Here is a 57,671-nt window from a genome sequence, read left to right on the forward strand (position 1 = left end):
GAGTAGGTCAGCAGTTTTGATAGAAATCCTGGCAGCACGGTGGGCTTTCGACCCAATGCTTTCAAAGTTCCTTGAGCCACTTCTCCTGCGCTCAAGACCTTGCCCATCTTCATGCCCGCGCGATCGCCGAAACCACTGTTAGTGGGACCTGGTGCAGAGGCAATCACATCAACACCCTTGGGTGCAAGTTCTACATACAGGGCTTCCGCTAAGGTCTGCACATACGCTTTGGTCGCTGCATAGTTGGCAGCAAATGGCATCCCTTGAAACCCCACGAGCGAACTCATCAACACGATGCCGCCCCTCTGCTGCTGGGCGAATCGCTGCGAGAAGTGCCAAGTTAGCCCCAAGAGCGCTCGACAATTAACATTCAGCATCTCCACCTCTTGTTCCAATCGGGAATTGAGAAACGCTCCTGATGTCCCAAACCCTGCCGCCGCCACCAGTAACCCCACATCCAAATCGTCGGTCTGCGCCACAAGGGTGCCCACGTTCATCTCCACGGCCAAATCCCTGACTACCAAGCGCACCTCAGTCCCATAGCGATTGCGTAGATCCTTCGCCATCTGCTCTAGAACGGCTTGGCTCCGCGCCACCAAGACGAGATTTAACCCTGCCTCAGCCAACCTCACAGCCATCTCACGCCCGATGCCAGATGATGCACCTGTGACGACAGCCCAAGACCCATATCGGGTTTTCAACCGATTTTGCAAACTTTCCATATATATACTCTGGTCATTTTATTCAAAAAATTGAATACAACGACCAAGGTACACTTAGATCATGAACCCGTCAAGAATTATTCAGTCCTGAATCGCTGAACCCCTACTGTTATGGCTCTCAAGCACACAATCCTGGCTTTTTTATCGCGTCAACCTCTGAGTGGCTATGAAGTAGCCAAAGAATTTACCGAAGGATTTGGAGGTTGTTTTTGGAAAGCGAGCCAACAGCAGGTGTACGCTGAACTTGCAAAGCTAGAGCAACAAGGTTGCGTCACCTACGAGGCAATTCCCCAAGCTGGACGTTTGGATAAGAAAATCTATTCCATCACTCCCGAAGGACACCAATTACTGATCGACTGGTTAACCCAACCGACAGAACCCACTGTCATCCGTGAGGATTTAGGTGTGATGGGATTAGCAGGACATCTCGTTCCAAATCAGGTGGTTTATCACGAAATCAAGCGCCGTCAAAAACTCCACAGGGAAATGGCACAACACCTAAAAAAAATGGATGAACATTTTGCCAAACATCTAGATTCGCTCGAACTCAAAGATCTCTATATGCACTTGATCATGCGTCGGGCGATTCGCTATCAAGAAGACTGGGTGGCATGGTGTGATGAATCACTTGCGGCAATCGATCGGATCGTAAATCGTTAGAGGCTTAGAAAGCAAAACAAAAGGGCGATCGCTTCATTGGAGATCTCGAAAGGCGTTCCTAAAAAAGACTCTCAGGGAATCTGGCTCTGAGGACTGACAGATAAGCTCTCAGCTACCGTCTCCGATCCAAATATGAGGTAGCCTAACGACCAAGCTCACCGGGCGCAGATAACCTTTTCAACTCAACCGACTAACTTGTGACGTTCCGGTGCAGCGACTTGTTAGGTTACACTTCTACTCGATAGATTATTTAAGATTCTGCTCATTGCATCGTTGATGATGTCGAAATTATCGTCTCTTAGCAACATTTCCTCTGGCTTCTGAGTATGTTTGCCTTCTACTAACTCATCCGCACAGTTTTTAATGATTTGCCGTACGCTGTTCTTATTTAATTCAAGGTGAAACTGCAAACCTAATATCTTCTCGTTGTAGACAAACGCCTGGTTCTGGTAACCCTCACTGTAGGCTAGACGAGTTGCGCCTTCTGGGAGGTCAAACGTATCGCCATGCTAATGAAAAACTGTAAGCTTTTGCGGTAGCGAGTCAAAGACAACAAAATTCTCAGCTTCATCAGTCATCTCGATGGGAAACCAACCAATCTCTTTGTGCTGTCCTTGATAAACTTTCGCACCTAAAACATTGGCGATTAACTGCGACCCAAGATAAATGCCAACGACTGTTTTATCTTGCTTAATTGCCTGTTCAATAAACCGTTTCTCCTCGGCCAGCCAAGGGTATTTGTCATCCTCATAAACGTTCATCGGTCCACCCATCACAATTAGCCAATCAATATCCTTGGCTGAAGGCAAAGACTCGTTGCTATAAAATCTAGTGGCTGACAACGAGTGATTTTGATTGCCCACGATTCGATGCTGGCAAGTCCTTCAAAAGAAACGTGCTGTAAATAATGAATCTTCACCGTATCACTCCTTCGCAAATTTTTATCTTAGCGCTCCCCTAACGCCCGCACCAACTTAATCTTGAACCCTTACAAGTAGCCTCAAACTACTGCCCTCATCAGCTACTCAAGCAGCCTAACGCTCCGTTGAGCGGCTGCCAGTAATGCCTGTATCTACACAAAGCCTTGCATCAATCCGCTCTGACCAGATTGTTATGCCGCACAACATACTTCTTTTCAGGCTTATTCAATGCTGTCAACATCTTGGAACATCCTTACTTTGTCGGCGAGCAATGTTTTTTTTAAAACACTTCCATAGAAAGAGTGGAAAGTTTCTGGTCTAACTAGGAAGAGGATTTCATCGTATGAACTTAACTTGTCATTGAAATCCTGAATGACCATCTTTTCTTCTTGCGATGTAACCGTATCAGGATGTTTTTCGTACCAGACATGATGCTCGTCTGCTAAGTAGACTCCGTAGAGATCTGACAGAATACCCCAATTCACGCCCTTTTCTTTGCATCTCTCCATAAATTGCTGAATGCCAGGATTTGTGTACAACTTATCCGGTGTAACTGCAATGTCAGTTCCTTTAAGATTAGGTTCCTTTTCTTTTGAGCAGTGGGTTAGGTAAACGCGCATAGCTTTAATCATCCTCAAAGACTAAGTGACTTTGAATTCAACAAACTGCCTGCCAAACTGTCGCTTTCATGATCTACCTCAAAATCCTCACCTTGAATCTGTACAGCCAAATCTTAACACTGCCCCCTTAACCGATCGCGGCATAACGGCGAAGGTCAGGCGGCAGATCACCTCTGCATCACCACCGGCCAATTGTAGACCGTCCGCTGCACCGCGTTGTTATACAGCGTTTGATTGTACGATCCCTTCAACGCGAAATACAGACGGCGGCATCGGGAAGCAGATTGTATCTCGATTCCTTAACGAACTTTCTAGCAATTCGTCTGCTACGACACTACGCGCTTCAACCGGTAAAGAAATCAAAGCCTGAGCTAGGGCTAGGTGAGTTGAAGTTAAATCAAGTAATAGACTATATCAACGCACATCTTGAACAAGAGATTCAGTTAGCTGATTTGGCTCAAGTAACAGATTTCAACCCACGCTACTTTGCAAGTCTCTTCAAGCGATCGATGAGAATTTCTCCCTGGTAGTAATCATGCAGCAACGAGTTGAACGATCCAAGAAGCTGTTAGAACAGCACGATCATTCAATCTTAGAGGTTGCTCTTCAGTGTGGTTTCAACAGCCAAAGTCACTTCTCCTATCAGTTTCACAGACTGACAGGGGTGCAGCCCAACGCGTATCGAAATCGTTGATTTGGAGCGATCGCTCTACTACCAAATATAAAACATCGCTAATACTGGCACTACCTTAGCCCTGAATACTGGCAGATGGGCTCTCGACTGCGCCTCTACCAAGGACTTAGGTGACATAACGTTCTCGGTCAGTGGTTGCCATAGAACTTAAACTCAGCACTAGCGGTGTTCTTCAGTCCACTGCACTTGGTTGGTTATGCGACTAGCAACAATGACACATTAGGAATAGAAAGCAATGCAAACTATAATGTAACCTTCAGTTTTAACAAAGATTGCTGTGTTACTTGCTCACCATTCGACAGTATTGCTGATCAACCGGGCAACGATCGCTTGGGCACACTTCCTCTTCACACAAGCGACAAATTGCAAATGCCCGCAACTCACTTGTTGTCATTGCAGTCAGCATTTTCTCCAAAAGGTGAGTTAATTGCTCACACTCATCAGGTGTTAGAGAGTTCACTGCAAACTTCAGTTGCTGTCGCCGCTCGGTTAGAGTTGCCTGTCGGCGCTCGTAACCCAGATCAGTTAGAAACAACGCCAGCGTTCTCCCATCTGAACCGGATCTGCGCTCAACCAAACCTTGTGCCTCTAAGCGATCAATCAGACGAACCGTTCCAGGATGAGAAAGATTCAAAATTTGACGCAGTGTATTGATAGAAAGCCCAGGTTCCGCGCCCAGTGTGACAAGAGCCGCAGGAGTTTCACCGCCATGTCCCATACTCGCCTCAACAACAGCCTCTAACCCATCGACCACACTTAAAGCCAGTGCACCTAGGAGATTCAGAGTTCGTTCTTCAGTCATAACAATAAAATCACTCAGCCTTGCTTAGGTTGATTACCGTTGACGGATGTTCATGGACGATGAGCCATTGATTGTTTCGCTTCTCCCAGACATCCGTATGTCTAGCATTCACCTCAAATTCACTGCCATCCTCGAAGGCGTATGCCATCCGGGATGTGAAGACAGTGACAGCAACTTGACCTTCCGCCAAGAACTTAACCTGCAAGTCCTGATTTGGAGACACGCTCAGTCGTGACAGTCCTGGGTAAATGGATCGCATTTCTGCAAACCCAGCAAAGCCCTCAAGTGGGGGCAGAGAATCGTAAATCACAACGTCTGAGTCCATTGCATAGAACATTGCAAGACGATCAAAGTCAGGATGACCACTATCAGTCGTCCACGCCTTGCAATACTCGTGAATCCGGTTTTGCCACTCGCTACTCATACGTCCTCCTTAAAGGTCGTTGAAGATTACTCAGCGACGGAAATATATATGCATCATACATATTTAATGGGTAAATGCAAAGAGCAAATTTTGAGCAAGCCCTAGCTCAGCTCACCCAAGCACGATTTTGCCTTTGCTAGTAGGCTACAACCCATGCTTTTATCGCCCAGAACAAAGCTGCATAACAACTTATTCTACAGAGTCTAACTGTAGATTTCCGGGGTTCAGCCCTCTATTATTTATCTGTAGATTTGTAGACCTGAAAGACGTTTTGACTATGGATCATCCCGACCATCATCCAGCACAAGGTTTGCAAGTGGCGGACATCTTGCCAGGACATTTTGGATTGACTCACAAATTGATGCAGCGCATCATAAAGACGGGAAGTGGTTGGCATTGTTCGGCTCTTGTGTGGTTACTTGTTAGCCTAAACCAGCCTCCGCTTCCCACCCTGCTTTCGGTTCAGCCTTTATTACTTTTGTCAGTCAAGCAGGTCTGGAACCTCATCGAAATTTATGTCGTCTCTAACCTTGAGTCACTTGATTAAACGGTAGCAGGAGCGCTAATCAATGGAATCAGCAATGACATCAAGAGCGCGTATTCGGTTCTTGATTGCGGTTGGGGTCAGCATTTCGAGTATTGCAGGTGTCGGAGCAGTTGCAGCTTTTGCGAGTGCTGGTTCGCATGTTGTTCGAGGAAATCTGACAGCGGCCACAGCAGAAGCGCGATCGATCGCCTGTAACCAAATCGACGTGAAATCGGAATTACGACTCGCTTCTTTCACGCTGAAAACTTTAGGTTCAACAACCGCCGAAGGTCAAACGCTGGGTGAAGGCTGCTCCTACACGCTCACGTTCGACGATTTACTTTTGTTCTCAGTGCCCCAATCCAGGCAATTGTTCGATAATCGCCTTTTAATCAAAGCGCCCCTAGTTGAAGGAACTTTTGCCTCGCTCTACAGCCCATATACAGCACCGATCGACCTGGAGTTGCCAGGGAGCCTTAGTGGAGTAGAGCCAAAGTCGAACTGAATGAATCAAATAAGGTTAGCAACGATCGCCAGCCTCAGATCATTCGTTTTCGGGCCGATGACATTCAGGCGATTGAGCAGCACGAGCAGGAGCAGTGGCGATCAATCTGACTGCGCCATCTTCAGCCACAACCCAGCCTTGCGCTTCCATGATCGGCGCGGCTTCTGCCACAGCAGCTTGATTGGACGGATCGATCGCAACTGTTGTTTGCTCATTTAAGGTGAACCAATCAGGGCAACGCCTTTAAGTAAGCATAGCTAACGCTGAAGGATTAAAGTTTACAGCTTTCTACCGAAGTGCGACCTCGCCGCCGTTCGCTTGAATTGCAGCGAGAAGCGCGGGTCTTCCAGCGCCCGCAAGCCACTCGTCCATTGTGAGCAGTTCAGGGAAGTCTGCTCGAAGCGAAGCGATGTCTGCATTGCCCGCTAGCCGCCCTTGATCGACCAGCTTAGCGAGTCCACCGAGGAACGCATTCTGCTCAAGCAGGCTGTCTGAAAAGCGGTGTCCCCTGAAAGCCAAAAGAACCAACCATTGTTTCTGACCAAGAACGCGCTTCTAACTCTATCCCTCTTCTGTCACTCTCCGAAAACATTTGCCATTTCTGAACTCCAGAGCCTTTGTATATGAAGCGATTGCCTACGGCACCAGCAAAGCTGATCGCCTGATTTTTTCTAACAACAAATACAGCCACCAAGTTTTTCTAATAGGATAGCTTGTATTGATTGACTGATAAGGCTTTTGGAGATTGCCTTCCCGGAGAGTGACAGAAGAGGGATAAAGCTCCACTCTATTTCAAAGGTCTATGCTGGGAGAAACTACCAGCCACTTCGACTAACCAATCTAAAAACTTTAGAATTAGTTTTTCTTTAGGGTGATTCTCTAAATACACGACCGAATAGCTAAAACCGTCTAGCGACACATCAAGGGGTTGCACTAAAAACCCCAATGCAACATCATCAGCAACATGAATGTTGCTGCATAGAGCGATACCTTGACCGGCGATCGCGGCTTGAATGGTTAAACTTTCTTCGTCGAATTTAATCCCATCATTTGGGTCAGTCGTGTTTAGCCCTGCAAGTCTAAACCAGTTTTTCCAGTCAGGGGCTTCTGTTCCAAAATGAATCCATTCAAAATGCAGCAGAGGATGATGCAATAGATCACTTGGCTCTTTAATCGGATGCTTTTCATTCAATAAATGTGGACTACAGACGGGCATAAATACATCTGACATCAGCTTCCGAACGGTCAGTCCCGGATAGTTGCCTTTGCCATAGCGAATCGCCACATCAACCGTTTGCCTATGTAAATCGACGACATCATTTGAAGTTTGTAGCCGAAGATCAATTTTGGAATGTGTTCGTTGAAAATCAGCTAAACGAGGCACCAACCACTTGGCTGCAAAGACCGTCGTCACGCTCACAGTTAATGTAGTAGATTCTGAAACTTCCGTTGATTGAGCGATCGCTGCTGCAATCGCGTCCAGGCTTTTGCTCACTGCCGGATACAAGAGTTGTCCTACTTCTGTTAGCGCCAGAGGTCGGGGGCGGCGGCGAAACAAGGACACCCCTAAGTGATCCTCCAGCACTTTGATTTGATGGCTGACTGCGGTTGGCGTGATAGCCAGTTCTTCAGCCGCTTGCTGAAAACTCAGATGTCGAGCCGCAACCTCAAAAGTATGCAAAGCGTTGAGGGGTGGCAGCGATCGCATAAAATTCTTGATGAGTTTTTTTCATCCTAAGCGTGAGTAGATTGAATTTGCAATCCCCTACTGTCCCTTGCTAGTGTCTAAATTAAGGAAACGAAAGAGTTTTCTGATCACTCATCAGCTTACTTAAAACCCTTAGACGTTTCTAAAGATGGTACTGGACTTAAACTCAATCCACGTGCTCACCGCCTCCCAACTCTCGAATCATTTTCTAGGGGATGCAATTGAGATCTGCATTGTCACTCGCAATTATCAGCAAACTATGACGGGTCTCGTCCAATTGGGCATTGGACCCTGGCGAGTTTATACCTTTAACGCTGAAACCGTTACGGAACAGACTTACAAAGGGCAGCCAACTGAGTACTCGATTAAAGTCTGTTTTGCTCAAGCTAAGAACGTCATCTGGGAGATTATGCAGCCGCTCTCTGGTCCCACTATCTTTCAAGAATTCCTCGATCGCCACAACGAAGGGATTCACCACATTGCATTTAATTGTGGCGATCACCCCTGGGAAGAACGTATCCAAGAGTTTGAGTCTAGAGGGTTCCGCTTGATTCAGTCGGGCAAGTGGATGGGGCAAAATGCCTTTGCCTTTTTTGATACTGAGGATGCCACTACCACTATTTTTGAAACGTATTTCTTTCCACCTGGTTTTGAGTATCCAGAACCTGAAGCCTGGTTCCCTGCACCCCCTCCCTAGGAGATCGCAAAAATGGCTACAGTATTGAAAATTGACGCTAGTGCGCGCGTGACCCGTTCTCTCAGTCGAGATCTAACGACTGCATTCACTGAACAATGGTTGAAGTCCAGACCCAACGACACCCTCATTACACAGGATGTAGGAATAAATCCACCTCCAGCCATTAGTGAGGCTTGGATTGCCGCCGCTTTCACGGCACCGGAGCAGCGGACTCCCCATCAACAGGAAGTACTCAAGATTTCCGACCAACTGCTCGAAGAGCTAGAGCCTGCTAGCCTCATCGTGATTGGTACGCCCATGTACAACTACGGCATGCCAGCAGCACTAAAAGCTTGGATCGATCAGGTGATTCGCATTGGACGCACCTTTTCATTTGATCTGGCGCGTGGTGAACAACCGATCGAGCCGATTGGGACCGGAAAAACTCTAGTCATTTTGTCGTCATCGGGGGAAGGCGGATTTGAACTTGGTAGTGTTCAGGCCACTATGAACCATCTTGATCCCCACATCGTGACAGCTTCAAGACTATTGGGAGTCAGTGAACACCATGTCATTCGCATTGAGTACCAGGAATTTGGGGACGAGCGACATCAAAAATCTATTCAGTCTGCTCATGCCGCGCTTGCTGGTTTAGTGCAACAACTAACTCAGAACATGGGGGGACTTGACTAGGCTGATAGCAGCAAATCAAGCGAATGAGACTGCAATTCAGGGGTTGATTAACTCGCAGCTTAAATGATTACTTAACCCATCTCTATACTTCTCAAAATTGATTCTGTATTAGGTCTCAAACGAGGTCACTTATGTCTATTGCGACCATTGCTCCTTTTGATGCCCCAAACCGCAAAACGATTGCCCAAGGTCATCCAACTGATTGTCAGTCTCCTCACCCGAAAGACGTATACGCTTTGACGGTCCTCGGCGGCGGGCTGGACGACCGCCTCGTTTGGTGCCACCGCCGCACTGGCTCAGGCAGAGGGTGCCACCGTCACGATTACCGGGCGTGACCGGGACAAGCTCGCGCACGCAGCCTAAACGCTCGGCGCTGTCAAAACAGCGAGCAAGGACGCGCCCGGCGAAATCTCGCGCCTCATTTCCGACTTCATCACTTAACCAGGAGAACAAACATGCACGTTTTAACCGTTTTCGACCATCCGCAACGTAAGAACTTCCCCGGAGCGGTGCTCGACGCTTTCGTCGAAGGCGTCGTCCAGGCCGGTCACACGGCGGAGGTCGCCGACCTGCACGCCGAGGGCTTCGACCCGCGCTTCACCGTCGAGGACCACGCGCACTTCTGGGGCGGACCGCGGCCCGCCGAAATCGCTCGGGAACAGGCGCGCGTCGACGCCGCGGACGCGATCGTGCTCGTCTTTCCGGTCTACTGGTGGTCGTTCCCCGCCCTGCTCAAGGGTTGGATCGACCGCGTGTTCACAACCGGTTGGGCCTATTCGCTCGACGCGAAATCCAACAGCCGGGGGCACCTGAGCGGCAAGCCGGTCATGCTGATCGGCACCGGTGGAACACGCCAAGCCACCTACGACAAGTACGGCTACGGCGACGCGCTGCGCACGCAAATCGAAGTCGGCATTTTCAACTTTTGCGGCATGACTGACGTCGAGACGCACCTGCTGCTCGACGTCGACGGTGAGGCCAACGCGGAGCGTCGGGCAGGGTATTTGGTCGACGCCCGCGCGCTCGGGGCCGGGCTGGTCGCGCCCGACCGCGTTCCTACGGGCGTGCAACACGGTCCTAAGCGCGTGCAACACGATGCCGGGCATTCGAGCACCTAATGAGCGTTCGACGCCCAGACTTGGCTTATGAGCCCACTACGATTGGAGCCGACTTAACGGACGCTCGCAATTTTCACGACCACTAGAGCCTTAAAGGAGATAAAGCTATGGCTAATGAGACACTGCAGACACCAGCGCAAGGTCAGATTTGCCGCTCGATGGCCGGCCTCGGCAACTACAACTACGCCGCCGATGGACGGAGCGGCGTCGCTGCCCTCGCCGGCAACCTCCGTGGAGGGGTCCACTTCCGCCAGATCGGAGAGTTCCGCGACTTGGGAGACGGTCGCTTGGAGGGGGAGTTCGAACACATGTTCGTCACTGAAGATGGGTCGACGCTGCGGACACGCGACAAGAGCTGGGGCGTAGCCGTTCCGGGTACCGATTATATCGTCGGCGGTGCCGCCTACACTGTGGTCGAAGGAACCGGCGAGTTCCAAGATTTCAAAGGCACATTCCGCTCCTGGGGCACATTCGCTCCGAAGGAAGGCAAAGCGATCTTGCGCTACGAAGGGCAGATCTGCCGACCGGACTAGTCTCACTGCGCTTCTTCAGCTTCGCCTCCGTGAAATTCACTGACCCGAGTACTCACGGCCTTGAACTTGCTCCTGTCCACTGCCGCGAGCCCCCCGAGAAAACAGGCCGATCTCCTGACGGAGCACGACCTTCGCCCCGGGCGCTTGGACAGCATCTCGCGGATGGTGGCTGCGAGGTAACAGTCGTGAACGGTTTGAGGACAAGTCCTATCCCGGGCTTAGCTGAGGCCCGGCTGAGGCGAAGCAGCAGCGGGCGGCATGAGCGGGGCGGCGGCTTGACCAAGTCGGAGGACTTGATACTGCTATGCCGCCGCCGCAGTTGGAGGGAGACATCAGCGCATTGGATTGAAGCACCTATATGGAGGAGCGAGATGGAAGAGCGAGTGGCTGACCTCAGGGCGATCAGGGACCTCATTGAACGCCAGTTCTCGAGCATGAGCTGGTCGGTGGGAGGAGGACCTGACACGGCTATGTTCAAAAGTGCCTTCCTCCCGGGCGCGCCGCTTTATCCGTCCGCCCGTCCCGTTTCGGTGAAGTCGCTCGAGGAGTTCACAGAGCGCATGGGCGAACTCGCTCGAACGACGCTGACGTCCCTCCATGAGCGGGTGATCGGAACGCAGATATTGGTCTTCGGCAATGTCGCGGTGGCCGTAGCAGCCTGTGAGAACACGGAAAACCAAGGCGAGGTCAACCGCAATGTGGAGATGTTGCTGCTCGTCAAAAGCGAGGGGCATTGGAAGATAGCGGCGCAGGCTTGGGACAAGGAAACGAACAGCGTGCCGATACCAGCCGAACTACTGGTGGACTTCTGACCCGGTGCTCAGAAGCGCGGCAGCCAAAAGAGTGACCCTACCCCAATAAATAGTACCGATGGATTCAACCGGTCGATGCAACACGTTCCGTTCAATCAATTTGAAGAGGGCGATGAATTCTGTTTGCCAGCTCGGGCGGTGTAAAGACCTCATCGCTGGACAAGTTGGCGATGCATGTCAATACATCCCGGTTACGTCCGCGCAGCGTAAAACTGGCTTGAATAGTCATGAGAGGGGGGTGCAGCTGCACCTGGGAGTGAAACCGATCAAGGTGGACGGCGGACAAAAGCGACTGACTCTGAGCGACGGGGCGGAACTGGCGTATGATGCGCTTCTGATCGCGACTGGACGTAAGGTGCATGTGGACGGGATGGGGCTAGAGGCCGCCGGGGTGAAGTTCAGTGCCGCTGCGGTCGAAGCTGACGACCATCTCCGGACGGCGAACCACGCAGTGTACGCCGCTGGGGACGTAGCACGACTGGAGAAGTACACCCATGCGGCGCACACGACGGGCGAACTGGCGGTGGCAAACGCGCTGGACGGAGCCGGAAAGCGCGTTGCGGATCTGGTCATTCCCCGCTGTACCTACACTGACCCGGAAGTGGCTCAAGTTGGGATTACTCCGCAGGAAGCGGCAAAACAGGGGATCGCCATCAACACCCATCGCCTGGAGTTAGCAAAAGTTGAGCGGGCAGTAATTGATGGGGAGACAGACGGATTTGCCGCTTTGCACACCCACAACGGGATCACCGTGGGGGCAACTTTTGTGGCTGCTCATGCAGGCAGTCCGTGCCGCTGCTAACCCTGGCAGGGATGCAGAAGATGTCACCATCCGAGTTGGCAGCAGTAATCTACTGCTTCCCCACTCAGATCGAGGCAATTCAGCAGGTTGCCGCTCAAGCCAGCTGATAGCCGAAACAGCCGGGTTCCAGCATTTTCTACCACCAGGTCACAAGGATTCTGTGCTGAAAACATCAACACCTGAAACAGCCATTGGAGCTTCTCAACGCAGGTTAGGGCTAGCGGCGGTACTTTTCGCAGTCGTGCTCTGGGCAGTCGCTGCCAACATGATCAGTAGCTTGCTTGTCGCAGGCGTGAATCCTTTTGAACTGGCAGTATCGAGTGTGGTGATCGCCACCTTTGGTCTTGCTGTTGTGAATAGCTTCAGGATGAAACCAGAAGCGAAAGCAATGAATTGGCAGCAGTTTATTCTGGGCTTGTTGTTTGCTGGCTTAATAGGAGCAAATTACCTGGCGATCGCCCATCTTCCAGTTGCTGTTGCGATTTTACTGCTGTTTACATCGCCTCTGATGGTCGTGATATGGACAGCCTTGACAACGCGGCGGATGCCCAGGGGATCGGTACTTGCAGCAATGCTTTTATTGATTGTCGGCGTTGTGCTGGTGTCGAAGGTAGTGGAGAGTAACCTCAGTGAATTTAATGGGTTTGGCATTGTCATCGGTCTATCAAGCGCTGTGTTCTTCACCGCTTATAACCTGCAAGGTGAGCGAGTTGGACATTCAGATGAAACCCTTGGAGTGATGCTGAAAACGTTTGCAGTTGCCAGCGTCTTCTGGCTTGCCTATCAGGTAACGCAAGGAGTCCCTGAGACGTTGCTTGAGCCGGAAAACATGTGGAAAATCCTTTATGTCGGCATTGCTGGAACCACCCTTCCTTATTCCCTCTTCTTCTGGGGTATCCAACGCGTTCAGACTGAACGAGCTGTGGTGATTGCAACGCTTGAACCCGTGATTGCTTTTGCGCTGGCATGGCTGTGGTTTGGTCAGACGCTAACGCTTCTGCAACTCGTCGGCGGTAGCCTGATTATCCTTGCGGTCACGGCATTGCAACTCATCAAGCCATCGTCACAAGTCACTGCAAAAACCGAGCGACAGGGTTTCTGAAGGAGTAACGCTCAAGACCTTGCACAGTGAATTCGACTTTTTGCTGCAATGATTCAGCGTCGAGTCACAAAGAAGCCTTCCTATCAACATTATGGAAAACACCATGAAGATATCTGACATGACGCTTGAGCAGATTAAGACTGACCCTGACCCTTATCAACCTTTTCTTCTATCTCAAGGCATTCAGGTTGGGAACCTCCTGTTTATATCAGGACAAGCGGGTTATGCGGACGACGGAAAAATTGTTACGGGTAGCTTCCGCGCTCAAGGCGAGCAGGCTTTTTCAAACCTCGATCGCGCCCTCGTCGCTGGCGGTTCTAATCTCAGCCATGTCGCTAAAGTAACCATCTTCCTGACAGATATGAGTAACTTTGGTGCGATCGTCGAACTCCGCCGCCAGTATTTCAGCCCTCCCTATCCCGCCGATAGCATTGTCGAAGTGTCCAGCCTCTCCACGCCCGAAGCGATGATTGAAATTGAAGCGATCGCGGTAGTAATTGAGAGTACGTCATGACGCTGGTTCAACCATTACAGCGCTTTTCAGATTAGTAAGCCACAGGAAGACATTAAGCAGTAGCTCGTTGAACTGCTAGTTCGTGTGGCTTATTCAAGGGTATCCAACGCGTTCAGACTGAACGGCCTGTGGTGATTGAACGCTCGAACCCGTGATTGCTTTTGCGCTGGCATGGCTGTGGTTTGGTCAGACGCTAACGTTTTTGCAACTCATCGGCGGCATCCTGATTATTCTTGCTGTTACTGTGCTGCAACTGATGTGAGCGAGCAAAAGATCTGGCGCAATTTGCAAATGAGTGGCGTAATCTTGCAAGGCTAGCACCTGTCAGCATTCTAGGCTTTTGGCCTACTTCTAAGCTGTGCTGTTTAACCACAGGTTATCCCAGGTCATCACAAGCCAGAACGTTGGGCTGAAAGGATATTGACCCATTGCGTCACTCATTTGCAAATTGCGCCAGATCTTTTGCTCGCTCACATCTGTAGGACGCAACATTAAATTGCTTTTATGGCAAACAACGCAGCACAAATTTCGGTTCATGCATGGAAAGCGGATGGTATCTTACTAGAGCGATATGCTTACACATCAGGTTCCGTAGAACCGCTTCCCAGACATTCCCACGAAGAGTATCAGTTTGGTTTGAGTTTAACTATCAAGGTGAGTATCACTATCACGGCGCGTACTATGCCATCCCTAGTGGAAGTTTGAGCGCGATCCGTTCGGGCGAGGTATATGCGCCAAGCGATCGCACCGATCTGCCAGCACCTGCCCATTTTGCGATGCTACACATCAGACCAACGTGGTTACACACGATTGCGGCTGAAATGGCCGAAAAGTTTGTCAGTCTTCCCTTCTTCTCAACAGCATTTCTTACCGATGCGAAATTGAATCGTTTGTTCTTAGCGTTGCAAGTAGCAGTGGATCAGAAAAATTCTAACTTGGAGCACGATGAAGCACTGTGGGACTTTCTCTCCTATCCAATCAGGCGCTACGCCTCAAATAGCCCTTCTGTTCGTTTTTTGAAGTCAAGCTATGCGGCTGTAAGGCTTGCTTGTGACTATCTTCATGCTTACTACGGCAGTGATATTTCTTGAAACACATTGGCAGCGATCGCTGGCTTAAGTCACTTTCATTTTTGCCGTGTCTTTCGCAAAGCTGATGTCCGAAGTGAGGAAGATGTAAAAGCGTTTGTGAATGGTTGCGTTAAGCAGTATGGGCGCATCGACATTGCTTTCAACAACGCATTCAATATTGTGGCGTTTATCACAGCGATTTCACCATAGTAGATAACGACTGAGGCATAAGTACCTATCCACTTGAAACGATGTTTATAAATTGCACACGTTATGCCGAGTACTGCGTCTGTTCTTTGGTGCTTCTTACTTGGCTTGCATAACGGCCTGGTGACTCGCCAAAGAGTCGACGATACTCGCGATTAAATTGCGACGGGCTGGAATAGCCCACGGCATATCCAGTGCCAGCAACATCTGTGACTTGGCTCGCAAGCAGACGCCTTGCCTCCTGAAGACGAATACACTTCTGGTATTCGAGCGGACTCATAGCAGTGATTTCACGAAAATGGCGATTCAGGGTTGAAACACTCATCCCTGCAACTTTGGCTAATGCCTCTGCCGTATAGTCAGTCGAGTAGTGTTCGTGCAACCACGCAATCGCCCTACCAACCTGTGACAGTCGGCTGCTTGCTTGACTTGCCGCATGCAATGACCGACCCCACGGGCCAACGTAGAGTCGATAGAGCAGTTCCTGCTCGTATAACGGTGCCAGGACGTCGATATGCTGACTATTGTCGAGTAATTGCGCCAGCCTGAAGGCTGCATCAACAACTTCAGGCGTGGCGGTTCCTACCTGAAGTCCCCGATCGCTCCCTTGCGTGACATTGGGCATCACCGTTGCTCGGATAGCGATTTCGGCAAGCGTTGGGTGGTGTAGATCAAGACATAGTGCAAGATACGGACTCTCAGGAAGCGCCTCCAAAACGGTGCCAACAACAGGCAGATCGACGGTAACAAGGAAGCAATCGCCTGGTTCGTACTCAGAAGTCTTCTCACCGAAGAACACCTGCTTTCGACCTGAGACAACCAAGCAGAATATAGGGTGATAGATTGCAGGCGTCCGAGTTGTGGAATGGTCGGCACGAAAAATAGAAAGCCGAGGCACGACGGTAGGCTCCATTTGTTCCGACGCGAAGCTGTGGCGCGAAAGAATCTGAGCAAGTTCATGCAGTGTATTCATGATGATCCACCACTATTGAAGCCAGAGAACTGCTTAATTTTATCAGGCTTGAGCGAATTGAGCAGTATTTTGAGCGAATCGTTGATTGTCTTATAGCCTGAAAATGCCACAATTGCAGGTAATGAAGTGAAGCTTCTAGCAAATTGCATCTGCGTTCTTAGTCAAGATGGAGCGAAATATGCAATTTAAAGAAAACATAATTTTGGAAGGAGTCATAGCATGACTAAAATCACCCTGATCACCGGTGCTAGTCGTGGGCTGGGCCGAAACACTGCTCTGAGTATTGCCCGCCACGGCGGTGACGTTATCATCACGTACAGAAACAGTGCCGAAGAAGCTCAGGCTGTTATCGACGAAATTAACGGAATGGGTCGCAAGGCGATCGCCTTCCAACTCGACAGCGGCAACATCACTGAATTCGCACCGTTCGTCGAGCGCCTGCGGACAGCGTTGCGCAAAACCTGGCAGCGCGAAACCTTCGACCACCTCGTGAACAATGCCGGTCACGGCGAGTACGCCCTGATCGAGCAGACGACCGAGGCGCAGTTTGACGGGTTGGTCAACGTCCATTTCAAGGGTGTGTTCTTCCTCACCCAGGCGCTTTTGCCACTCTTGGCGGACGGTGGCCGCATCGTGAACTTAGGCACCGGACTGACCCGGGTATCCTACCCCGGCTTTTCCGCTTACGCGGCAGCAAAGGCCGCAGCCGATATGCTCACTGTCTATATGGCCAAAGAGCTAGGCGGTCGTGGGATTGCGGTTAACACAGTAGCGCCGGGCGCGATCGAGACCGATTTTGGCGGCGGTGCCGTCCGCGACAACGCGGATGTCAACAAGCAATTCGCAGACATGACCGCCCTCGGCCGCGTCGGCGTGCCAGACGACATCGGGCCGATGATTGCGAGCCTGCTGTCCGAGGAGAATCGCTGGGTCACTGCGCAGCGGATCGAGGTCTCCGGCGGTCAAGTCATCTGATCAGTCAGTCACCAATGGTGAGGCGAAGGCGTCGAGCGTTGCCTCGCCATTGGTGAGCATGGTCACTCTCTCAGAAAAGAGCTCACAATGCGCGTGTTCGGCTATGCCATGCAGCACAAGGGCAGCTCAATGGAGCCAGTGCAGTTCGATCGGGAGTTCTTCGGCATAGGCATCGTCGAGATGATGTCAGGGAAATTAGCCATCTAGGCTATCAGGAGGAAACGACGAGATGCAAGATTTCAATGAAAAAGTGATCGTTATAACCGGGGGTGCTACCGGCATTGGATTTGCGCTTGCTAAGCAGTTTGCAGAGCGAGGCGCGCGGATCGTCATTGCGGCGCGGCGGCGCGAGCGTCTGGATGAGGCAGCAGCGATTTTGGCCGCAAGCAGTACTGAAGTCCGGGTGTTTGAGTGTGACGTCACCCAGCGTGACCAGGTCGAAGCCCTAGCTGACTTTGCTTGGGAGCAGTTTGGACGGGTAGATGTGATTGTCAATAATGCTGGGGTCCTCCCTACCTTGGCGACTGTGATCGAAACGAAGCAAGAGGACGTGCAGCGCGTGTTCGACGTCGATTTCTTCGGTGTCTGGAATGGCGTCTCAGTATTTGGGCAGCGGTTCATCGCGCAGGGAACGCCAGCTGCGATCTACAACGTCGGCTCGGAGAATTGCTTCTTCAGTGCCGTTCCGCAGGGGGGCGGATACGTGGCCGCCAAACATGCCGTTCTGGCAATGACCGAAGCACTGCGGGAGGAACTGCCTGATCACATCGAGGTCAGCCTGATTTGCCCAGGGTTGGTGAAATCCGAACTCGGCGAGGTCACCAATCATGGCATGGACACAGATAAATTTGCAGTCTTGGCGATGACGCAAATCCTGGCAGGGGAATTTTTGATCGTCTCTCATGCGTATAACATGGTGCGAATTCAAGCGCGCTATGAGGAAATCAAGACCGCTTACACAAAGTATGCACCCCGCTATCAGGGCGACAACGAATTCGATGTCAGAACCTTGAGTGCCGAATCCAACTAGGACTAGGACGCGCATGTCGCCCCGCGACGCAGACTGTTCCCTCGTCAGCACACCTTTCAACAAGCACTGGAGCCATCTCTGTGCCGCTGGCATACTGTCGCCCGCAGCCCGCGACGCTCTAGCTGAAGAACTCACAGATGTAGCTCTCGAGTGCGAGAAGCTGCCGACTACACCATTCGTGAAGAGCACCATTTAGGTGTATTTCAACGAACTACCGTCCGACCGTATCTACCATGGTGGAAAACCTGGCGGGACGAAGGTCATCTCCCTCGAGGTCAATCCGTTCAAAGGGGGTTATGACGAAACCTCGAAGCAATTGCTCTTCGAGCGGTTCACTCAAGCAATTTGTAAGTACGCCGAAATTCGGTAGTGCTAAAGATGTAAGGATGCATTGTAGTGGTGAACAAAGTACCAAATTGCGCCAATATGGTTCTCCAACTTCTTGGAAAACGACAACGTCTTCCTCACAAGGCGCGATGCTCGCTGGCCTAAGGTGCAGTTAAATCGCTCAATATAACTGGTTTTGCCACTCTCCTTGCCAACCCTTTGATGTCGCTTGCTGGGGAAGACCTCGTCGTAAGGTGACCAGAAATCGGTCTAAGTAAGGGCACACTGACGATACACCCCTGGCAAAGCATCTCATCATCCTTGGGCGCCATCTCGGCTCCGGTCTCCAACATGTACCCCCACAATTTCTCGTGTTTCGACATCCAGCGGCAACCCAATCCACTGCTTGTTGCCTTTGTTGCCGATAAACGACCACAGCTCATCACACTGGATAGTTAAGCGTCCCTTTTTTTAGCCCGTACGTTGGTCTGACACGGCACAGTTTGATATTTTTCATTGACATAGCTTTGCCGCCAAGGTTCTGAAACACCTGCGACTCTGGCAATTCCAGCTAGCGTAATCTTCTCCAGTAGTAGTTTATCAATTAGGGTTTTGGTTGCCTAATCAATGATTTTGTTTTGGGGGTCTTGCACAAATTGCCTGCCACAATCCCGGCACTTAAAGTTCTGTTTCCCGTTGTGGATTTTGCCATTTTTGACGACATGAGTTGAGTGACAGGCAGGGCAGGTGGGTTGGAAATCAGACATGGAGCATCTGAGGTAGCTTTATTCCTCTATCCTTACATCTTTAGGGCTACCCTTTTAGGAATGCCGATATGGGTGGTGTTTTATATAGCCAAGCAGCGAGTTGAGTAGAAAATAGAAACGCTATTGACAGAATAACGACTATTGCAAGCCAAATTCTCCATTCCTCTCGTAAGGTTTCTAGGGTCAATGACCAAAAGGTTTTTTGTTTTTTTGCCTATTGACTTGCTCATGAAGGATTGCCTTGCAAAAGCTTGCCACAAAACCTAGCAAATACCCATCACGGGCTGTTTCAACTGGGAGCTTGCGGTCCAACGACTCGCATCACCGGTCAGCAGTACCTTAAACTGGGCACAAGGATGGCACGTTGAGCTGGTGCATGCGGTTGTTATGCAGGGACTATGCAAACACAGGTGTTGTATCCGTATAGAATCGCACTGATTTTACCAAGCCATCTTCATTAAGGTCTGTGAAAGCTACGGCCGGAATAGAAACTTTCTTCCCATCCAAGAGAGTGTAATGATTGACAGCTTCTAAAACGTAGTTTTGGTCAGTTCCGTAGATATTGAGGAGGTCATGCTCTAACTTCTTAAAGCTTTGCCAATAAGCCCCAAGCTCTTGCATAATAGCTTCCTTGCCCTGCATAGGAAAATTATTGTTGGACCGAACTTCGCAATCATCTGCTAAAAATTTAGTGTAGGCTTCTATATCTAAGCTGTCGAGTGCCTGCAAATACCGGAGATAACGCTCGTAGGCTGGCTTAGAGAGTTGGTTGATTCTCAATGAATCGGTTTTCATGCTGTTTCCTCCTTTAGTCTTAACTCTATATGAGGCATGGAATGATTGCAATCTAAAACCAACTCAACAGCATCACATGAAATCGCACCCCACTACAAACTTCAAATCACAACTGGGCTCGATTGTTAGACCCGTCGTTATCTTTAGCATACTCGTTCAATGTGTCAATCCTAGCTTGACCAGCCGTGAGCTGATAGCACCTCGATTGCGCTTCAGAATCTCGAATATTTCTTTCACCATTCTACCTTCTGAATAAAGCCTTGTAACTTTCAAGCTTATTGTCTTCTTCTTTGGTTAACTTTGCGTATGCTTTTGCGTATTCCTTCCGCTTCTTTTTAGCTGTATATGCTTTACGACTTGTCACAGCATCATTCCCGGAGTTCTTGGTAAATACGGACGATTCTCTTTTGACTCTGCTAGGAATCTAGCTGCGGCGTGCACCATCTCAGCGAATGCTGGTAGGTACTCGTCAGTTATAGTTAGAGTAGCCTCAACTTTTTCGCTTTGAGTCGACTTACTTCTTTCGGTTATTTTCAAGTGCTTAACTTGAGTTGAAGAAGATTGAACTTCGAAGGTATATACGCGCGCTCCAGTATACATATTTGTGAGATACATGGATTCTGTCTCCTCCTATAGTTCATACTCCAAACAACATCAATCCACTCCTGCAAGGGCCTAGCGTTATTGATTAGCGACTATCGACTTTTTTGCGGCCCCCTCAAGTGGCTGTGGCTAGTTTGCTGTACTAGGTTGTTAGCCCTCTTTGCTACAGCCCGTTCACTGCCCAACTAAGCGATCGAGTTTGGTGGACTTGGTGGGCTCGCTGCTGACTGTCCAGGTCTGAGGTGCGTTATCAGGCTGCGTATCTCGTGGGCGCACCAGTTTTTACACCCTGTTTTTACACCCTTTAACTCTCAGCATCATTTCACAGCTGCCCGGATCTGGTCACGGAACCACACATGCCCAGAATCACCACCGAGCCGAGGATGCCAAATCATTGTGTAGGGGAAGTCAGCAATCTCTTGAGGTGGTAATATCTGCCGAAAGTTCGCCAACTTCGAGAGTGCGAGCGCTACACGCATTGGGACGGTGAATATCAGGTCGGTACCCACAATATTTAGCGCAGTTGCCATGAAGTAGGGTGACTGGAGTGCGACATTTCTCGCCTGCCCAAGATCAGCAAGCGGACGATCGATCATTGTTTGCCGCCCTTCTGCTGTTGCAACTACCGCATGCGAGCGGCACAGGTATTCGTCCAAAGAAAACCGCTTACCCTTGAATTTACAGTCCGCACTCATGAGGCACACGAAGTGCTCCTGGTACAGCACTTCCACCTTCAATCCCTTGGGCGGAGTTGGTACACTGCCAACTCCAAGCGCGACGTCGCAGCGACCCATCTCCACATAATGGTAACTGTCTTCTGTCCAGCCAATAACCTCAACGCGGACGCCCGGAGCGAGTTTGCGACAGAGCCGCACGGTGCCGCTGACGATAACGCCAGCGGCGTAATCAGTGCCTGTGACCCGGAACCGTTGTTGTGAGGTGGAAGGATCAAAGTCATTGCCCCCAATCACTGTGTTTAAGCGAGGCAGGAGGATTTCCAACTCTTGCAGTAAGCGATCGCCGCGCGGTGTCCGCTCGTACCCCACACCGCTACGGACGAGCAGTTCATCACCGAGTGCTGCCCGCAGCCGACTCAGCACTCGGCTCATTGCTGGCTGACTGAGCGAGGCTCGAGCGGCCGCTCGAGTGATATGCCGCTCCTCCAGAATGGCTTGTAAAGCCAGAAGCTGATTAAGGTCGATGCGCGAGAGATTGGGGAACTGTTGAGCCATAGTTTCATGGTATATCACCGTTGATATAGTAGCTATCCCAGATATGCATTGGACACATTATGCACTGCGTGTAATGATCGTCATAGTTTCATTCGTGTTTGTTATTAACCGAGGATTCTATGCATTCATTGGCGACGATTCAAACTTCAGCATTGACAGTGGCGCAAAAACAATCACTCGAAACGTTTTACCGGGCATTCAGCGATAAAAACCCCAATCTTCTTGACGAAGCCGTGACCCCAGATTGGCAAGATATTCCTCTTGCACCCGGTCAAGCTCCTGGTCCTGAGGGTATGAAGCCGCTGATGCCGATGTTTTTTACTGCGTTCCCCGACTTGCAGATCATCATTGACCAGGTGATTGCACAACCCGATCATGCTGGTGTGCGGGCGCGGATGGTTGCGACTCATCAAGGGGAAATCTTTGGCTTGCAGCCGACGGGAAAGCCGGTCTCGATCGCGTTGCATGAGTTTCATCACTTCGATCGCGATCGCATTACGCACACCTGGCACTTGGAAGATTGGTTTGGAATGCTCAATCAGATTGGTGCATGGCCGTTGGCTTCAATTCCCAGTTAGAACCTGACTGACTTTTGCCGCCAGCAGGCAGATATCGGAATCGGGAAAAGAATCATGCAAATTCAACCCAACTCTCTGGGACTCACTCTGCTACTGGGTACACTCGCTGCGTTACCGCCTTTAGCAATTGATGTGGGATTGCCCGCCCTCGCTGTACTTGGCACATCCTTAAATGCACCACCTGCTGCAACAGGTTTGACCCTCACTTTATTCATGGCTGGCTTTGCCATCGCCTAACTTGTCTTTGGACCATTTTCCGAGCGATACGGACGACGCCCAATTCTATTAATGGGTTGTGGGATCTTCGCACTCGCTAACATGTCGCGACAGAACTCTTTCTCCAGGGCAAGACTCAAGAACAAATTGAGCATCTCAGCAAGCTTGCTCCAATGGAGCGGCTAGGAGAACCCATTGACATTGCGCGTGTCGTTTCATTCCTGGCAGGAGCGAACTGGGGCTGGGTTAATGCTCAAGTTCTTCGCGCTAACGGCGGTTACGCTTAATTCAAATTGAGCATATTTCATCTTCAACGCATCACAAAGGAAACGCACAATGAAGGCAGTCCATCCATCAATTAGGCGAAATGTTTCCCGTCGGTCGGTACTTGGATTGTTAGGATTTGGTGCCGCTGCCGCTGCCTTAACACCCACTTTTTTTAAGACGGCACAGGCACAGAATCAAACCCAAATTCAAACTCGACCGTCTCAAACTGCTCCAAATCAACCATCGCAGATCATCACGAAGGAAATCCCGCGCACACAGGAGAAACTGCCTGCAATCGGTCTGGGAACGTTTATGACCTTTGATGCTTTATCTGGTCAGCCCCGCGATCATCTTCAGCAAGTAATGCGCCGCTTTTGGGATGCAGGCGGGCGAGTGGTCGATACCTCACTGCTCTACGGGATGTCGGAAGTAAACGTGGGCGAATTTGCCAGAACACTCGGATTGACCAATGATTTGTTTATTACTAACAAAACCTGGGCAACTGGTGAGTATCTGGGCGATCCCAACCAGGCGCAGCGTCAGTTAGAACAATCAATGACACGATTGTCACGCGATCGCATTGATGTAATGCAGGTTCATAGCTTGGTGAATGTAGATGCGATTTTGCCCTTGTTAAAGGCATGGAAAGCAGAAGGTAAAATTCGCTACGTGGGTGTTACCCACCACGATCCGTTATATTTTGCTGCGCTTGAGAGGTGGATCGAGAACGGCGATCTGGACTTTGTTCAACTTCGCTACTCGATTCGTCAGCGTGGAGTTGAAGACAGAATTCTTCCTGCGGCGGCGGCGCGAGGAACAGCCGTCTTAGCCAATATGCCCTTTGAGAAAGCCCGCCTTTTTGAATTGGTAAAGGGGCAATCACTACCCGATTTTGCCAGCGAAATTGGCTGCGAAAACTGGGCACAGTTTTTTCTCAAGTATGTGATTTCTCACCCGGCTCTAACCTGCGCGATTCCCGCGACCACAAACCCCGATCACGTTGCTGAGAATATGGGGGCACTAAGAGGATCGCTACCCGATAATTCAATGCGTACCCGGATGGTGGAACACATGGAAAGCCTTCCCGGTTTTGACAACCTTCTCCAAACGCCCTGGTATCCTGGCAAGAATTTTAGCGGGTTGGTTCGCCTGCCAAATCCACGTCCGCTCGGTTGAGATGGAATATGTATTATGTTGCGTAGATTTAGATATTTGATTTTCCTATCGCTGTTGGTCTTTTCGCTCATAGCGTTAGGTTCGCCCGCGCTCAGTCAAGCACAAAGCCAGTTGCCCTATTGGACTGAAGCTGCACCGCCAACGATCGCTCGACAAGAGCTTTATCCAGAAGTTTTGGACGGAAAAATTTACGTGGCTGGCGGTTTCCTCAGCCAAAACCCTGGGTTCACAGATCATTTCGAGTCTTATGATCCGGTCAATAATGCCTGGGCACAATTGAGGTCGCTCCCTGAAGCACGTCATCACATCACGCTGTCGGCAGTAAGGGGTTTGCTCTACGGTGTTGGCGGTTTCACAGGCGGGTTCCCAGACTGGCGCGCGCAGCCAACAATGTTCATCTACGATCCCGCCTCTAATACTTGGACTGGAGGCATTGACCTGCCAGCGGCTCGCGCAGAGGCCATATCCGCAGTGGTTAATGACAAGATATACCTGATTGGTGGGCGCGTTCGAGCCACTGACGACGCTCGGCTGTTCAATGACCACATTGACAGCGTGCGAAATGAAGTCTTTGATCCGACAATCGATCGCTGGGCAACTCTGGCCGATGCACCGACAGCGCGCAACAGTGCAGCGTCGGCTGTGATTGCTGGCAAGATCTATGTGGTGGGCGGTCGCAATTTTGTCAGGAATGCTGATGGCACGACGCAGCAAGTGAATGTGCCAAATCTTGAGGTCTACGATCCACAGCTTGATCGCTGGGAGACGCGATCGCCGATGCCTCAAGCCCAAGGGGGTCTGGCTGCAACCGCACTCAACGGCAAGCTTTACGTTTTTGGTGGCGAACAGTGGGTTCCAGAGCAAAAAGTCTTCGCTGAGAGTTGGGTATACGATCCGGAGACTGACGCTTGGAAAGCATTGCCTCCCTTGCCAACCCCACGACATGGATTGGGAGCATCAACAATCGGCAACCGAATCTTTGTGTTTGGTGGCGGAACGAAAACAGGCGGAGATGCAGCTACAACAATTCACGAAGTGCTGATATTACCCACCTAGAGTAGTGCTATGCACGAAGAATTTGATAGATGAAATTTTTGGAGTGGGTGCCTAATCAACTCCTTTTTTAAGGAGTCTTCTGTTCTCAACAAGCTTTTGCAACACAACCGTTAAAGCTAACTCTAGGAGGTGATTATGAACATGAATCGTCGTAAATTCTTGGGCATCATGGCAGGCACTAGCGTCGTCCTCAGTCTTGCTAGTGTCTTGACCCAGGATGTCAAATCGCATGCACAGCAGTTATCAGGTGCTCTCGCTGAGCGCTTCCGGCGCATGTCGCAAGAAGCCGAAGCCCGTGGTTTAGCCGAGCCGTTTAAGGGTATCACCACAAACGGCGACGTTGTCCCAGGTCTCTTCCCCATCCGCTCGACCGGAGTCTCCACTGCGCCTGTGCGCAGGTCTGCTGATGCTTTTCTCGCCACCTTGACCCCGGAGCAGCGCAGTAAGACGATGTTTTCGGTTGACGACCCGGAATGGCGTAAGTGGATGAACCAGCACTTTTACATCCGTCAGGGCACGGCTTTCTATGAGATGACTGAGACCCAGCGTGAGGTGGCCTTCGACCTGTTGCGAGCCTCGCTCAGCGCTAAGGGATTGAAGCAGTCGCGAGACATCATGCGGCTCAACCACACGCTGGGCGAGCTGAATAACAATAACTTCGACGAATACGGCGAGGGGCGCTACTGGATTACGGTGATGGGCACGCCTTCAAACACGGAGCCGTGGGGCTGGCAGCTCGACGGGCACCATCTGACCGTCAACTACTTCGTGCTGGGCGATCAAGTGGTGATGACACCCACTTTCATGGGTTCCGAGCCAGTGACGGCTAACTCCGGCAGGCACAAAGGCACGACCGTGCTGCAAAACGAACAGAACAAGGGACTGGCGCTGATCAACGCGCTTAATGACGCGCAGCGTGAGAAGGCCATCATCGAGGTCTCCAAAACCCGCAACAATAACGTGGGCGAAGCGTTCCAGGATAATGTCGTTCTTGACTACGCAGGCATCCGCGCCGCAGAGTTCACAGCCGAACAGAAGGAGCAATTGCTTGATTTGATTGGCGAGTATGTGAGGAACATGCGCGACGGGCACGCGACGGTTAAGATGGACGAGGTGCGGCAACATCTGGATGAGACCCGGTTCGCTTGGATCGGCGGGACGGAACCAAACAGCGTCTTTTATTACCGCATCCACAGCCCGGTGACTTTGATCGAGTTCGATCATCAGACGCCGATCGCTCTGCGGTATTTGGAACGGGGTCAGCCTACACGCGAGCATATCCACAGCGTAGTACGAACGCCGAATGGCAACGACTACGGTAAAGATCTACTCCGGCAGCACTACCAACAGCACTCACACCCGCACAGGCACTGAAAGAAATCAAGGTAGCCATAAATAATTTGTTTTTGCTCTCAGGGGTGAGCAGATAAAGCGATGAGCTTATTTAAGGAATTCCCTAGCAGAAACAAATTAGCTCTTTCCATAGCATATCTTCATGCCGGAATTATCTATTTCTCTAGAGAGGAAACAGCAGGGCAACTCATCAGGGTTTTCGCTTAGGCCCCATCCTCTACTTCTGGCAGTAGATAGGGTACCTTACCTACTAGGGCACAAAAGCCCAACTTGTATTGCAGTTTCAATCAACTCAAGACCGTATGACCTTGCCTAATCTTTGCGCTGAAGTAATTCCTGCTTATGGTTCAATCAATCAAAAATTGCTGGACTAGGGTAACCATTACCTCTTCAATTGGCCTGCTTTTCTGTTGAGGCCGACGACGATCATAAATCTTAAGTAGCATCTTTTCACTATGGGCCATCGCGTAAGCAAGCGATCTAATTCTGTCCTCTGAATAGCCCTGATCAAGAAACCAAGTGGCGAAAATATCACGTAGTAGGTGGGGCGTCACTAGTTGCCCTGTGAGCCTATGAACGCTGCCTCTGACCAGCCTCATAAAGGTCGATACATCAAAGGGTTTGCCTGAACGAGGCGCAGAGAAGACATGATTATGATCGGTGTTAAACGTCATTCGCAGGCTATGCCAGCTTCCCTGTCTCTTTGGGGTTTCAGCAAGTTCAGCCCCGCTAATGCAGTCACCGGCCTTATCTCGGTAATAGCCATACAGAAACGCTTCTAGATACTCATAGAAGCGTTTTCCATCAGAAAAGGCAAGATTGGAGATACGAAGCGATTGATGGCCATAGGTCTTGCCAGTCTTGTAGGATTGCGGCAGCATATCCATGTACCCTCCAGGTTTCCCCTCGGGCTGGGCTTTTCCAACAAGAAAGCCCCTACCATGAGGCGGGGGCTTAGATGTCTGAGGAAATCGTCAAAGTCGTGGCACAGCGCGGCGCTGGCGATTACCTGTTGAGGCTTACGCGGTCAGCATGTGGGTTTCTACTTGGGTCGGAATTGCAGCAGTCTCAAACCGCTCACGGATTTTGTCGGGAATTGCGGCTTGAAGGTTGCGCACGTCGTACTGAGCGTCAGAGGGGCCAATCACACCAGCCGAGGCGGTCAGCAGACGGTCCCGCAGTTGTTGGGGAATCTCAGCCGTCAGCATGTGGTCGCGCACTTGGGTTGGGATGGCAGCAGTTTCAAAGCGCTCCCGAATCTTTTCGGGGATGGCCGCTTGAGCGGCAGAAGCGAGACCGAGGGTGAAGAGGGTGGCTAGAGCAGCGTTGCGAAGTGTGGTTTTCATTTCCTTTACCTCAGACTGTTTGGGCTCGAACTCTCTATGTCCTTAATGTAGACCCTTATTGTTCGAGTGTCAACAGTCTGAATAGGAGAATCTTCGGCAAACTTTAACCAGGTCCCACCAAGCAAGACCCCAAGGGGATTGATTCGCTGCTGGTTTTGCACCAGCTCCTGCTCAGCCGTGCTTAATCGGTAAGCGAGCTGTAGGGCAACTGTACGTTGGGAAGGGTCGGTCGGACCCCAACACTTCCCAAATGCCCTCCCAAGCTGCAGGCGCACAGTTCTTGGCTCCCCCCTGTAGCTCTCATCTATTAATTGCTTATGGCTCTGACGCAGTTACTCACTGTCAAAGCCATAGACAGCAGCACTACCTAGCTTTTTATAAGAGCTGACTCAGGAGCTGAGCCAGTTGATCGCACATCACCTGCAGCTTCGAGGCTTGATGACCCCGCTCAATCTCAGCCTCGGCCTTCAGCTTTTGCTTCAGGGGTAGATAAACGCGTTTGACTTTGCCCTGCTCACAGGTGACATGGTTGTAGTAGGTTCGGCCATTGGGTTTAGGGTAAGCGGCGATTGAACCCTCCCGAGTTCCCTGAGCCACCAACTCATTCACTGCCTGCTGCAGCTCCGCTATTGCTGCAGTGAGGTGAGTGGCAACTTGCCCAACTGGAGCTTTGCTTTCATGCCAAACCTGAGGGCTTTGGCATGAAAGCAGAGCGGTTGCTTGAGGCGGCCGCAGCGGTTCTGCGTCACCGAGTGATTCATGCAGAAGTTCTGTGTTTTGGCATGAATCGCTTATCAGGGGTTTAGGCTCTGGCCCAACGACTCCCATTCCCGTCTGTTCATGCAAAATGCTGTCGCTTTGACATGAATGCTCAACCGATTGGGGCTCAGCCCCTTCAAGCTGGCCCGGAATTTCTGTAGCACCAGGGGTTAGGACACGGCGCCTCCGACGTTTGCTCATCTTCTGCTCCTACCTCCAGGTAGACACGCCTAGTCCAGCTTCGGCTGGCTTATTCCGGACACCCAAAGCCAGCAACTCCCCCAACCGCTCCTGACGCTCAGGACTCAACTGCTGTATGGCTTGCTCCAAGCTCTCGCTGCTGTAGCTTGAGACCAGCTCCTGAAGTTGGCCAGGGGTTTCACACTGCTGTAAGGCAGCACATAGGGCAGCCAGGGCAGGATTGCCTCGTTCAGGCAGCAATGGTGCAGTAGCTAAGGCGGGTGTCTGGACAACAGCGCCAGGGAGCACTTTCAGCAAGTCCCAGGCTCGCAACACTTCCTGGCTGCAACCCACCTGAACTTGATAACTGGCCGTCTGTGGGTAGAAGCGGAGCACCTTACCCCGCTCTCCCGGTCGCTGGCGCAACCCCACCACTTCTTGTAGATCAAAGGCGGTTGCTGAAGGCGGCTCAGAGCCTTTTTCACTTACCTGCTGCACCCAGGTCTGCTGCTCTGGCGTCAGTAGCTCGAAAACCTGTTTCAGGTGGGGTGTAGGAGTCTTCTGTTGCAGCAGCTCTTGTTCCTGACGAGTGCGACACTGCAGCAGGCGTTGAGCGAGGTGCAGCCGTAGTTGGGGCGAAAGGGGCTCAACTGCTTGAGCAGCAATGGTTTGACTGGGTGGTTCTGACTTATTCCTAGTGTCACTACTAAGATCTAAAGCGCTAGGAATAGTGTCTGACCACTGCTCCAACCTCTGTAGGTTCAGGCTTCTCAGAATCTTGCTCACTGCTCCTTGCGTCAGGCCAACCAGCTGGGCAATCACTTGCTGCGTTAGCTTCTCGCCGCGCTCCTTGAGCTGGGCAATCGCCTGCACCACTCGCTCTCGGCTCAGCTCGGGCTTGGACTTAGCCTCTGGGCTCAGGTCCCCCGCCCTCAGCAGCTCTACTGGCTGGTTGAGGGGGTAGTCGCTCAACCAGTAGACCGTGAGCCGCTCTCCTGGCCTGCAGTTGGCCCGTAGTCGTCCTATCGCCTGCTCGATTTCCGCTAGGGTGCGCTGCCGGATGAACTGGGCGAGTCCTGGGTCAGCACTCTCCATCAGGTCAGCGACCCACCAGGGACCGCCAGGGTCGAGGTTAGTAGCAGTCATGGGATAGGTGCGCAGGCTGCTGCCACTGGCTGGGTGCCGCCCCTGCATCAGGGCATACTCGTCGCTCAGGGCACTGACATTGGCAATGGGAGCTCCGACTAGAACCAGGACGTTGCAGTGTTGGTGGGCATTGCTGCCGCGGCTGTCGCGGTGCCACAGCCCATCCCCAGCTCGGCTGAAGTTCTTGCCGTCGATGACCCCCACTCGTGCATGTGGGTGTCTAGCTCGAATGGCGTCAAGCACAGCCTCAGTGCGGCGTTGCTGCTCGTTGCCCCGACGTGAGCCCAGGAGGCCCAGACCCGTGACGTGCTGGATGGAAACCTGGGCGATCTGGGTGGGCAGAGCTTGTTGGAGGTGAGCCACGGGTGCCCCCAGCCAGGCCTCAAACTCTGCTGCTGGAGCGGTGGCATCAAGGAAAATGCAGGTGACGTCTGGGTGCTGCAACAGGTTGAGGAAGCGCTGGTTGCGGGCGGTGATTTGCAGGCCATTGGTGTTGAGCTGGAGCCGTCCGTTCCCCTGCACCGCCTGCCAGAACTCGGGCAGCCAGCGCAGGGCGATTTGCTCCTCGGCCTGGGTGCTCAACTGCTGAGCACTGGGACGGAACAGCTGCTGCAGGCGACCTGGCAGGTCCGAGAGCTCAGTCTCGCCATCCGGGGCCAGGTTCAAGAACTCCAGGCCCTGATGGGATAGCTCCTCAATCTGCTCCAGCGAGAGCTCAGGGAGGGGCGGTAGGTGGGCGAGAACCTGGTCGTGGGCCAGACCATGTAGGGGCAGCTCTAGCTGCAGGGCAGCACGCAGGGCAGCAAACAGGGGAGCTAGCAGCGCCGCCTGCTGGGGATGGGTCTGCAGCAGGTCAGCGGCGGTGCGCTCGAGGTCGGGCAGCTTGACCAGGAAGCTGCGCAGCCAGGGATGCCTGCTCGCCTCGTCAAGAATCAGTAGGGTTTTGCCCAGGAAGTCATCGGGGCTGAGGCTTTCGGGATGGGCAATGTAGCGAGGCTCGACGGTCACCTGGCGCCGCTGCTGCAGATAGTTAATAGGGCCACTGCCCGTGCGGCAGCTCTTCTGAAACGAGCAGCTCTTGCAAATCTCATCGCCGGTGGCCGGTCGGTTACGAGCGGGGAGCAGTTCGGCCAGCTGCCAGCGGTCGCAGTTGGGTGGCACCACCAAGTCCTCGTCTCCCGCCTGAGCCCGACGCAGCTGCAGCGTTCCCTCCACGGGCACGCTCATTAAGCCTCCATGACGTCCCTGCAGTACTGGCCACTCTCGTAGGGTAGGAGTGCTGACGTTGCGCGGGTCGAGGGTGACATAGATGGCCTGCTCACAGCCGAACAGGGCTGGGTCGAGTAAGCCAGCCTCGTAGGACTTGCCCAGGCCCACCCCTGAGGTGTCAAGCACCAAGCGATGGCTGCGGCTGACAGCGCGCCAGGCTGCCAAGCGTTGGCCCCGCTGGTACTCCAGAGGCGGACGAGCAGCTGCGGCAGGATAAGGCAATGGCACCGGGAACTCTACCTGCCGCAAGCCGGTGCGATGAGGTCGAAAGGGCTCTAGCCTCTGCCGGGTAGCCAGCGGGTGCAGCTCGAAGAACGCTTGGGGGCTGATCTCCTCAATCTCCTCGCCTCTGCCTGCAACCAGCAGCTCGTCGATATCCAGGTGGGCTTCTTTGCGCTCCTGCCCCCACCAGGCAACACTGACCTCATAGCCCCAAGCCTGCAGATACCGAAACAGCTTGTAGGTGTTGCCCGGAATGCTGCCAGTGTTATTCACCGCCCCAGCATCGGGGTAGAAGACAAGGCGTAACTGCTCAAAGCCCGGGCGTTCCTGCAGTTGCTCCAGATAGCTTCTGAGAGTCTCAAAGCCAAAGTGCCCTCCCGAGGCACCGATGAAGATCTGGCCTGAGAGCTCAGCTGCAATCGCACTCTTGAGCATGCCCTCACACAGCCCAACAATGCCTAGCACTGGCTGATTTGGAATTTGACAGGCTAGGGGTAGCTCGCCATTAGGCAGCTGAGGACCATTGCCACCCCCTTTCTCGCTGCTCCACCAGAGGTACTTGGGGGAGCCCGAGTCTGTCTTGATTTGGCCTCCCAGAATGCGACCGGTCGGGTCATAGCACCACAAGAGGATGCCCCGGCTGCCGACCAGTCGTTCGCCCCGTTGGTCAATACCGGCTAGAGCAGCACTCACACCTGCAACCTTGCGTCCAGGCATCAGGCTGCGGTAGCCCAAGCGCTCGATGACCTCCAGGTTCAAACCCCGCCGCAACAACTCCTGTCGGTGAGGTGTGCTGAGCCCTAACTGAGACTGGAGAGCTTGATATTGCCCATGCCGCTCATTCTCATGCAGCAGTTTGCTACGAGCTTCAGCAGCCTGTTGCTCTCGGTCTCGGCGTTGGCGTTCGCGGTCGAGTCGGTCCTGCCAGGACAGCTCCCCTTGCCGAGGCGCAATACGTTCCCGGATATCCCGGCTTGTGCAACCGCCACTCCAGCACTTGTACTTGCCGCTGGTAGTAGCGCCTTTAAGGGAGTTGCCGCCACAGACGGGACAGGTGGCTTCCCAGGAGCGCCCTCGTACCTTGAGGTTCTCTAGAGCTTCTAGATGGTCACGAATATCGAAAGCTTGGTGAGGCTTCCCTTGCTCGATAGGAAGGTTCATTAGCTCTACACTCCCTCCTTCCAAAGGAGGTGAGCCAATTGCTTGTTTAGAAATGCTTTAGACGATAGAGGTGGTTTTCTCTTGAGATTGGCAACTATAGACATGTAAGGTTTGCACACCCTGGCAATGGCTCAGCACTCGAAATTGCTGGTTGGATTTTGCCAGAGTCGCTGCAACTGGTTTTGACACTTCCTCAGACTTATCAGTCTGATCAGAAGCGTAATAAAAGCTGAAACCTAAGCGGGATAAGGGTTTCAAAATTGGGATGTCACTCGATCCTAGAGGTTTTGTCACTCGATCCTAGAGGTTTTGTCACTCGATCCTAGAGACACCGTAATAATCTTGTAAGCTTTATGTGGTAAGGGTTTAGCTAGATTTTTTAAGTAATTTCGGGCTATTACACGAGACACATAGCTCCGTTTGCAAATTGAGGTATGCACGCCTAGGGTGCGTTCCTGAAGCTCGAACCAGTGAGCCACTTCAGCTTTGGTCTACCTAACCCTAGCTGTCACCCGATCCTAGAAGCTGCGTAATAATGTTCTATCCCAGAGATGCCAAGGGCTGAGCAGGCTTTCGGAAGGTAATTCTAAGTATTACACCAGAGCCTAAGTCTTAATTGCAGGCTGCTCCTGGGCTTGACCTTCCTAGGAGTTCTAGGATCAAGTGACAACCATTGGATTGAATTTGAGGTGTCACTCGATCCTAGAAAATTCGTAATAGTGCTGTAACCAAGGCACAGCAAGGGTTTGATAGGAATTCCTAGACCAATCTTAGGCTATTACGTTTGAGCCCTGGCCTCCATCTTGCTGCAGCTAGACCGGAGCAGACAGCATTCCCAAACTAGGTGGTGAACTAGCTAAGTGCGAGCTGTCACCAGATCCTAGAGGCTGCGTAATAATCTTGTAAACCAGCAACTGCAAGGGTTTGTTAAGTTTACCCAGGGTAGTTCAAGGCTATTACGCTGGTAACCCATTCTGCGCTGAATGCTAATTTGAGCCTATCAAGGTCATTGGGGCAGCTTTCCCCTCAACCCTACAGCAACTCCAAACTCGTCAAGTTGCAGTTGGGGTACTGAATCTGACCTGTCACTGGATTCTAGAGGCTGTGTAATAACCTTAAAAACTGGAAGTAGCAGAGGTTCAACAGAATTTTTTGAGGGAAATTTAAACTATTACGTTGGAATTCAGGTCTGGAGACAGTGTTGATGCAAGCTACTTCTTCAAGTTTGATAATTCTGGAAGAAATTCCAGCAAGACCTGCTCCGTCAAGACCTGTGGCAACACTTTCTTAAGTTTAGTAGCTGTTTGAGGGCTGATACGTTTCCCCCCTTGGAGTTGAGAGACTAGGGGTTGAGATACACCCAGCTTAGTAGCGATTAGGCTTTGTTTGTCCCAATTCATAGCCTTACAAGCTTTCAGGACGTTTTCCCACTCTAAATTTGGTGGAGCCTCTTTGCGTTTCCATGTCTTGGTCTTGGTTTTGGTTTCTGTCTTAGCCGCAATCAAGGCGGGAATTCTACCTGGTGGTTTGATGGTGACTTTAGCCCCTAGCAACAGGTTGATGGTTTTATGCTCACAGTCTTTGGGCTTTACACTCTCGCTATTGGGCCTCAGCCACTCGGGATAGGTTTCAATGTTGTATTCAACGGTCCACTCTAGGTTCTTCAGCTGGCCTAGAGCTCTGTCCCAACGTTGTTTCAATTTATGAGCCAAGCGATGATCTCTACAGGCTGATTCAATCTCAGTTGGAGCCAAGCACATTGCCAAAAGAGTCCTTACTTCGTACTCTCCATTCAGTCTAATGGCACTATCTGCGGTTAAATTGACTGCGATTAGAAAAGCTAGTTCTTGGTGGTAGGGGTCAATCTTTAACGTAGATTTGGCAAGCCAACCAAATTCATATAATGCTGTCTTAGCCTTTTGGCCATGTTTATTAAAGAAAAACTCGGCCCATTTTCCGACTTGGACATTAACTTCTAGCTCAGAAGGGTTGTCAACATTACCAGTGACAAAATTTCTTTGCCCATATCGTTTGATATCAATGTGCCAAATCATTGAATTCATATCGCAGCTTACCTTTCCTAGATCCCATTTGATTGTGGCATCTAGCTTCCTAAGCAATCTTAAGCAGTGGTCTATTCGATTCAATTTTGAAGCTGTGGATAGATCTGTGCGATTGCTCCAACCCATCAATTTAATTAGACTCTCGTCTCCATGTACGGCGTACAATTTAAAAGAAATTTCCCAAGGGTTGGAACATTGCTGAAAGGCATAAGCTGAGAGTATCCAATGTAACTTGACAGCATCTTTACCAAACTGCTCAAACTGTTTTATAATTCCCCAAGCTGCTTTACCAGCGAAAAGCATATATTCCTGTTTTTCAGGATTTAAATCCTTAATGGATAAATCTATACTTCCTACGCTGTATTTGTCAGGAAAGTAGACAGCACTATCCTCTTGGCCGGGGTATTGTTCTATCCAGTTGTGGCACTGAATCAGTGAGCGTCCGGCAGTTCTCGATGGAGCTGCAGTGATAACTTGGGCCTCAGATTTACTGAGAAATAGTGGTTGTGGCGATGCTCTAAGCTTTTCATTTTTCCGCGGCCTTAGAAATTCTTCAAGAAATTCTTCAAAGTCTTCTTCTAGCTTACAATTGAGCAAGTTCGATTTTTGTAATAGTTCACTGGCTGTATAAAAAGCACAGGCACTAGTTACATCAGCCTCTCTCCAGGTAATCTCTTCACCTTCCCTTAGGTCGTTGGAATCAGGTTGGATAGATAATATGCCTGGTAGAACACAGTCTGCAGGGACCTCATTTCCTGCATCCCATTCATCTAATCTCGTTAAAATCCATTCAGCTTTTTGTAGCCAAAATTCTTCTTCGTCGAAGAAATTTAGGAAGAGATCAGTTAACTTGGCCGATGGCATTTTTGAAAGTGCACCCAGTTTTTCTGCTTCCTGATAAAATTGAAGCATATTTATCGTTTTCGATTTTCCTGACAGCTTCCTTGTACCCTGTTGAAAAATTCCTATCATTATATTGTTTAATACTAGCTCTATAAATGTTCCTGTACGCCGTAGCGTTTCAGCGTACTTTCGTACCCGCATAGGATCTACCATAATTCTGCTTTCTACAAAGTTTGCAGGGCCTGCGCTATTGGGAGTTTCGGATGATGTCCGGGCTCGGGACATATTTGATGCTCCAGCAATGCGTCAGTTGATTGAACGGTTCAGCCTGCTGATATTAGCGTAGCTTGCTTCTTAGTTTTAGCCTCAGATTTTACCAAGACTTCTGCTTCTCTTTGGAAGCACCGGTAATAGGAAGACCTATATCTCAGTAGTACAGGACGATAATAAGTCATTCATGAATGCTTTTTCCAATCCTATGACAAACCTAAAGCCGGTTGCAAGCCTTCAAATTGAATTGTATTAGTGAGAATTAAGAGTGACAGGATGAGCTAATCGAGGAGAAAAAGAATGATGTAGCCTCTGAGCCTCGGTGAATATGACCTTGCACAAAGTGATGAGGAGCCATTGCCTCCTTCCGATTGGGCACCAGCGCTTTTGGCCAATTTGTCTAGCGATGTAGAACCTCCGAGGAGACGATGCCAGCTCGATGCTAGAAGCTCCACCAATCGCCTTGCTGTTAGGTTTGGGGGTGTCTTCCTGTTGAACTTTGGCACTCATTGGACACAATCTAGATTGACAGGCCCAAGCCTGTCAGAATTTTGTGTGGACGGCAATAGTTCAGCTCTCCCCACTGCTTGCTTAGCAAGGTCTGCTTGTTCCTCCTATGGCAATGGCTCATTCATGACCTAAAATGCCCGCTCTGCCGCCGCTGTCCTCGCTCGCTTGCCATAACGCTGGAAGGTTGCCCTCGAACGTGCTGAGTCAAAGCCATCGCATGCTCCGATTCCATCCCCTCGCTGCCCTTGGCTGTTTGGCCCCTGGGTCAGAGACAAAAGGCTCTGCGGCTGCTAAGAACCCTCCCTGCTGCGCTGCGACTCCAGGTACCGGCTCAACTGCTCTCGCCCCTCTTGCATCAGGGGAACTGTCCCGGTGCTGTCGTCCTTGGCTTTGCGGATGTGCACCCGCACCCCGTCGAAATCCCCCACGTTCAAGTCACAGACCTCACTGGCTCTTAGCCCATGAGCGAGACCAGCGAAGATGGCTTGGTCCCTGAATTGATTTGTCTTCTTCGTCTTCAGGGCTTGCTGGAGCGTTTGCACTTTGGCGGGCAGGAGGTCGCGGGCTTCCGGCTCTGGAACTTTTTCCATCGCCACAGCAGGAGCAGGATTGAACTCAAGCGCGTGAGGATAAGCTTTATCGAGCCAGCTGAAGAAGCTTTTGACCGCAGCTAGGGCTCGGTTGACGGAGGTTGGGGCTAGACCTTGAGCCTTGAGATGCTCCTTGAACTGGACCAGTTGACGAGGGGTGATGTCCTTCCAGGAACGGTCCGTCCAATCCAGAAAGCGCTGCAGTTCCCGCTGGTAAGCTTTGCGAGAATTTGGGGCGAGCGAGCAGAGAAGAACTCCTCCACTCGCAGACAGTGCAGATCTGAGGGATAGTTTTGCTCAACACCCTCTGAAGTCGAAGGAGTGCCCCCATCGAGAGTAATCAGGTGGATGGGAGGCAAGGCTTTAGTCACAGGAAGTTACTAATCGGGTTCAGAGCTAGTGAATCTAAACAGAGGGTGGTGTTTCAGGAGACGAGGGCAGATGACTTCCTAGCAAGCGCTCAACGATACTGACCAACCGGTCTGTAGTCTGAGCCTGCTGCTGAGCTGTGTCTGCTACTCGTTCAATCTGCCCTTCAATCCGCACCATGCGCTGGTCCAAAGCTGTATAGCGAGCTTCCACTTGCTCCCGGTACTCTCCTACTTCAAGTCGGGTCATCGTCAGATGCTCTTCCTGCCGTCCCAATAAGTCCACAGCAACTTCTAGAGTGCGATTGAGGCGGTTGAGTGCCTGAAGCAGGTTTTCTGGTTCACTGCTTTGGTCGAAGCCATTGCCAGTCATCGTCGCTATTCTGTCCTTCACGAATTCTGCATCTGTCTATTCTGCTAGTGCCCACATACCTAGACTGAGACCCGGAGCGCCACTGGTTATGAAGGGCGATCGCAAGGCTAGTAGAGTCAGTGCTCCTTAGCACCTAGCTTATGGCATTGTCGAACGCATCAATGCCGTCATTCAGAACTATGACATTGTCCTGGCATCAGCATTGATGTGCGAGGTCATTCTCAAGCCGTCTTCGGCATCTTTCAGGGCGCTACTCCTGATGCAGAATCACGTCAGGCATTAGCACGAGTGCGAGAACCCGTCCCCCGCTTTGTCTGGGCAGCCCCTTTTGGTCCTGGCAAAATCGGTAATGGCAGCTGCCATTATCAAGATGTTGCTATCTCCACAGCCAAAGGCATCAAGTACAACATTGCTCTGCTGAAGGAAGTGGACTTTGACCTGGATGCTCAGAGCGATCCCATTACCCTGCGCACCTGGGCGAGGATGGCAGCCCGGGTCAACACCTCCATGTGGAACTATCGGGAGGAACTGCGCCGGGGCTTAGAAACCGAAGGGCATCAAGTGGCGATCGTCACAGCTGACTTGACCCAAATCCTCACCTCAGATTTCCTAGCTTTGTGTACAGAACTCTCAGACCTGTTGGGTAAGGAAGTGATTACCCAGGCGCTATTGCAAGACTTGAAGCAGGGGATACTGCAATTTCCAGGCTACGAGTATTTGGGCCGGCAACATGACCCAATCATATGTGAACAGGTCAAGACCCATATTGTGGCAGTCCGCGATCAAAACAAACAGCAGGAGGCGATTGCCGTTGCTAGTGCCCCAGATATCACTGCGACTGAATATGAAACCCTGAAAGACCAGCGAGCCAAGACGTTAGAGGAGCGGCATGTCGAGCGCAAGCATGAACTGCAACGCCGCTACCCAACTGCTATCACTCCAGAACTGAAACTTAAAGACGATGAGGGCTGGTATCCAAAGCTGCGCTTGCACTACTACCTGACGCACGACCCAGCGTTTGTCAGGTTCCGTGACCGCAAGGAATGGCAGGGTCATATCGATCGCGGCACAGGCAAAGTGGCGCTACAAGATGTGCGGCTACTGACAGCACAGGTGGAAGCGTTACGAGGCCTGAGCCTCCTATCCTTGCTGGATCCCACTCGTGAGGTAAGAGCAATAGACCCTGATGTGCAGCAGTTGGCTCGCTACTGCATGCAGTTCAGCAGGGATATTAAAACTCTCTTCGGGTTAACGATCACTGAGAAGATGAAACCGATCGAGGTCGTCCAAGCGCTGCTGAGCAGACTGGGGATTAAGTTAGCTTGTATCGGTCGAGATGTAGCAGATGACGGACGACGAGGGGGATTACGCGTCTACCAGTACCAGCCCCCAAGCGATGGTAGGGCAGCCATCTTCGCGCAGTGGCAGCAACAGGATGACCTTGCGCTCCAGGGGGAGCGAGCTGCCCAGACCGCTCTCTGCCCTGCACTAATTCCAACAGCTTCTGATCCACCCCCTGATATGTATGAAGTAAATCACTCAACCAGTGGATTACGGCAAGCTGAAGCAACTTCTCAAACAGAACAGCGTAAGCTTCTCCCCTCAGTAAAGCTGGTGGTAGACCGGTTAGCCCAACCAGTCAAGCAAGCCTGTCACTCGGGAGTAATGCAAGTTAGTAATGCCTCTGCTCATCTAAAGCAATTGAGCGATCGTCCAGAACCTATCACCAACTTAGATGTAGTTCTCCCTCACCAGTTGGGCAATAGTTCTTAGGGAATATAGATCTCCTAAAGGGATCCTCGATTAGTTGCACCAGCTTCAGAGGGTATTTAGGGGCCAAGCAGTTAGGGAGTTAAATCGAGTCGATGTTGTCGCGTATGACTTCCTAACTGCCCAACCATTGCCTTTTGTAAAACACATCAGCTGTAAGTTCTGAGCTGGCTACTGGTTGCGTAGACTCTCCAGTTCCTGCTTGGTAAAAGGGTTCTTACCTGCCTCTAGGGCAGCGATCCAGCGCTGTCGTCGTGCCTTTCGTTCTTGATTGTCAGTCCAGGCAATAAATGCCTGGAAGTCTTCAATTGCTCCCTGAGTATTGCCAGTTAGTGCTCTGGCTAGGCCACGGCTGTTCCGAATCTCGCCATCCTTAGGGTCAGGAGCCACTGCTTTTTCGCAAGCGTCTAAGACTTCAGCCGCATGTCCAGACAAGCTGCCAAACCAACAAAGGCTGTCCCAATCCTGGGCAGAGATTTTGAGTGTGGGGTCTAGTTTCCGTGCCTCTGTGTAGGCTGCTAGAGCCTCTTCGATACTTCCACCTTCAACAAGTTTTTTTCCCTTCTCAAGTATGGCTGGGGCTGCCAATTGTCGTGCTTCTGCTTCTAGATTAAAAGTCAAGCTGGGATCCCACGTCATAGCTCTCCGGAGGGTACCAACTGCGCCCTTGACATCGCCTGCTTTTGCTTGTGTTTCAGCTTCCTTCACCAGAAATGGTGCGGCCTCCAGCAGATTAGCCTGTGTTTGACAAACTCTTAGTGTTGCCAACTCTTGAGGATTGGAAATCAAGTAACCCTCAAGCCATTGGCAGCCCCGCGCTAGCAGCTTATCCAAATTGTCAAAAGGCCACACACGTGCAGTGCCATCAGCAGAAGCGGTGAGAATAGTCTGTCCATCGGGACTGAAGCTGGCACTCCAGACAGTGTCCTGATGCCCCTTAAGCTCAGCGAGCTGCTTGCCGGAGCGGTCCCAGAGGCGGGCCGTGTTATCCCCAGAAGCGGTGAGAATGGTCTGTCCATCGGGACTGAAGCTGGCACTAGTGACAGTGCCCTGATGCCCCTTGAGCTCAGCGAGCTGCTTGCCCGAGCGGTCCCAGAGGCGGGCAGTACCATCATCAGAAGCGGTGAGAATAGTCTGTCCATCGGGACTGAAGCTGGCACTAGTGACAGCGCTCTGATGCCCCTTAAGCTCAGCGAGCTGCTCGCCGGAGCGGTCCCAGAGGCGGGCCGTGTTGTCATAAGAAGCGGTGAGAATGGTCTGTCCATCGGGACTGAAGCTGGCACTAGTGACAGCGCTCTGATGCCCCTTGAGCTCAGCGAGCTGCTTGCCGGAGCGGTCCCAGAGGCGGGCCGTGTTGTCATAAGAAGCGGTGAGAATGGTCTGTCCATCGGAACTGAAGCTGGCACTCCAGACAGCGTCCTGATGCCCCTTGAGCTCAGCGAGCTGCTTGCCGGAGCGGTCCCAGAGGTGGGCCGTCTTGTCACGAGAAGCGGTGAGAATGGTCTGTCCATCGGGACTGAAGCTGGCACTGGTGACCCAGCCCTGATGCCCCTTAAGCTCAGCGAGCTGTTTACCGGAGCGGTCCCAGAGGCGGGCCGTGTTGTCAGCAGAAGCAGTGAGAATGGTCTGTCCATCGGGACTGAAGCTGGCACTGTAGACAGGGCCCTGATGCCCCTTGAGTTGGTGTTCCTGAATGTCATTAAGGATGGTCTGCAGCGCCAATAGCGGAGTGGCTGTTGAATATTGTTCAAGTGACCTATTCTTGCCCAGCTCTTTCAGGGCTTGCCCAGCTCTCATCGCTGCTAGCAAGGCTTCCGACTGCTGAAACTGGAATTGCTGAAGTGCAGCTACGCCCTCCCGTTCTAGCCTTGTAACTATTCGAGCTTCTTCCAGAGTGCGAAATGCCCAAACGGTCATCACCCCAACTACTGCGGCTATTGTGAGCGTCACCCCCAGCACTACTGATCCGAAGCGAATCATCCGCCCTGATTTCTGCGCAGTCTTCGCCAAGCGCTGATTGGCGTCCTCAGCCTCTCGGCTTTTGCTGATGTAGTTCTGCTGCTGCTCTGTGGGCTGGGGCTCCTTCTGGCTTGCCTGATTTAGCCACTGCTCCGCCTCTGCTAAGTCACTTCCCCGCAGCAAAAAGCTGTCATTGCGTCCCTTGCCGTCCCACTCCAGCGCCCGCACCAACAAGCGAGTATGCGCCCGCACATGAACTAAGTCAGTATCAATAGCTTGAATCAGTGCTTGGAAGGCACGGTCAAAGTCATCCTGCTCCTGGAAATACAGCCAGTTGTGCTTGGATAGCTCAGGATGGAGCTGCTGCGGATCAAACCCCTCCCTCCGCACAATCGGTACTAAGCGCTTATTGTGTCTAACCGAGTGATCGATCTCCCAGGTGCAAATTTCTGAGGCTACCGAGTCCGGGCTAATAACAAACACAAAGGTATTAGCCGCTTCAATTCCCGCCTCAATCGCCTTCCGCCAGTCTGCTGTAAGTGGGATACTGTCCCAGTCCACCCAGGTATCTCGCTCACAGTTCCTTAGCGCTGCATGGAGCTTCTCCACAAACGCTTTATCCCGGCGCGAATAAGAGATAAAAACGTCAGTCCCAACACTTCGGGCTTGAGCGTCTAAGGTCGTCACAAAATGCTCCCAGTCCAGAAAAATCTCCAGGCTTGGCACCTTGCTATCACATCCGCTAAGGGAACGCTACTCTCCGAGCACTTCTGCAGATTCTATTCGTCTCAAGCTAGCGCCGGTCGCGTTCTAGGTCTGCAATCACCCGCTCAAACACCCACTGCTCTGTCTGCCCTAGATACTTGTGCTGCGCAGCCTGGAGCAAACGCTGTGCGGTACTGTGGCTACCCCCCACCATTGCCAGCAGCAACTGCTGAGTTTGGAAATCAACAAAAGGCGTTCTAATCACCTCACGACGGGGGCTACTGGGAGCAGCGAGCGAATTTACTGCCCAGTTCAGCTCTACTCTCCCTACGCCTCTAGTCGCTCCAATCGGCGCTCATGCGCCTCAATGCTCTCCCGCTGCGCCTCAGCCGTAGAGCGAAGTTCAGTAATCTGCAAGGTGTTTGCCTCAGCTATAGAGCGAAGTTCAGTAATTTGCAGGGTGTTTGCCTCAGCCGTGGTTCGCAGTTCGGTGATCTGTGTGGTGTTCGCCTCTGCGGTTTGCCTCAGCGCTTCCAGACCAACCAGAACCTGATCCAAGCGTTGCTCAGTGCGCGTCTGGGACACTGCCAGCTCGTTGAGAATAAACCAGATCTGTTCGGCTTGAGAGCCGTTGCCGTTACCGTTGCCATTGGTCATTCTTACTCCTCCACCTCTGCAACCAGAGCCCGCACTTCTGCATCAAAGTCTACCTTCAAGGCCACCGCCACTGCTCCATCTATTGCTCATCCAATAAGATGCAGTTATTTCTACGGCTCCTCTCCCATAACCTCATAGAACGCTCGTTCTGCCGCTCTCGCTCGCTTGGCATAACGCTGGAAGGTTGCCCTCGAAGGGTGCCGAGTTAAAGCCATCGCATGTTCCGATTCCATCCCCCGCAGCAGCTCTGTTGCAAAGGTATGCCGCAATCGGTGCGGGGTCCATCCCCCAGACCTGACGCTTTCTGCAACTGGACAAACACAGGTGGTTGGTAGACAGCTCGGTACGTCACTCGTTGCCCCTGGCTGTTGGTCGCTGAGTCAGGGCTTTGCGACTGCAAAGACCCCTCCACTCCGCGCTGCGACTCCAAGTATCGATTCAAATGCTCTCGTCCTTGGCTTTGCGGATCTACAGGTGTACCCCATCAAAGTCACCACGTTCAAGTCACGGACTTCACTAGCTCTTAGGCCATGAGCGAGAACGGCAAAAATAGTTTGATTCCTGAGTTGATTCGTTTCCTTTGTCTTTAAAGTTTCCGTATGATAATAGAGAAGTCTTGGCTGCTAAGGAGATTACAAGTTCTAGAATCTACGACTTGTGCGCTTGGCGTATGTTCAATCTACTCTGAATAATTGCAGTGGTTGGCTGTCCCACGAGCGAGCATAAGTGGGACAGCTGATGCCAAGTAACTTTATTTTTACGTTAGTGTTGTTATATGATGGCCTGTCTACGCAACCTTCTGGGAGCCACATAACAGCCCAATCGAGTTGGCGTTCGATCGAGCATTTCCAACGCAGAGCGTGTCTCTCTAAGATTCAAAGCAAGTAGCTGTTCAAACATCTGAAGACCAAGCTCACGGCATACGGGTTGGCGATGCAGCTTAATGGCGATTGTGGTTAGGCTTTCCGCTATAAATGCAGTAGATCGTGATGGATTTTTAAGTTCTGCACCTAGATCAATTAAACTTTTGCAGACTTCGGCTACAACTTCAGGATAGTTATCAATCAGTTCTTCTGCTTCAAGAATTTCGGTCAAATCTCTGGCAGATTCCAAGAGCACGCTCTGATTTTTGCAGACTGCTCCAAGGACCTTCAACATTCCGCTGTCTAACTCAAAGTGATCACGGCTGCAATGAAAGACTTTTGCCACAGCATATTGAACAGATGTGGCGGAGGAAGAGGCAAGAGTGTAAAGAATTTTTGCCGCAATCGCCCGACATCTTCGTTGAGACCATAGATGACTTGCTGCATGAGCAAGACCGCAAAGAACTGATTCATTGTCCTGAGCAGCAAGGTGAGAATGAATCCTCTGAATTGACCATTCATCCTGATACTGAAGGTAGTGGATTAGCAATAATTCTCCATATGCTTGATGGGAGAAGTTGGAGTTATTAGACCAGAGTATCTCCAGCCAGCCTTGTGCCGCTTCTTTAGGTTCGAACCAGCCGATCGTGCGTGAGATAAAATAAAGTGCCCAGGGATATTGAAGAACTTCCGGGCAATTTTGAATAACTTGGTTAAAGAGCTTAGTTGCCTCAGTGCGATTGCCATTCAGGAGTGGTGGCATCCGTGTTAATATATCGCACCAAACTGCTGGATGAGGTTCCACACCTATGTGCGATTTGATAAACTTTGCCCAGCCTTCCAAATTCGGAGGGCTTTGCTTGAGGTACCCCTCAGCGATTGCCCGCACGATATTACCTCTACCACCCGGAAGGATGTGTGAACCGCGAATACCAAAGAGGATGGGTGACCTTAGGTCAGAGCTTTGCTGCTCTTTACTTCTGTAGTGGTCTAACTCTGGTTGAGAATAGTTTGGCAACCAGCCTTCAAGCAGCGATAAAGAGGATTGTGGTAAGCCTTGATGTCGCTTAGCAATCTTTTCCAGAGCATGGGCGGCTTCAGAGCGAAAGTTCTCTGAAACGAAACCTTGCTGATCAAGCCCCTCAATGATATGAATTAAATCAATTGCTGGAAAATCAGTTCCAGCCAAGTCTTCTAGAGCGTCGCCCACGTAACTTTCATGCCGTTGAGGCTCCAATTGTGGAAGGATACGAATAAACCGTGATGGGTCATTCTTTACCAACTCGCCAAATTCGCGAGACTGTTGGATTGCTCCACCTGCACGTGAACGGTCATCAAACCACTGACGTTGGGGATGGTTCCATTCTGTTTCGTCAGATAACTCATTGAAAAGACTTAACAAATGTTGATCTGATGCATGGCTCATCTCATTGCTAGTCATGCGGGGTCCAACGTTTTGAGCAATTGTTATACCGCTACTCTCATTCAGATTAAACCAAGGGAGTGCGCGTTCCTCTTCCTCTTTCAACCGCCTTGCCTGGGGGCTCAAATATTCCTCAGGAATAGCTTGTAGGAGAGACAATCGATGTTCTCGGTTGTATGTGCGATATCTACGACGAATGTCCACATCCCTGTCACCCTGGATCTGCCAGTAGGTAAACTCCTGAATTGTCTGCTCAAGTTGCTCTCTATCCTTTGGTTGGAGGTGAGGAAAGATAGCTGCAATCAGTTTCTCTGTTTCTCTATGGCGACCGCTACCCATCTGGCTACCCAAACTGAATCGCCTCGGATCCGCCAACAGATAGTTCGAAATCCTTGTAGCTTCCTCTGAAGCGACTACCTCGAGCCCACATGCTACTAACTGATGAACAATTAATAGGTCTGAATTTTCATTTTGCTCAACAAAGTTTAAAAAGGTAGACTTATCCTGTTTCGCTAACTTAGTGATAGCTGTGAGCAAAGACTGAATAATTTTGCTTCTAGAAAACTCGAAACCACCCACTTGATCCCAGCGATAACTGAGCATATCAGAGTTTGTATCGTATAGAATGTGCTGAATGAGATCTGTGAACCAGGGCCACATTAACTCCAAAAAGCTTTGCGGATGTACTTCGGCAATTTTCTCAATTTCGTAAAAATTGCTTTCGTTTTCAAGTAGGGCTTTCAATGGACTCAATGGAGCATGTCGATAAGCATGAACTGTGCGTTGGACTTCATCGACATCTGACGGCAAGACTGGGGGCATCATCTTACTAGCCTCGGTTGCCTGTGTTAATAAGCAATCCAAGTGACCACGGATAACTCTCGCAGCCTGATTAGGTAAAACCTCAGCTATCCTTTCAGCAATCGCAGCAACACTATGCCAATCAACGTTAGAACGTTGAACCACCTGCTGTATTAGCCGAACTCTTTCAGAAGTCCATTGCCCAATATCCCAAATGACTCGGATGATCAGGAAATCGTATGTCTTATCATCCAACCAATACTCTTCCAACAGGTTCCAGATATCCTCTGGCGCGGAATTTGCCGCTGCTGCCAGAAATGGAGAACAGTACATCGCCTGCTCCACTGGTTTCTCTAACCATTGGGTAAATTCAGGGCGATCGCGCAAACGTTTGAACCAGCCAGAACTCCCGGTCGTGGCATCCAAAACTTTGATTCCTTCTACTTCTGAGTTGAGTAGAGGAATAAGTAGCCTAGCTTCAACCAAATTAGGACTAGATTGCGCTCCCACAAACTCAATCAGTAGACTGCGAATGTGATGCCTTATCTGCTGCTGTGAGGTTTGCAGCAGAGTGGTTAATTCCTTCTGATACTGTTGAGTAGCTGTGCCACGTAAATAGTTCAGACCTCTTAATAAAGTAGGTCGAATGAATAGACCATCCTGTCGCTCTAGAACAAGATCTGTCAGGGATTGTGAACCACTAGCAAAGGCACGGGCAAGGGTATGGTCATAGTAAGTTTGGTGACGAAATCCGATGTTGCCATTTTCTGGATTGGTCATTAGTAGACCAGCATGCTCCAACGCTCGGCAGATTTCTGGAGATGCGTCAGCAATCGCATTTGGTACCCACAGGACTTCTTCTTTAGTCATGCGGTCAGCAAGCCTTTCTAGAAATGCCACACACTTTTCAGCTTCTGGGTGCTTCTTCACCCGTTCCTCCCACAGGCGGTCTAATAGCCTCTGAGAGGATGTAAAAATGTCTCCTAGTTGGGCAACATCAAGAAAAACATTCAGGTGCAGTGGATTCTGTAATAGCTCTCGGAGGGTCTCTCCCATACTTGCAGGTTGATGTCCCGCTGCTTCCAGTATTGGGGAAATAGTTTCCCAGGCAGGAAGGCTCAAGAACAATTGCTTGATTTCTGCCAGTCGAGCAAATTGAGAACCGTAGCGAAATTCAAATTCCCGACAGGTAGCAATAATATGAACGTTTTTACTTCCAGACAACCTCTGAGTTAGAGACAGAAGTAGGTTCAACCGTTGGGATTTACGATCAAGTAGCTCAGAAACAGCGTCTAACTGATCGATCAGAACAACAATTTTCTCTTTGCTAGCAATTGCATGAACGGTATCACTGGGAGGTAACTCAAGATGCAAGTCAAACTGTAAATCCTCAATGGTATTGATGGCTCCGTTTAACTGGTCAGCTTTAATTGCCAAAACTGAATAGCCTTGTATGACTAGCTCATTTCCTAAGGTTGCCATCAATGCTGACTTACCCGATCCAGGAACACCTAGAACGATCGTTGTAGATGATTCTTCCACTTTGATACGGTTCAGCAACTCGTCCAATTCAGAACGTTTGATTTGCTGCTTGTTACTGAGTGTATGCTGCCAACTCAGCAACCCTTTTGATGCATCTGCCACATTCTGTTTGAGTTTGGTGTATTTAGCCGAACTTGAACTGAGAAGAGAACCAGCTTCTAATTTTGCCAAAATTGCAAAGGCAAAGGCACTTGCGTGTTGAGCTGCAACTATGCTTGCTGTGGTAGGGCCGGTAGCGGCATCCTGGCCGATCACATGGGTGATGCCTCGAATAATTAGAGCATTAGTGTCAGCATTGGCATGGACTGCCTTTAGGACACCATACCCTGTGACATCTACCGCCAAAGCATCTCCGTGGTTCGCTTGTAAAAGCTGATAGACTGCAGATTGATTGGAAGTAATCTCCTTCTCACCTGCCGCGATCGCTCCGACAAAAACTTTTGGTACCCAGTTTGGCTTTTCCCTCTGGATGCGCTCTAACCAATCCTCTCGCTTCGCTTCTGCTTTCGCACGCTGTTCCAGCACATAACTTGCCAGCTCTAGTTTCGGTGTCGGTAAAAAGCCAGATGCTGTTACCTTACCAGTCTCATAACTATAGACCTTGATCGCAGCGACAACATCTGCCGCAGTAACATCCTTCAATCCAGCCGCTACCCCGACTGACAGAACTACGTTGGGCCGCCAATGTGCAATTGCCCGTTCTGTCTCCATCGCTGCATCAGAATTTTCTAAATTGACTTGGGCGACCACGACCTTCCAAGTTTTTCCGTTTGCAGAAAATTGCCCCGATTCATAGACCGTACCTTGCGGATGCGTTTCCTCTGCAAGATGTATCAAATGAGTACAAACAGCATGGTACTCATCAGGAAGAGAGGTTAGGATGACTGCGCAAGGCATTTGCAAATACCTTTATCACTGGCTATCATCTTATTTTGGCAAGCCTGTAGAGATTCGTCCACTCGTAGTCATAATTGTTCCTACTAGGGAGTATTTTGGAGATGTTTCATAGTCCCTCGAGTTTAAAGCATAAGTCAGTCTACAGAACACAATTTACAATCATGTTCCAAAGCCAAACCCCGTACCAAGTGGGCGGATCTTTTTGAGAAAAACAGCGAATAGAAGAAAGAGATATGGAGCGAAGTGGGAGGTCTAACAAATTAGAGACTAGCGGAAAATCAAAAACTTGATTTAAGTATTTTCACCTCTTTGCCAGGATGTTTTGAATCTCCCAACAAGCAAGATTGAAGCCTTTCTTTTTTTTCCGGATAATTATCCTATTGATGGTAAGTACAGAATGAGTACCTACCATCAACATTCTTCGTATGTATCCAGATAATTTCAATGGTTATAGTTTTGAGCAATTAACATGGTGGCGAACTAAAATTTTAGCTGACTTACAGCAAGCGGAAGAACAGGCGATAGATGCGGGCATAGACCCAGAAGAATTAAAGATAATTTTATCAAAAGGTATAGCTTTGGGGAAAGTTGAAAGCAAAATAGACCTGTTGCGAAATAGGAGGAGGAGAGTAAAGTGATTTTTAAAGTGATTTTTAAGAGTCGTGTTGGGGTGCGCCAACCCCATGATCGATATCGCTAGAGCCTGTCCTCCAACCGTTTGATGAAAGCCCTCACTGGGCTCTCTCCTACTGAGTTCCAACACTTGCTCCCTAGTTTCGAGGACTGCCTGCAAACAGCCAATCCCTCCCTTCACCGGCAGCGCCAACGAGCACCAGGAGCAGGACGCAAGCACACCCTCGCCGAGGCCAGTGGCAAACTCTTCTTCAGCCTGTTCTACCTCAAGTGCTATCCTACCTTTGATTTGGCTAGCTTTTTCTTCGGCGTCAACCATTCTCAATGCCATCGCTGGCTGCACCAACTGCTGCCCATCCTTGAGCAAGCCCTGGGCCGAGAACTAGTGCTGCCTAAGCGCAATATTAGTAGCGTTGAGGAGTTCGTGCAGTTGTTTCCAGAAGTCAAAGATGTGCTGGTAGATGGCACAGAACGTCCCATCCAGCGCCCGAAGAACCAGGACCGACAGAAAGCTAACTATTCAGGCAAAAAGAAACGACATACGAAAAAGAATCTAGTCGTCAGTGATGGGCAAAAGGTGCTGATGCTGAGCGCAACAGAAGCCGGGAAGCGGCACGACTACCAGATGTTTAAGTAGTCAGGCTTAGGGGATTTCTTTGCCGGTGAGGGTTACCTGTGGGTGGACCTAGGCTTTCAAGGAATAGGTGATGACTACCCCCAGTTACAAGTGGTCATTCCTCATAAGAAGCGACGCGGGGAACAGTTGAGTAAAGAACAGAAGAGAATCAATCGTATCATTGCTCAAGGGCGAATCTTTGTTGAGCATGTGTTAAGTGGCATCAAGCGTTTAAGAGCCGTGAGCGAGGTATACCGGCATCGACGAGAGGGTGTTGAGGACCAATTCATGTTGCTTGCCTGTGGCTTGTGGAACTATCACTTGAAGTTTGCAGGATAGAGCAATTTGAGCCAATGAGATTTGGATACCCCCTTAGTAATTCTCTGTTATTTCGCAACTTCTCTAATGCAGAATCACTTAGATTAATTTCTAATTTATTAGAGAAATCGCGAAATAGTAGGTGATTGCTGAGAGGGTCCCTGAGTTGCGTTGGTTCAAATGATCTCCTTGCAACTTCAGGTGATATAGGTAGACAACATTAACTGGTTCTCAACACCCTCTCGCCAATTCTGGTACACCTCTGTCATAGCCTCAACTGATTGATGCCATTCAAGGCACGTTCGTTAAAGGCTCTCCCCTTAATGATTCAGTTGACTCTCTTTTGCTCTTGACTAAGCTGTTCCCTCGCCGCTTCTTGTGGGAAATTACCCCTCCCACTGGGGATAGTCATCACACATTTATTGAAGGCCCAAATTCACCCACAGGTAACCCTCACCAGCAAGATAATCCTTTAAGCCTGCGTGCTTAGACATCCGGTAGTCGTGCCGCTTCTCCACTGCTGTCACGCTCGCCATCAGCACCTTTTGCCCACCGCTGACTACCAGACTCTTCTTCGTATGTCGTTTCTTTTTACCTGAGCCATTGCCCTTGAGGTGCGGCTTATCCTTTGGGCACGAGATGAGACGCTCAGTGCCATCCACCAGCATATCTTTAACTTCTGAAAACAACTGCACGAACTCTTCAACGGTACCAATCTTACCCTGGGCAGCCCTAGTTCTTGACCCAAGACTTGCTCGAGAATGGGCAGCAGTTGATGTAGTTTAGGATGCCCACCCTGTGGGTGACGATTGAGAGCGGTTGGCTCTGAAGAAAAAGTCAGCCAAGTCGAAGGTGGGATAGCACTTGAGATGGAATAAGCTGAAGAAGAGTTTGCCGCTTGCGCCAGTGAGGATGGACTTGCATCCTGCCCTTCGTGGTGATTTATACTGATGAGGGGAGAGGCTAGCTGATTGCAGGCAGTAAGTGTTGAAACTCGGTCGGAGAGAGCTCAATAAGGGCGTTCATCAAGCGTTTTGAGACAAGGCATGTCTATATCGAGCATGGGTTGAAGCACCCTACCTACCACGACTACTCAGAAATCAGTGACTCAATTACTACTATCCCGCAGCAGAACTCTTGACTGGCTTAAAGGCTGAGTCTTATCTTGGAAGATTATTTCTTAGATTATGAATGTAATCAATCATTTCCAGTTTAATATCTTCTGAATAACGTTTAGGCACAGCATCTTTGAGGTTTTGTAGAGCTAATGTGTAAAATCTACCTTCTTCAGGTTTAAATGTTCTCCTTTCTTCCAAGGTAAATAGGCTTCCCTCTTTCTTAAGAAATGAATATATGGGCGGTTGATCCAAGAGCTTTCTGTGTTTTGTTAGTAAAGAGTTTTGAATATTTTCTAAATATTTCTCAAATTCCCAGTTAATTCGATTTTCTAAACTCTTATTACTTTTTACTACCCGCTTTAAATTAGGGCAATCCTCAAAGGCATCATTAACAATCCTTTGTGCTAGACTACTTCGACTAGTAGATAGCCAATCCAATACTTCTTTCAGAGTAGGACTAATATAAGGTTCCAAATGCTGATCAAGCTGAGATAGTTTGTATCGCTTCTGCTCAATATTTTCCAATGGCCGAGATTTGTCTGTCCTTAAAAACTCCTGCGTTTCCAGGGCTGTCATTGATTCTGACCTATTATCTAAGGAAAACTTTGCTAAAACCTCAAAAGTAAAAGCACTGGCATGATGAGAAGCCTTCTCCTGCCGAACCTGTTCAGATTCTACAGAATCGTCATTTTTGCCGTCAATCAAATCGGAAATTCCACGGATCACGAGCGCCTTGATGTCTGGGTAAGCAAAGACTGCACTCAGGAAGCCAAAACTCTCCATCTCAACAGCGATCGCGTCATTGTAACTTGCCCTAATGAACTTGAAAACGTCTGACTGTTTGGAAGAAATAACTTTCTCCCCAGCAGCAATGGGAGCCACAAACACATGGGGCCGAGAAGTTAAACTACTAGATAGCCGTTGTAACCACTCTCCTTTTCTCGCCTCCGATTTAGCTCTTTGCACCAGTGCATAAGCAGACTGCCCTAATGCAGGTCGGGTGAAGAATTGATTGTCTACCTTACCTGACTCATAGCCGTAGACCTTTGTTGCTGCGACTACATCACCGATCGCAACGTCTTTGATCCCTCCAGCAATCCCAACAAACAAAAGGACGTCAGGTCTGAAGTATGCGATCGCCCGTTCTGCTTCCACGGCTGCTCCCGCATTACCTGCTCCCACTTCGGCAATCCCAACTTCCCATACCTGTCCGTTCGCAACGAATTTCCCCCGCTCGTAGATTGTTCCCTGGGGATGCATTTTTTCCTGGAGATCCGTCAGATGAGTACGAACAGCCGAGTATTCAACGGATAGAGCAGTCAATATCACTGCACTAGGCATGAGCTAACCCTTCAAGTAACCTAAATACTCACTATTCTGACTACTGGATGGTGGTTTGCCTAGAGTGTGGAGAATTTTTTGACTTGCTGAGGAATGGTTTCTAATCCGTCACAATAGTTGCAGGGTTCGAAGGAGGCAGGTATGGGCAACAAAGACCAGATCCTTGAGATTTTCTTTAAGGAATATGACAAGCTGAAGTCGGAGCAGGCTCAACGGATTGGCTTTCGGGATAACTTGCTCTACGTGACTTTGGGTTTGTTTGGAACAGTCGTCTCGTTTGCAGTTTCTAACCCATCCAATTACTACGCTTTGCTGGTGGTTCCCTGGGTATGCCTGATTCTGGGCTGGACCTATATAGTCAATGATGAAAAGATTTCGGCAATCGGCAGGTATGTCCGTTACAAGCTAGTTGATAGGGTTAAGGAATACACTGGTTATATGGATGTAGACACCCTATTTGGTTGGGAAATTGCTCACCGCGACGACAAGCATCGTAAACGACGCAAAATCCAGCAATTGATTGTGGATGAAATTACATTTGTCTTTTCGGGGGTGGTTGCTCTAGCAGCATTCTGGTTTCTAGTTCCCACGCCTCCTTTAGGTGTGACGATCCTGTCTTGGGCGGAGCTTCTACTTTTAATCGTTTTGGGAGTTGAAACGTTCATTTATGCTGACCTGGAAAAGGGACAATAGGCAGTTATAGCTCCAACAGGAGTAGTGTATAAGAGGGTAGCATCAACAGAATCGCGAAAGGGAGCAGAGACTGAAATATTTTCTGGTGGGAAAACTGTCACTGGCTGGTAGCTTTGAGCCTGTGAATACGGCAATAGGTAGGGTAATTCACAGCTCGTGCTTTTGATTAGCTGCTCAATTTTTCCAGTAGACCTCTTGCATGAATAGCGAGAAAGTAAGAGTTCATAATTGAGCAGACTTGCAATCAGGTTGACTCGCAAGCCAAACCTCCTCCTGTGATGGCGGTAGCGCTCGGCTAAAATGCGGAATAGCTTCAGTCTGCGATTGGCCTGCTCAACTACCACTCGTCCATCCGGCCAAACTCCGATTGTACTGTTGTTTCGCTACCGCTAATAATCGTTTGGGCGGCTTACGGGTAGGAGACGACCATTGACATGCAGCTTGGCCAACCCTTGATAGCCCTTATCCGCCAGACTTAACTGCTGAGGATGAAAGCGAACACCACTGCGCTTGAACATTCTATGGTCATGCACCCGTCCTCGACTATAAGCAGTACAAACAATCAGACCACTCTCCTGCTCAACCAGGAGTTGCGCTTTGAGGGTGTGCCGTTTCTGTTTGCCACTGTCGTAACGACGCTGTTTTTTGGAGGCGTTCAATGGGTGTTTCTATCGCACCCACAACTACCCTATTCCATCGGTAAGCTGAGGCCTCGAAAGAGCCCGCACGCGATGAGCAGGTTCTTGACCTTCTGCACAGTTTGGCAGACCGTTGCTTCACAATGCCCCAGGTTTGGGTGACGTGAAACTAGGTACCCGCCAATAGCCTAAGCGACTGGCAGTTGGTCCTCAAATGTAAGCTTGCACTGTCCCCTAAGCTTGCCTTGGTAGTCTAGGTGAGAGGCGGTTTGAAGCTACTGGCTTTGAGGGTTCGAAGGCGCTCGTAGGTCATCTTCTGCTCCCGTTCTGACCTACTGACATCCTCTAAATCATTTGTGCAAGAGGTCTAGTGGCCTGAGCCCCATCACGCTATAGGGAAATCCAACACATGGGAGGCAAAGCGCCTTTCTCATTAGGCAAGAGCCGTTGACCCCTCTCGACCTCGAACCCGTCGGTAGCGCCGAACCAAGGCGAATTCCAGAGGCCCAGCGCAGCTCTAATGTGGGATAAGTCAACGCATTATCTTACAGACCAGGGATTGTCGAGGTTTATGAACGGCTTATCAAAAAGCTCACCCTTCTCCCCACCTCCAACCTGATTGGTCTAATGGGATTTTTCGAATGGCAACCGAACCGGGTCACTGGTGTGGCAGAAATGCTAACAAATTCACCCTTGGCCAGTACCAATGCTTTCGAAGAGCTCCAAACTTCGCTGCAAGCAACTGGTAGTCAAGGATCTGGCCGGAACTTCTCCATCACAAACATTAAGGGCACAGGAGCAACCGGAGCTTTTTGGGCGATACGAGAGAATGTTTCAGTCCGACTTCTAAGAATGTTTGTGGCAGGACGTACCAACCAAATCGATATTGACAAATTGATTACTTGTAAACGAATGGTAACCCCTAATATTCAAGGGATCCACACGTCATACCAGCACAGCAGGTCAAAGCTGGAATGGAGATAGCGATCCCGCCATCACTGGCTATGCAGCTAAGGGGAGCCCAAAAACTGGATGGGAACCAGTACCGTTGTAAGGGATCTGAGCGATAGATATTCTTGTCCTAACCAGAAGAACGTGAGCGACCTGTCTGAGCCTGAGTGAGCGCCTTACCAGCTCTGGGCTGAAGCAGAAGAAGCTATTGTCAAAACCTCTAAAAATTACTCGCAGATTCTAGGTAGCGCTTGAGTTCTTGTGACATTTCTTCACTAATTGGAACACTCCTATGCAATCCATAGGAGGTAACTTGACAGATGATTCAAAATCTACCAACACATAAGCGTTCGAGAAGTACCCGGGTAGGGTACTTCTCGAACGGGATGAATCTGACAGAATGCTGTATGTAGGTTAGAACATTAACCAGGATCAGATCAAAGGATTCACATCACCCTCCTCTAAGAAGAAGGAGTTACAAGCCTCACCGAGGCTAGTACATAGACATTAGGTAAAGAGCTCTATGACTCCCACAAATAGCGCTCTATGAGAATCAAGGAGATCAGCTTGCTAGAAAGTTCCTAAATGCACGGCCTGCCTTGGAAAAGGGGCGAGGGAAGGGCCGCCTGTGCCTTCTTCCCCCATCTGACGCTGAATACGGCTTTTTGAGCTTTTGCCAACAACGCTTGCTCAACCAGTTCAGAGCGCTTCTTCAACGGTCATAGATTCTGCTCTCACGGGCATGCCAGCTAACGTGCTTCGTAGTTCCACACTTCATCATCGTCCATGTTGGTGCTTAGTAATAGCGACTCTATTGCCCACTGGAGAAATTTATGTCTTCTTTTTCTCTACTCGCAACAATATGACCCTACGCCAATGTTTGAAACTTACAAGTGAGCTTTAGATCTTCTGCCTAACCTTTATCCGACTTTTTCCCACCTTTATCCGACTTTTTCCTATCTCGAGCTTGCTGCACAGCAGGTAAAGTGAGCTCAGAAATTGCACCAGGGACAGAACTCACAGTTTCAGCTTGCAAGGCTCGCCGTAACAGTTCTTTGTACTAGAGAGTCACTAGGCTCTCTAGGTTATCTCATCACCCTCGTAACTATCCCTAGAAGAAATTGTCATGCCTACAACTTACACTGGAACAAATTTAAACGAGCTAGTCAGCGGACTTGACAAACTCTTCAGCACAATTCAGGCTGCAATTAATACCCAAGTTCTTAGTAAAGAACTACCTATCTTCGGCAAAGGCTTAGACAACTCCTTATCACTACAAGATTTATGGAAATCTAGTGTATTTGATGGCGTAGCGCTCACTGTTGAGAATATTGCTGCAAAACTCGCCGAAGCAACCCGGGGATTGGTCTCAGTCGCATCTCAGGACGACAGTGAGATTAAGTTTCAACTTAATTTAAACTCTGTTAAGCCTCTCAAAGACCGTCTAATTGATGCTGACTTAGGCATTCCCAACATTGGGTTCGATGTCAAAGGACAGGCAGAAGCAGATCTGGGCGCCAAGTTCAATTTGGATTTCGGCGTACGGAAGGATAGCGGATTTTTCCTTGACACGTCCAAAGCTGACGAATTCACCTTTGAGCTAAACTCCTCTCTGTCATCTTTAGAGACGTCCGCTGGCTTAGGTTCATTTAAGCTGGATGTGCAAGACAATGGTACTCGATTTAACGGTAAATTCTCTCTGGATTTACAGGATATCGATACTAACAACGTTATTACTGCTTCTGAAGTTAGCGCAACGCTGAATGGCAGTGCCAATATTGGACTCAAAGCTAAAACAACATTGGGAGATTCTACTGTTCTGCCATCGTTTAACTTTGATTTCAATGCGAGCTTGCAAAATGTATTTACTGGAGAACAACCAAAAATCGCGTTCAACAATATCAATGTTGGGCTCGGCTCATTCGCTCAACAGTTTGCTGGACCAGTGCTGGATAGTGTGAATAGCGTTATCTCGCCGATTCGTCCGTTGCTAGATGGTTTGACCAGCAACATTGATTTTTTAACAAATGACTTACCCAGCGGTTTAGGTCTTGCGGGAGTGCTGGATGTTGAAACAGTCGCTACGCCTGGTGAAGTGACATTACTAGACATCTTTAAGCTGATTGATACGGTTAAGCCGATTCCTGGTCTCAATCAAAGCTTGCAATTTTTCAAGGCAGCAAAAGAAATCACCAATTTAATTGATATAGTTTCAGAAATTGTTAGCCCGAACAGCATCTCTTTGGGCAATTTTGAATTTGATCTAAGCAATCCTAAAGGTGCGACTACTAATCCCACTAGCACAGCCGCGATTAACTCTCAACTGAGCACTTTTGTACCTGGACTTAGCAGCTCATTAGATTCACTTACTGGTCTCCAGTTTCCAATTTTAACGAATCCGTTGGAGGGATTTAACTTACTTCAACAACTGGCTCTGCCAAACGTTTCTACCTCTAATCTATTGTTGGGCAGAACGAGCAATTTGTTTCTGTACGATATGCCAGCGCTGCAACTGGGCATCACCAATGTAAATGTTCCCATTCCAGTCATTCCACCGCTATTTGCCAAGATTGGGGTGGAAGAATTTACTGCGGAAGCAGATTTTGCTTTTGGCTATGACACGGAGGGAGTTACAGCAACGCTTAGCAGTGGCGACGTATTTAATGGCTTTTTTGTCAGCGATCGCGCCAATGCTGATGGCACGGGACCTGATGTGGACGAAGTGTTCTTGCTAGGTGATTTTGGGGCGAAACTCAGTCTTGATTTTGGAGTCGGTGAGCTAACAGGTGGTGGCATCATTCGCACCCAGGCAGGATTTGATCTAGCAGATTCCAATGGAGATGGCAAAGTTCGGATTGATGAACTAAAACCTCCCTTCTTCGACGAAACCTCCGGCAGAATTTCTGCCTTTCTCAGAGCCGAAGCCCGGTTGGCAGTGGGAGCTGCAATCGTCAAGAAGCTGCTAACCGATCCAGTTTATTTAGTAAACCCTGTAGCAGGGGTGCTAAAAGATCTCGCTAAAGAAGCGGGCTGGCTCAATGACATCGGCGAGTTTGTGGGGCGTACCGTTAAAAGGGTTGTAGAGGTTATCGAGAGTATTCCCGTCATTGGGGATATTGTGTCAGCGGTAAAAGAAGTCTTTGAAGAAGACGAGAGCAAGCCAGCGGACGTACTGTTCCGCATCGATAGT

The 57,671-nt window shown here is 50.2% G+C and carries 55 protein-coding genes and 3 pseudogenes (1 of these 58 running past the window's edge); 28 read left to right on the forward strand and 30 right to left on the reverse strand.

Annotation, left to right across the window (positions count from 1 at the left end; all coding sequences use genetic code 11):
- Positions 1-722: SDR family NAD(P)-dependent oxidoreductase (locus tag H6F94_RS08630; RefSeq protein WP_190801837.1), on the reverse strand; the 722-nt coding region annotated here is incomplete at its 3' end.
- Positions 723-833: 111 nt separating this feature from the next.
- Here H6F94_RS08630 and H6F94_RS08635 point away from each other — a divergent pair.
- Positions 834-1,382: a PadR family transcriptional regulator gene (locus H6F94_RS08635; RefSeq protein ID WP_190801838.1), complete on the forward strand. Its 549-nt coding sequence runs from the start codon at positions 834-836 to the stop codon at positions 1,380-1,382.
- 509 nt (positions 1,383-1,891) lie between these two features.
- On the opposite strand, the gene H6F94_RS31625 is transcribed toward H6F94_RS08635, so the two are convergent.
- Together H6F94_RS31625 and H6F94_RS08645 are read right to left on the reverse strand one after the other, a co-directional pair.
- Positions 1,892-2,245 carry a type 1 glutamine amidotransferase gene (locus H6F94_RS31625; protein WP_199320302.1) on the reverse strand — a complete coding sequence of 118 codons (354 nt, stop codon included), beginning with the start codon at positions 2,243-2,245 and terminating at the stop codon, positions 1,892-1,894.
- Positions 2,246-2,523: 278 nt separating this feature from the next.
- Positions 2,524-2,922, reverse strand: coding sequence for a hypothetical protein (locus H6F94_RS08645; protein ID WP_190801839.1), 399 nt, complete (start codon positions 2,920-2,922; stop codon positions 2,524-2,526).
- Between the two features lie 535 nt (positions 2,923-3,457).
- On the opposite strand from H6F94_RS08645, the gene H6F94_RS33540 reads away from it, so the two are divergent.
- Entirely contained in the window at positions 3,458-3,616 is a 159-nt protein-coding gene (locus tag H6F94_RS33540; protein ID WP_199320303.1) for a helix-turn-helix domain-containing protein, read from the forward strand.
- Positions 3,617-3,896: 280 nt separating this feature from the next.
- Here the strand turns inward: H6F94_RS33540 and H6F94_RS08655 are convergent, their stop codons facing one another.
- Together H6F94_RS08655 and H6F94_RS08660 are read right to left on the reverse strand one after the other, a co-directional pair.
- Entirely contained in the window at positions 3,897-4,418 is a 522-nt protein-coding gene (locus H6F94_RS08655) for a MarR family winged helix-turn-helix transcriptional regulator (protein WP_190801840.1), read from the reverse strand.
- Between the two features lie 10 nt (positions 4,419-4,428).
- Positions 4,429-4,842, reverse strand: coding sequence for a YybH family protein (locus H6F94_RS08660; protein ID WP_190801841.1), 414 nt, complete (start codon positions 4,840-4,842; stop codon positions 4,429-4,431).
- A 277-nt stretch (positions 4,843-5,119) separates the two neighbouring features.
- On the opposite strand from H6F94_RS08660, the gene H6F94_RS08665 reads away from it, so the two are divergent.
- Both H6F94_RS08665 and H6F94_RS08670 read left to right on the forward strand, forming a co-directional pair.
- Entirely contained in the window at positions 5,120-5,389 is a 270-nt protein-coding gene (locus tag H6F94_RS08665) for a hypothetical protein (protein ID WP_190801842.1), read from the forward strand.
- A 22-nt stretch (positions 5,390-5,411) separates the two neighbouring features.
- Positions 5,412-5,873, forward strand: a complete 462-nt coding sequence (locus H6F94_RS08670) for a hypothetical protein (protein WP_190801843.1) — start codon at positions 5,412-5,414, stop codon at positions 5,871-5,873.
- A gap of 39 nt (positions 5,874-5,912) precedes the next feature.
- On the opposite strand, the gene H6F94_RS32895 is transcribed toward H6F94_RS08670, so the two are convergent.
- The 3 genes from H6F94_RS32895 to gcvA all read right to left on the reverse strand — a co-directional run bounded on the left by H6F94_RS32895 (position 5,913) and on the right by gcvA (position 7,581).
- Entirely contained in the window at positions 5,913-6,044 is a 132-nt protein-coding gene (locus H6F94_RS32895; protein ID WP_277878031.1) for a hypothetical protein, read from the reverse strand.
- Between the two features lie 117 nt (positions 6,045-6,161).
- Positions 6,162-6,392 carry a hypothetical protein gene (locus H6F94_RS08675; RefSeq protein ID WP_190801844.1) on the reverse strand — a complete coding sequence of 77 codons (231 nt, stop codon included), beginning with the start codon at positions 6,390-6,392 and terminating at the stop codon, positions 6,162-6,164.
- Positions 6,393-6,660: 268 nt separating this feature from the next.
- Positions 6,661-7,581: a transcriptional regulator GcvA gene (gene gcvA / locus H6F94_RS08680; RefSeq protein ID WP_190801845.1), complete on the reverse strand. Its 921-nt coding sequence runs from the start codon at positions 7,579-7,581 to the stop codon at positions 6,661-6,663.
- Between the two features lie 148 nt (positions 7,582-7,729).
- Here gcvA and H6F94_RS08685 point away from each other — a divergent pair, with 148 nt between their 5' ends.
- Together H6F94_RS08685 and H6F94_RS08690 are read left to right on the forward strand one after the other, a co-directional pair.
- On the forward strand, positions 7,730-8,278 hold the full coding sequence (locus H6F94_RS08685; RefSeq protein WP_190801846.1) for a VOC family protein: 549 nt from the start codon (positions 7,730-7,732) through the stop codon (positions 8,276-8,278).
- Between the two features lie 12 nt (positions 8,279-8,290).
- Complete coding sequence (locus H6F94_RS08690) at positions 8,291-8,950, forward strand: FMN-dependent NADH-azoreductase (protein ID WP_190801847.1); 660 nt, start codon at positions 8,291-8,293, stop codon at positions 8,948-8,950.
- Between the two features lie 135 nt (positions 8,951-9,085).
- Here the strand turns inward: H6F94_RS08690 and H6F94_RS08695 are convergent, their stop codons facing one another.
- Positions 9,086-9,403, reverse strand: coding sequence for a hypothetical protein (locus H6F94_RS08695; protein ID WP_190801848.1), 318 nt, complete (start codon positions 9,401-9,403; stop codon positions 9,086-9,088).
- 2 nt (positions 9,404-9,405) lie between these two features.
- On the opposite strand from H6F94_RS08695, the gene H6F94_RS08700 reads away from it, so the two are divergent.
- Positions 9,406-10,068 (forward strand): NAD(P)H-dependent oxidoreductase, encoded by a 663-nt coding sequence (locus H6F94_RS08700; RefSeq protein ID WP_190801849.1) that lies wholly within the window; start codon positions 9,406-9,408, stop codon positions 10,066-10,068.
- Between the two features lie 107 nt (positions 10,069-10,175).
- Positions 10,176-10,601, forward strand: a complete 426-nt coding sequence (locus H6F94_RS08705; RefSeq protein ID WP_190801850.1) for a hypothetical protein — start codon at positions 10,176-10,178, stop codon at positions 10,599-10,601.
- Positions 10,602-10,637: 36 nt separating this feature from the next.
- Here H6F94_RS08705 and H6F94_RS08710 read toward each other — a convergent pair whose 3' ends face one another.
- Complete coding sequence (locus H6F94_RS08710; protein WP_190801851.1) at positions 10,638-10,805, reverse strand: hypothetical protein; 168 nt, start codon at positions 10,803-10,805, stop codon at positions 10,638-10,640.
- 167 nt (positions 10,806-10,972) lie between these two features.
- Between H6F94_RS08710 and H6F94_RS08715 the strand changes: the two genes are divergently transcribed.
- From H6F94_RS08715 to H6F94_RS08740, 6 genes are all read left to right on the forward strand, one after another.
- Complete coding sequence (locus H6F94_RS08715; RefSeq protein ID WP_190801852.1) at positions 10,973-11,413, forward strand: nuclear transport factor 2 family protein; 441 nt, start codon at positions 10,973-10,975, stop codon at positions 11,411-11,413.
- A 112-nt stretch (positions 11,414-11,525) separates the two neighbouring features.
- Positions 11,526-12,215, forward strand: coding sequence for an FAD-dependent oxidoreductase (locus tag H6F94_RS08720; RefSeq protein WP_242041078.1), 690 nt, complete (start codon positions 11,526-11,528; stop codon positions 12,213-12,215).
- Positions 12,190-13,317 carry an EamA family transporter gene (locus H6F94_RS08725; RefSeq protein ID WP_190801854.1) on the forward strand — a complete coding sequence of 376 codons (1,128 nt, stop codon included), beginning with the start codon at positions 12,190-12,192 and terminating at the stop codon, positions 13,315-13,317. The genes H6F94_RS08720 and H6F94_RS08725 overlap by 26 nt, the downstream gene beginning before the upstream one ends.
- 91 nt (positions 13,318-13,408) lie before the next feature.
- A complete protein-coding gene (locus tag H6F94_RS08730; RefSeq protein WP_199320304.1) occupies positions 13,409-13,831 on the forward strand; it encodes a RidA family protein in 423 nt (140 codons plus the stop codon).
- Positions 13,832-13,982: 151 nt separating this feature from the next.
- Complete coding sequence (locus H6F94_RS08735; RefSeq protein ID WP_190801855.1) at positions 13,983-14,093, forward strand: hypothetical protein; 111 nt, start codon at positions 13,983-13,985, stop codon at positions 14,091-14,093.
- A gap of 439 nt (positions 14,094-14,532) precedes the next feature.
- The gene (locus H6F94_RS08740) at positions 14,533-14,922 is read left to right on the forward strand and encodes a hypothetical protein (RefSeq protein ID WP_190801856.1); all 390 of its coding nucleotides are present in this window, start codon (positions 14,533-14,535) and stop codon (positions 14,920-14,922) included.
- 250 nt (positions 14,923-15,172) lie between these two features.
- On the opposite strand, the gene H6F94_RS08745 is transcribed toward H6F94_RS08740, so the two are convergent.
- Positions 15,173-16,081, reverse strand: a complete 909-nt coding sequence (locus H6F94_RS08745) for an AraC family transcriptional regulator (RefSeq protein WP_190801857.1) — start codon at positions 16,079-16,081, stop codon at positions 15,173-15,175.
- Between the two features lie 219 nt (positions 16,082-16,300).
- Between H6F94_RS08745 and H6F94_RS08750 the strand changes: the two genes are divergently transcribed.
- From H6F94_RS08750 to H6F94_RS08760, 3 genes are all read left to right on the forward strand, one after another.
- Positions 16,301-17,056: an SDR family NAD(P)-dependent oxidoreductase gene (locus H6F94_RS08750; protein ID WP_190801858.1), complete on the forward strand. Its 756-nt coding sequence runs from the start codon at positions 16,301-16,303 to the stop codon at positions 17,054-17,056.
- Between the two features lie 250 nt (positions 17,057-17,306).
- Positions 17,307-18,086 (forward strand): SDR family NAD(P)-dependent oxidoreductase, encoded by a 780-nt coding sequence (locus H6F94_RS08755; protein WP_313949251.1) that lies wholly within the window; start codon positions 17,307-17,309, stop codon positions 18,084-18,086.
- A 13-nt stretch (positions 18,087-18,099) separates the two neighbouring features.
- Complete coding sequence (locus H6F94_RS08760) at positions 18,100-18,282, forward strand: hypothetical protein (RefSeq protein WP_190801860.1); 183 nt, start codon at positions 18,100-18,102, stop codon at positions 18,280-18,282.
- Positions 18,283-18,458: 176 nt separating this feature from the next.
- Here the strand turns inward: H6F94_RS08760 and H6F94_RS08765 are convergent.
- The 3 genes and pseudogenes from H6F94_RS08765 to H6F94_RS08775 all read right to left on the reverse strand — a co-directional run bounded on the left by H6F94_RS08765 (position 18,459) and on the right by H6F94_RS08775 (position 21,810).
- Positions 18,459-19,180 (reverse strand): annotated as a pseudogene (locus H6F94_RS08765) (IS1 family transposase).
- 396 nt (positions 19,181-19,576) lie between these two features.
- Entirely contained in the window at positions 19,577-19,975 is a 399-nt protein-coding gene (locus H6F94_RS08770) for a nuclear transport factor 2 family protein (RefSeq protein ID WP_190801861.1), read from the reverse strand.
- 920 nt (positions 19,976-20,895) lie between these two features.
- Positions 20,896-21,810 carry a LysR family transcriptional regulator gene (locus tag H6F94_RS08775; RefSeq protein ID WP_190801862.1) on the reverse strand — a complete coding sequence of 305 codons (915 nt, stop codon included), beginning with the start codon at positions 21,808-21,810 and terminating at the stop codon, positions 20,896-20,898.
- Between the two features lie 119 nt (positions 21,811-21,929).
- Here H6F94_RS08775 and H6F94_RS08780 point away from each other — a divergent pair, with 119 nt between their 5' ends.
- The 6 genes from H6F94_RS08780 to H6F94_RS08805 all read left to right on the forward strand — a co-directional run bounded on the left by H6F94_RS08780 (position 21,930) and on the right by H6F94_RS08805 (position 26,477).
- The gene (locus H6F94_RS08780; protein ID WP_190801863.1) at positions 21,930-22,388 is read left to right on the forward strand and encodes an ester cyclase; all 459 of its coding nucleotides are present in this window, start codon (positions 21,930-21,932) and stop codon (positions 22,386-22,388) included.
- 54 nt (positions 22,389-22,442) lie between these two features.
- Entirely contained in the window at positions 22,443-22,625 is a 183-nt protein-coding gene (locus H6F94_RS08785) for a hypothetical protein (protein ID WP_190801864.1), read from the forward strand.
- Positions 22,626-22,750: 125 nt separating this feature from the next.
- Positions 22,751-22,891, forward strand: coding sequence for an SDR family oxidoreductase (locus H6F94_RS33545; RefSeq protein ID WP_190801932.1), 141 nt, complete (start codon positions 22,751-22,753; stop codon positions 22,889-22,891).
- Between the two features lie 49 nt (positions 22,892-22,940).
- Positions 22,941-24,047 (forward strand): aldo/keto reductase, encoded by a 1,107-nt coding sequence (locus H6F94_RS08795; RefSeq protein ID WP_190801865.1) that lies wholly within the window; start codon positions 22,941-22,943, stop codon positions 24,045-24,047.
- Between the two features lie 15 nt (positions 24,048-24,062).
- The gene (locus tag H6F94_RS08800; protein WP_190801866.1) at positions 24,063-25,103 is read left to right on the forward strand and encodes a Kelch repeat-containing protein; all 1,041 of its coding nucleotides are present in this window, start codon (positions 24,063-24,065) and stop codon (positions 25,101-25,103) included.
- Positions 25,104-25,238: 135 nt separating this feature from the next.
- Positions 25,239-26,477 (forward strand): DUF3500 domain-containing protein, encoded by a 1,239-nt coding sequence (locus tag H6F94_RS08805; RefSeq protein WP_199320305.1) that lies wholly within the window; start codon positions 25,239-25,241, stop codon positions 26,475-26,477.
- 326 nt (positions 26,478-26,803) lie between these two features.
- On the opposite strand, the gene H6F94_RS08810 is transcribed toward H6F94_RS08805, so the two are convergent.
- The 8 genes and pseudogenes from H6F94_RS08810 to H6F94_RS08845 all read right to left on the reverse strand — a co-directional run bounded on the left by H6F94_RS08810 (position 26,804) and on the right by H6F94_RS08845 (position 37,577).
- A complete protein-coding gene (locus tag H6F94_RS08810; RefSeq protein ID WP_190801867.1) occupies positions 26,804-27,343 on the reverse strand; it encodes a hypothetical protein in 540 nt (179 codons plus the stop codon).
- 132 nt (positions 27,344-27,475) lie between these two features.
- The gene (locus H6F94_RS08815) at positions 27,476-27,802 is read right to left on the reverse strand and encodes a hypothetical protein (protein ID WP_190801868.1); all 327 of its coding nucleotides are present in this window, start codon (positions 27,800-27,802) and stop codon (positions 27,476-27,478) included.
- 375 nt (positions 27,803-28,177) lie between these two features.
- A complete protein-coding gene (locus H6F94_RS08820) occupies positions 28,178-28,762 on the reverse strand; it encodes a hypothetical protein (protein ID WP_190801869.1) in 585 nt (194 codons plus the stop codon).
- 9 nt (positions 28,763-28,771) lie between these two features.
- Positions 28,772-32,539, reverse strand: a complete 3,768-nt coding sequence (locus H6F94_RS08825) for a sigma-70 family RNA polymerase sigma factor (RefSeq protein ID WP_190801870.1) — start codon at positions 32,537-32,539, stop codon at positions 28,772-28,774.
- Positions 32,540-33,750: 1,211 nt separating this feature from the next.
- The gene (locus tag H6F94_RS08830) at positions 33,751-35,730 is read right to left on the reverse strand and encodes a hypothetical protein (RefSeq protein ID WP_190801871.1); all 1,980 of its coding nucleotides are present in this window, start codon (positions 35,728-35,730) and stop codon (positions 33,751-33,753) included.
- A gap of 785 nt (positions 35,731-36,515) precedes the next feature.
- Entirely contained in the window at positions 36,516-36,815 is a 300-nt protein-coding gene (locus H6F94_RS08835) for a tyrosine-type recombinase/integrase (protein ID WP_190801872.1), read from the reverse strand.
- A 63-nt stretch (positions 36,816-36,878) separates the two neighbouring features.
- Positions 36,879-37,088, reverse strand: a pseudogene (locus tag H6F94_RS33550) (site-specific integrase); the annotation flags it as partial.
- Positions 37,089-37,220: 132 nt separating this feature from the next.
- Positions 37,221-37,577, reverse strand: a complete 357-nt coding sequence (locus H6F94_RS08845) for a hypothetical protein (protein ID WP_190801873.1) — start codon at positions 37,575-37,577, stop codon at positions 37,221-37,223.
- Positions 37,578-37,763: 186 nt separating this feature from the next.
- Between H6F94_RS08845 and H6F94_RS08850 the strand changes: the two genes are divergently transcribed.
- Positions 37,764-39,329: a hypothetical protein gene (locus tag H6F94_RS08850; RefSeq protein WP_190801874.1), complete on the forward strand. Its 1,566-nt coding sequence runs from the start codon at positions 37,764-37,766 to the stop codon at positions 39,327-39,329.
- A gap of 168 nt (positions 39,330-39,497) precedes the next feature.
- On the opposite strand, the gene H6F94_RS08855 is transcribed toward H6F94_RS08850, so the two are convergent.
- From H6F94_RS08855 to H6F94_RS08870, 5 genes are all read right to left on the reverse strand, one after another.
- Complete coding sequence (locus H6F94_RS08855) at positions 39,498-41,972, reverse strand: TIR domain-containing protein (RefSeq protein WP_190801875.1); 2,475 nt, start codon at positions 41,970-41,972, stop codon at positions 39,498-39,500.
- Between the two features lie 106 nt (positions 41,973-42,078).
- Positions 42,079-42,255, reverse strand: coding sequence for a hypothetical protein (locus H6F94_RS08860; RefSeq protein WP_190801876.1), 177 nt, complete (start codon positions 42,253-42,255; stop codon positions 42,079-42,081).
- Between the two features lie 62 nt (positions 42,256-42,317).
- The gene (locus H6F94_RS08865; protein WP_190801877.1) at positions 42,318-42,647 is read right to left on the reverse strand and encodes a hypothetical protein; all 330 of its coding nucleotides are present in this window, start codon (positions 42,645-42,647) and stop codon (positions 42,318-42,320) included.
- Between the two features lie 110 nt (positions 42,648-42,757).
- Positions 42,758-42,880 (reverse strand): hypothetical protein, encoded by a 123-nt coding sequence (locus H6F94_RS32900; protein WP_277878033.1) that lies wholly within the window; start codon positions 42,878-42,880, stop codon positions 42,758-42,760.
- A 538-nt stretch (positions 42,881-43,418) separates the two neighbouring features.
- Positions 43,419-48,173 carry a phosphorylase family protein gene (locus tag H6F94_RS08870; RefSeq protein WP_190801878.1) on the reverse strand — a complete coding sequence of 1,585 codons (4,755 nt, stop codon included), beginning with the start codon at positions 48,171-48,173 and terminating at the stop codon, positions 43,419-43,421.
- 425 nt (positions 48,174-48,598) lie between these two features.
- On the opposite strand from H6F94_RS08870, the gene H6F94_RS08875 reads away from it, so the two are divergent.
- Positions 48,599-48,811: a hypothetical protein gene (locus H6F94_RS08875; RefSeq protein ID WP_190801879.1), complete on the forward strand. Its 213-nt coding sequence runs from the start codon at positions 48,599-48,601 to the stop codon at positions 48,809-48,811.
- A gap of 83 nt (positions 48,812-48,894) precedes the next feature.
- Positions 48,895-49,761 (forward strand): annotated as a pseudogene (locus H6F94_RS32200) (transposase family protein).
- 398 nt (positions 49,762-50,159) lie between these two features.
- On the opposite strand, the gene H6F94_RS08890 reads toward H6F94_RS32200, so the two are convergent.
- On the reverse strand, positions 50,160-50,429 hold the full coding sequence (locus H6F94_RS08890) for a hypothetical protein (RefSeq protein WP_190801882.1): 270 nt from the start codon (positions 50,427-50,429) through the stop codon (positions 50,160-50,162).
- A 471-nt stretch (positions 50,430-50,900) separates the two neighbouring features.
- Positions 50,901-52,199 (reverse strand): 5'-methylthioadenosine/S-adenosylhomocysteine nucleosidase family protein, encoded by a 1,299-nt coding sequence (locus H6F94_RS08895; RefSeq protein ID WP_190801883.1) that lies wholly within the window; start codon positions 52,197-52,199, stop codon positions 50,901-50,903.
- Positions 52,200-52,340: 141 nt separating this feature from the next.
- Here H6F94_RS08895 and H6F94_RS08900 point away from each other — a divergent pair, with 141 nt between their 5' ends.
- Entirely contained in the window at positions 52,341-52,892 is a 552-nt protein-coding gene (locus H6F94_RS08900) for a hypothetical protein (protein ID WP_190801884.1), read from the forward strand.
- Positions 52,893-53,281: 389 nt separating this feature from the next.
- On the opposite strand, the gene H6F94_RS08905 is transcribed toward H6F94_RS08900, so the two are convergent.
- Positions 53,282-53,551, reverse strand: a complete 270-nt coding sequence (locus tag H6F94_RS08905; protein ID WP_190801885.1) for a transposase — start codon at positions 53,549-53,551, stop codon at positions 53,282-53,284.
- 2,056 nt (positions 53,552-55,607) lie between these two features.
- On the opposite strand from H6F94_RS08905, the gene H6F94_RS32205 reads away from it, so the two are divergent.
- Positions 55,608-57,671, forward strand: the 5' end (the start) of a protein-coding gene (locus tag H6F94_RS32205) for a beta strand repeat-containing protein (protein WP_190801886.1). The gene runs 4,671 nt beyond the window's last position; 2,064 of the gene's 6,735 nt are visible here — the first part of the coding sequence; it begins with the start codon at positions 55,608-55,610; its stop codon lies beyond the right edge, outside the window.

Origin of the sequence: Leptolyngbya sp. FACHB-261 (assembly GCF_014696065.1) — a bacterium.
In the GTDB taxonomy this organism is placed as follows: Bacteria; Cyanobacteriota; Cyanobacteriia; order FACHB-261; family FACHB-261; genus FACHB-261.

What these genes read in the sequence shown, in the direction of transcription:
- H6F94_RS08635 (WP_190801838.1), top strand. Translation starts at nt 834, where the DNA reads ATGGCTCTCAAGCACACAATCCTGGCTTTTTTATCGCGTCAACCTCTG.
- H6F94_RS08645 (WP_190801839.1), bottom strand. Translation starts at nt 2,922, where the DNA reads ATGCGCGTTTACCTAACCCACTGCTCAAAAGAAAAGGAACCTAATCTT.
- H6F94_RS33540 (WP_199320303.1), top strand. Translation starts at nt 3,458, where the DNA reads ATGCAGCAACGAGTTGAACGATCCAAGAAGCTGTTAGAACAGCACGAT.
- H6F94_RS08655 (WP_190801840.1), bottom strand. Translation starts at nt 4,418, where the DNA reads ATGACTGAAGAACGAACTCTGAATCTCCTAGGTGCACTGGCTTTAAGT.
- H6F94_RS08660 (WP_190801841.1), bottom strand. Translation starts at nt 4,842, where the DNA reads ATGAGTAGCGAGTGGCAAAACCGGATTCACGAGTATTGCAAGGCGTGG.
- H6F94_RS08665 (WP_190801842.1), top strand. Translation starts at nt 5,120, where the DNA reads ATGGATCATCCCGACCATCATCCAGCACAAGGTTTGCAAGTGGCGGAC.
- H6F94_RS08670 (WP_190801843.1), top strand. Translation starts at nt 5,412, where the DNA reads ATGGAATCAGCAATGACATCAAGAGCGCGTATTCGGTTCTTGATTGCG.
- gcvA (WP_190801845.1), bottom strand. Translation starts at nt 7,581, where the DNA reads ATGCGATCGCTGCCACCCCTCAACGCTTTGCATACTTTTGAGGTTGCG.
- H6F94_RS08685 (WP_190801846.1), top strand. Translation starts at nt 7,730, where the DNA reads ATGGTACTGGACTTAAACTCAATCCACGTGCTCACCGCCTCCCAACTC.
- H6F94_RS08690 (WP_190801847.1), top strand. Translation starts at nt 8,291, where the DNA reads ATGGCTACAGTATTGAAAATTGACGCTAGTGCGCGCGTGACCCGTTCT.
- H6F94_RS08700 (WP_190801849.1), top strand. Translation starts at nt 9,406, where the DNA reads ATGCACGTTTTAACCGTTTTCGACCATCCGCAACGTAAGAACTTCCCC.
- H6F94_RS08705 (WP_190801850.1), top strand. Translation starts at nt 10,176, where the DNA reads ATGGCTAATGAGACACTGCAGACACCAGCGCAAGGTCAGATTTGCCGC.
- H6F94_RS08715 (WP_190801852.1), top strand. Translation starts at nt 10,973, where the DNA reads ATGGAAGAGCGAGTGGCTGACCTCAGGGCGATCAGGGACCTCATTGAA.
- H6F94_RS08720 (WP_242041078.1), top strand. Translation starts at nt 11,526, where the DNA reads ATGAATTCTGTTTGCCAGCTCGGGCGGTGTAAAGACCTCATCGCTGGA.
- H6F94_RS08725 (WP_190801854.1), top strand. Translation starts at nt 12,190, where the DNA reads ATGCAGGCAGTCCGTGCCGCTGCTAACCCTGGCAGGGATGCAGAAGAT.
- H6F94_RS08730 (WP_199320304.1), top strand. Translation starts at nt 13,409, where the DNA reads ATGGAAAACACCATGAAGATATCTGACATGACGCTTGAGCAGATTAAG.
- H6F94_RS08745 (WP_190801857.1), bottom strand. Translation starts at nt 16,081, where the DNA reads ATGAATACACTGCATGAACTTGCTCAGATTCTTTCGCGCCACAGCTTC.
- H6F94_RS08750 (WP_190801858.1), top strand. Translation starts at nt 16,301, where the DNA reads ATGACTAAAATCACCCTGATCACCGGTGCTAGTCGTGGGCTGGGCCGA.
- H6F94_RS08760 (WP_190801860.1), top strand. Translation starts at nt 18,100, where the DNA reads ATGTCGCCCCGCGACGCAGACTGTTCCCTCGTCAGCACACCTTTCAAC.
- H6F94_RS08770 (WP_190801861.1), bottom strand. Translation starts at nt 19,975, where the DNA reads ATGAAAACCGATTCATTGAGAATCAACCAACTCTCTAAGCCAGCCTAC.
- H6F94_RS08775 (WP_190801862.1), bottom strand. Translation starts at nt 21,810, where the DNA reads ATGGCTCAACAGTTCCCCAATCTCTCGCGCATCGACCTTAATCAGCTT.
- H6F94_RS08780 (WP_190801863.1), top strand. Translation starts at nt 21,930, where the DNA reads ATGCATTCATTGGCGACGATTCAAACTTCAGCATTGACAGTGGCGCAA.
- H6F94_RS08785 (WP_190801864.1), top strand. Translation starts at nt 22,443, where the DNA reads ATGCAAATTCAACCCAACTCTCTGGGACTCACTCTGCTACTGGGTACA.
- H6F94_RS08795 (WP_190801865.1), top strand. Translation starts at nt 22,941, where the DNA reads ATGAAGGCAGTCCATCCATCAATTAGGCGAAATGTTTCCCGTCGGTCG.
- H6F94_RS08800 (WP_190801866.1), top strand. Translation starts at nt 24,063, where the DNA reads ATGTTGCGTAGATTTAGATATTTGATTTTCCTATCGCTGTTGGTCTTT.
- H6F94_RS08805 (WP_199320305.1), top strand. Translation starts at nt 25,239, where the DNA reads ATGAACATGAATCGTCGTAAATTCTTGGGCATCATGGCAGGCACTAGC.
- H6F94_RS08810 (WP_190801867.1), bottom strand. Translation starts at nt 27,343, where the DNA reads ATGGATATGCTGCCGCAATCCTACAAGACTGGCAAGACCTATGGCCAT.
- H6F94_RS08815 (WP_190801868.1), bottom strand. Translation starts at nt 27,802, where the DNA reads ATGAAAACCACACTTCGCAACGCTGCTCTAGCCACCCTCTTCACCCTC.
- H6F94_RS08820 (WP_190801869.1), bottom strand. Translation starts at nt 28,762, where the DNA reads ATGAGCAAACGTCGGAGGCGCCGTGTCCTAACCCCTGGTGCTACAGAA.
- H6F94_RS08825 (WP_190801870.1), bottom strand. Translation starts at nt 32,539, where the DNA reads ATGAACCTTCCTATCGAGCAAGGGAAGCCTCACCAAGCTTTCGATATT.
- H6F94_RS08830 (WP_190801871.1), bottom strand. Translation starts at nt 35,730, where the DNA reads ATGTCCCGAGCCCGGACATCATCCGAAACTCCCAATAGCGCAGGCCCT.
- H6F94_RS08835 (WP_190801872.1), bottom strand. Translation starts at nt 36,815, where the DNA reads ATGGAAAAAGTTCCAGAGCCGGAAGCCCGCGACCTCCTGCCCGCCAAA.
- H6F94_RS08865 (WP_190801877.1), bottom strand. Translation starts at nt 42,647, where the DNA reads ATGACCAATGGCAACGGTAACGGCAACGGCTCTCAAGCCGAACAGATC.
- H6F94_RS32900 (WP_277878033.1), bottom strand. Translation starts at nt 42,880, where the DNA reads ATGGAATCGGAACATGCGATGGCTTTAACTCGGCACCCTTCGAGGGCA.
- H6F94_RS08870 (WP_190801878.1), bottom strand. Translation starts at nt 48,173, where the DNA reads ATGCCTTGCGCAGTCATCCTAACCTCTCTTCCTGATGAGTACCATGCT.
- H6F94_RS08875 (WP_190801879.1), top strand. Translation starts at nt 48,599, where the DNA reads ATGTATCCAGATAATTTCAATGGTTATAGTTTTGAGCAATTAACATGG.
- H6F94_RS08895 (WP_190801883.1), bottom strand. Translation starts at nt 52,199, where the DNA reads ATGCCTAGTGCAGTGATATTGACTGCTCTATCCGTTGAATACTCGGCT.
- H6F94_RS08900 (WP_190801884.1), top strand. Translation starts at nt 52,341, where the DNA reads ATGGGCAACAAAGACCAGATCCTTGAGATTTTCTTTAAGGAATATGAC.